Source organism: Marinilabilia salmonicolor JCM 21150 (assembly GCF_000259075.1).
In the GTDB taxonomy this organism is placed as follows: Bacteria; Bacteroidota; Bacteroidia; order Bacteroidales; family Marinilabiliaceae; genus Marinilabilia; species Marinilabilia salmonicolor.
On sequence record NZ_AJKI01000010.1, the window covers coordinates 1 to 57671 of the forward strand.

The 57671-nt window shown below is 39.7% G+C and carries 29 protein-coding genes and 1 pseudogene (1 of these 30 running past the window's edge); 11 read left to right on the top strand and 19 right to left on the bottom strand.

The features are described from left to right. Nucleotides 1-742: phage integrase SAM-like domain-containing protein (locus W7W_RS22830; protein ID WP_010662969.1), on the bottom strand; the 742-nt coding region annotated here is incomplete at its 3' end. Nucleotides 743-1240: 498 nt separating this feature from the next. On the opposite strand from W7W_RS22830, the gene W7W_RS0106315 reads away from it, so the two are divergent. The 3 genes from W7W_RS0106315 to W7W_RS21845 are packed head-to-tail and all read left to right on the top strand — an operon-like array spanning nucleotide 1241 to nucleotide 2825. Continuing rightward, nucleotides 1241-1666 carry an Arm DNA-binding domain-containing protein gene (locus W7W_RS0106315; protein ID WP_010662971.1) on the top strand — a complete coding sequence of 142 codons (426 nt, stop codon included), beginning with the start codon at nucleotides 1241-1243 and terminating at the stop codon, nucleotides 1664-1666. 30 nt (nucleotides 1667-1696) lie between these two features. After that, nucleotides 1697-2083: an ISAon1 family transposase N-terminal region protein gene (locus W7W_RS0106320; RefSeq protein WP_029510409.1), complete on the top strand. Its 387-nt coding sequence runs from the start codon at nucleotides 1697-1699 to the stop codon at nucleotides 2081-2083. A gap of 19 nt (nucleotides 2084-2102) precedes the next feature. Continuing rightward, nucleotides 2103-2825 carry an ISAon1 family transposase gene (locus tag W7W_RS21845; RefSeq protein ID WP_010662973.1) on the top strand — a complete coding sequence of 241 codons (723 nt, stop codon included), beginning with the start codon at nucleotides 2103-2105 and terminating at the stop codon, nucleotides 2823-2825. 515 nt (nucleotides 2826-3340) lie between these two features. On the opposite strand, the gene W7W_RS0106330 is transcribed toward W7W_RS21845, so the two are convergent. The 13 genes from W7W_RS0106330 to W7W_RS0106400 form a co-directional block, all read right to left on the bottom strand. Next, the gene (locus tag W7W_RS0106330) at nucleotides 3341-3991 is read right to left on the bottom strand and encodes an HAD family hydrolase (protein ID WP_010662974.1); all 651 of its coding nucleotides are present in this window, start codon (nucleotides 3989-3991) and stop codon (nucleotides 3341-3343) included. Between the two features lie 15 nt (nucleotides 3992-4006). Continuing rightward, entirely contained in the window at nucleotides 4007-5152 is a 1146-nt protein-coding gene (locus W7W_RS0106335) for an aldose epimerase family protein (protein WP_010662975.1), read from the bottom strand. A gap of 74 nt (nucleotides 5153-5226) precedes the next feature. Further along, nucleotides 5227-7725: a glutaminase domain-containing protein gene (locus tag W7W_RS0106340; RefSeq protein ID WP_010662976.1), complete on the bottom strand. Its 2499-nt coding sequence runs from the start codon at nucleotides 7723-7725 to the stop codon at nucleotides 5227-5229. Between the two features lie 363 nt (nucleotides 7726-8088). Then, nucleotides 8089-9243 carry an MFS transporter gene (locus tag W7W_RS0106345; protein ID WP_025007003.1) on the bottom strand — a complete coding sequence of 385 codons (1155 nt, stop codon included), beginning with the start codon at nucleotides 9241-9243 and terminating at the stop codon, nucleotides 8089-8091. Between the two features lie 43 nt (nucleotides 9244-9286). Beyond that, nucleotides 9287-10630, bottom strand: a complete 1344-nt coding sequence (locus W7W_RS21850; RefSeq protein WP_010662978.1) for a glycoside hydrolase family 76 protein — start codon at nucleotides 10628-10630, stop codon at nucleotides 9287-9289. Nucleotides 10631-10955: 325 nt separating this feature from the next. Further along, the gene (locus W7W_RS0106360; RefSeq protein ID WP_010662979.1) at nucleotides 10956-12398 is read right to left on the bottom strand and encodes a glycoside hydrolase family 125 protein; all 1443 of its coding nucleotides are present in this window, start codon (nucleotides 12396-12398) and stop codon (nucleotides 10956-10958) included. Nucleotides 12399-12410: 12 nt separating this feature from the next. Further along, on the bottom strand, nucleotides 12411-13604 hold the full coding sequence (locus tag W7W_RS0106365) for a glycoside hydrolase family 76 protein (protein WP_010662980.1): 1194 nt from the start codon (nucleotides 13602-13604) through the stop codon (nucleotides 12411-12413). A 74-nt stretch (nucleotides 13605-13678) separates the two neighbouring features. Further along, nucleotides 13679-15832 carry a GH92 family glycosyl hydrolase gene (locus tag W7W_RS0106370; protein ID WP_010662981.1) on the bottom strand — a complete coding sequence of 718 codons (2154 nt, stop codon included), beginning with the start codon at nucleotides 15830-15832 and terminating at the stop codon, nucleotides 13679-13681. A gap of 541 nt (nucleotides 15833-16373) precedes the next feature. Beyond that, nucleotides 16374-17558, bottom strand: a complete 1185-nt coding sequence (locus W7W_RS0106375) for a glycoside hydrolase family 76 protein (protein ID WP_010662982.1) — start codon at nucleotides 17556-17558, stop codon at nucleotides 16374-16376. A gap of 109 nt (nucleotides 17559-17667) precedes the next feature. Next, entirely contained in the window at nucleotides 17668-18816 is a 1149-nt protein-coding gene (locus W7W_RS21855) for a SusE domain-containing protein (protein WP_010662983.1), read from the bottom strand. A 62-nt stretch (nucleotides 18817-18878) separates the two neighbouring features. Continuing rightward, nucleotides 18879-20498: a RagB/SusD family nutrient uptake outer membrane protein gene (locus W7W_RS0106385; RefSeq protein ID WP_010662984.1), complete on the bottom strand. Its 1620-nt coding sequence runs from the start codon at nucleotides 20496-20498 to the stop codon at nucleotides 18879-18881. Between the two features lie 24 nt (nucleotides 20499-20522). Beyond that, nucleotides 20523-23663 carry a SusC/RagA family TonB-linked outer membrane protein gene (locus W7W_RS0106390; RefSeq protein ID WP_157202449.1) on the bottom strand — a complete coding sequence of 1047 codons (3141 nt, stop codon included), beginning with the start codon at nucleotides 23661-23663 and terminating at the stop codon, nucleotides 20523-20525. Nucleotides 23664-23955: 292 nt separating this feature from the next. Beyond that, complete coding sequence (locus W7W_RS0106400; protein ID WP_010662986.1) at nucleotides 23956-25908, bottom strand: glycoside hydrolase family 97 protein; 1953 nt, start codon at nucleotides 25906-25908, stop codon at nucleotides 23956-23958. A gap of 540 nt (nucleotides 25909-26448) precedes the next feature. Here W7W_RS0106400 and W7W_RS0106405 point away from each other — a divergent pair. The 7 genes from W7W_RS0106405 (at nucleotide 26449) to W7W_RS0106435 (ending at nucleotide 44171) form a co-directional block, all read left to right on the top strand. Then, the gene (locus W7W_RS0106405; protein ID WP_029510415.1) at nucleotides 26449-30516 is read left to right on the top strand and encodes a hybrid sensor histidine kinase/response regulator transcription factor; all 4068 of its coding nucleotides are present in this window, start codon (nucleotides 26449-26451) and stop codon (nucleotides 30514-30516) included. Between the two features lie 79 nt (nucleotides 30517-30595). Then, entirely contained in the window at nucleotides 30596-34627 is a 4032-nt protein-coding gene (locus tag W7W_RS0106410; protein WP_044084550.1) for a hybrid sensor histidine kinase/response regulator transcription factor, read from the top strand. Between the two features lie 315 nt (nucleotides 34628-34942). Further along, nucleotides 34943-36076 carry a basic secretory protein-like protein gene (locus tag W7W_RS0106415; protein ID WP_010662989.1) on the top strand — a complete coding sequence of 378 codons (1134 nt, stop codon included), beginning with the start codon at nucleotides 34943-34945 and terminating at the stop codon, nucleotides 36074-36076. Beyond that, on the top strand, nucleotides 36073-38406 hold the full coding sequence (locus W7W_RS0106420; RefSeq protein ID WP_010662990.1) for a GH92 family glycosyl hydrolase: 2334 nt from the start codon (nucleotides 36073-36075) through the stop codon (nucleotides 38404-38406). The genes W7W_RS0106415 and W7W_RS0106420 overlap by 4 nt, the downstream gene beginning before the upstream one ends. A gap of 70 nt (nucleotides 38407-38476) precedes the next feature. Beyond that, nucleotides 38477-40813 (top strand): GH92 family glycosyl hydrolase, encoded by a 2337-nt coding sequence (locus tag W7W_RS0106425; RefSeq protein ID WP_010662991.1) that lies wholly within the window; start codon nucleotides 38477-38479, stop codon nucleotides 40811-40813. Nucleotides 40814-40837: 24 nt separating this feature from the next. Then, on the top strand, nucleotides 40838-43126 hold the full coding sequence (locus W7W_RS0106430; RefSeq protein ID WP_010662992.1) for a GH92 family glycosyl hydrolase: 2289 nt from the start codon (nucleotides 40838-40840) through the stop codon (nucleotides 43124-43126). A 124-nt stretch (nucleotides 43127-43250) separates the two neighbouring features. Beyond that, the gene (locus tag W7W_RS0106435) at nucleotides 43251-44171 is read left to right on the top strand and encodes an endonuclease/exonuclease/phosphatase family protein (RefSeq protein ID WP_025006999.1); all 921 of its coding nucleotides are present in this window, start codon (nucleotides 43251-43253) and stop codon (nucleotides 44169-44171) included. 141 nt (nucleotides 44172-44312) lie between these two features. Here the strand turns inward: W7W_RS0106435 and W7W_RS0106440 are convergent, their stop codons facing one another. The 3 genes from W7W_RS0106440 to W7W_RS0106450 all read right to left on the bottom strand — a co-directional run bounded on the left by W7W_RS0106440 (nucleotide 44313) and on the right by W7W_RS0106450 (nucleotide 52586). Further along, nucleotides 44313-47549: an alpha-mannosidase gene (locus W7W_RS0106440; protein ID WP_010662994.1), complete on the bottom strand. Its 3237-nt coding sequence runs from the start codon at nucleotides 47547-47549 to the stop codon at nucleotides 44313-44315. Nucleotides 47550-47843: 294 nt separating this feature from the next. Further along, nucleotides 47844-49478 (bottom strand): RagB/SusD family nutrient uptake outer membrane protein, encoded by a 1635-nt coding sequence (locus tag W7W_RS0106445; RefSeq protein ID WP_010662995.1) that lies wholly within the window; start codon nucleotides 49476-49478, stop codon nucleotides 47844-47846. 12 nt (nucleotides 49479-49490) lie between these two features. Then, entirely contained in the window at nucleotides 49491-52586 is a 3096-nt protein-coding gene (locus W7W_RS0106450) for a SusC/RagA family TonB-linked outer membrane protein (protein WP_010662996.1), read from the bottom strand. 611 nt (nucleotides 52587-53197) lie between these two features. On the opposite strand from W7W_RS0106450, the pseudogene W7W_RS21860 reads away from it, so the two are divergent. Then, nucleotides 53198-54367 (top strand): annotated as a pseudogene (locus W7W_RS21860) (IS256 family transposase). A gap of 281 nt (nucleotides 54368-54648) precedes the next feature. On the opposite strand, the gene W7W_RS0106480 reads toward W7W_RS21860, so the two are convergent. Both W7W_RS0106480 and W7W_RS0106485 read right to left on the bottom strand, forming a co-directional pair. Continuing rightward, nucleotides 54649-55647, bottom strand: coding sequence for a glycoside hydrolase family 43 protein (locus tag W7W_RS0106480; RefSeq protein WP_010662997.1), 999 nt, complete (start codon nucleotides 55645-55647; stop codon nucleotides 54649-54651). 18 nt (nucleotides 55648-55665) lie between these two features. Next, nucleotides 55666-57671: the 3' portion of a GH92 family glycosyl hydrolase gene (locus W7W_RS0106485; protein WP_010662998.1), read on the bottom strand. 301 nt of this gene lie beyond the right edge of the window; 2006 of the gene's 2307 nt are visible here — the last part of the coding sequence; its start codon lies off the right edge, out of view — the gene reads right to left on this strand; the stop codon is at nucleotides 55666-55668.

Here is a 57671-nt window from a genome sequence, read left to right on the forward strand (position 1 = left end):
TGCGGCTCAATTCGGCTTCATTTAGATAGATGCTGTCTGTCTCTACCTGAATTTTAACAAAGCGATGTGACTTGTACCGTAGGTTTGTATTTATGCCGTCCTCCGTTGCTTTATTCAGAAATACTTTCAGGTTTTTAACGAACTTGCCAACGGTATTGGCTTTGTAGTATTTCGGTTCCTCTGTGGATCCTATGTTTTTTGTTTGGAGAAAGTTTATCCAATCATTATAAAAATCAAGGTCGATACTTTTGAAGTCAATAACACGCCCACCGGCAAACTCTTTGAGCAAATCAAAAGTCTTTATATAGTCCCGGCGAATGCGGTAATGTACTGGGCTGCCAGTTTTAGGATTTATGCTTTGCTCTGACTGCTCTATAAAATGGGAAATATAGTCAAACAAAGTGACTGGCTTTTTCTCAAAGCTTTCAGGGCTTCTGAATTTCTCAATACATTCAGAAAGCCACTCTTTGGAAAGTTCCCCGCCGTCTTGGTAAGATTTCAGGATATGCCTTTCCAATGCTTCCAGCTGGTCTTTATACCAGTCTCTTTCCGCAAAGTCTCCTGAGTTAGAAATTTTGGTGCGGGTTGTCCGTGCTTTTTGATTCCAAAATTTAGCCGGAATGCTTAGATGAGTTTTTGAATAGGTGTCCTTTTGACGATCCCGAAGCCTTACCCGAATATTAACAGGTTTTTTGGAGGTGTCGCTTAGTTGTGTACGAATAAAAAATTTTAATGAAGCCATCCTTTAAGCAAGTTAGAATTTACACAAACAAAGATATGAAATAGGGTGCAACTTTACAACATTTGCACCCTCTTTGCATTCACAAAATGAAAAGTAAAGAAACCAAGCGAAAAAACAGAATATTATCAAAGGCCTCTATTTTGTTGCATTTTAGGGTGTTTTTTTAATGATTTTAGCACTTGCAAGAAACACCTTTGTTTCACAAAATAAGTCCCGCCCGGATCACATTTTAACATTCATCCAAAACCAAAAAGCTGTAAATCGTTTGATTTACAGCTTTTTGTGTTTTTGGGGTATTCATCAAAAACCATCAAAAAACACAATGATGGTGAACAAACTGGTGAACAGATTTTTTTATTAACTTTGTTCACCAGCATCGCCACGAACAACTGGCTTTCTGTTTGTTACAAAAATTCTCATTTCATTTTTCCGATGAATTTTGAGCGTTTCCGGAGCAATTTCCGGTGAACAAATTGTCAAACATTTAACACAGTAACCATGGCAAACGCTCAAAATTTTACAGTAAGCTTCATCATTCGAACCGCCAGAATAACTGAAGGACAGGCACCTATCTATGCCCGCATTTCCATCAATGGCAAGCGAACCGAATTTTCCATCAAGAGATTTATCTCTCCGGAATTGTGGAATAAGGAAGCAGGAAAAGTAAAACCAAAATCCAGAGAAGCCTCTCAAATCAATCCTTACCTCGACAAAATCAGGAAAAGACTTTGGGAATGTTATTCCGAATCCCTCCTGAACAACAAAGTCATTACCGGATCCTACCTCAAAAACCTCTATTTTGGAATTGATGAAGAAGTCCTAAAAACAACCAGAGATTTATTTGAATACCACGACCTGACAGAGCAAGACAAGCTTGAAAAAGCCACGGATCACTCCCAAAAGTTGGGTCAAAATCTAAAATAGTTCATCTTTGCATTAAATAAATACATGCAGATGAAAGAAGATATAAATCAATCTTTGTTAGAGCTTATACTCCCCGAGGGTGTTTTGGATCACTTTAATATAGTAGGCTTGGAAAAAGGCGAAAGTGGAAAATATGTTTATGATAAAACATTGACTATCTATCTGGAAGAGAAGAATAAAATCCCTGAAGAATATAAGACGTATAAATACAAGTCCAGTGGTTTCATGGATTCTCGCCAGATCAATGATTATCCTATTCGTAACATGTTAGTAACCTTAAGTGTTAAACGGCGTCGATGGGATGTTGAGATTGATGGCAAAACAAAGAAAGTAACCAGAGATTGGAGTTTAGTAGCCCAGGGTACTCGCATGAGCGCAGAGTATGCTGCTTTTTTAAAAGAAATTAGTCGATTCTAATGCCATTAGTTGTCAAAGTGTGGAAACATACCTGGGCGTTAATGGACGCAACTTTCAACGTCAATACAAAGAGAAACTGAGTGATTTCTACACATGGAAGCAAGTGCTGCATGCAGATCGATACATTGTCTATCCCAAAAACCTCGGGCCTTGTTTGACAATCGACGAGACTGCTTTATCCAATGGTGAACTTTATACCATTATTACCAACAAAGCGAGAAAAGGAAAGAAAGGCACCATCGTTGGTATGTTTAAAGGCACTCAATCCAGTGATATCATCAAACTCATACTTGAGCATTACCCGGCTCAACAGCGTAAAATTGTTCGAGAAGTTACCCTGGATATGGCCGGTAATATGAACCTTATTATCAAAAAATGCTTCCCAAAAGCCACACGTGTAATAGACCGATTTCATGTGCAGAAACTGGCCTACGAGACCGTTCAGGATATACGAATAAAACACAGGTGGGAAACACTGGATGCTGAAAATAAAGCTTACAAAGATGCTAAAGCAAAAGGAATTGAATACATCCCTGAAATTCTAGCCAAGACAAAACGAATATGCATTTACGCCAAGGACATCCAGCGCATCACAGGCAAAAGCGAAAAAACCGGTTACCGCATCCTGGACAACATCCGTAAGCGCCTGGGTAAAGAACCCCATCAATTCGTAACCATCAAAGAATTCGCCGACTTCGCCGGCTTTGCTACAGAAGAAGTAAAAGAATACATCTACGACTAACCCCATTAAATTTATTAGGTTTTGCCCCTATTTATCCCTATTAAACAGCATTCTTATCCCTGACACCAATCAACAACCACAATCCTAAATAAAAACCCCCATTTCATTCGAAACACCCTATCTCCAAAAGCTCAAAAGAGACATCATCTTCACATCACTCCCCTTTTTCTTAAATACTATTCTCTTTTCTTTCCTTTTGCCTTACTTCACCAAAAAACAGCATCCCTCAAACAACCACAAAACACACAAAATCAATACAATCAAAATTGCATTTCATCCCTCAATCCCCTAACTTTGTAAATGACTCAAAAAGTCAAAAACGCTCAAACATCATCAAAACGAATGAGAACAAAATGGTGAATAACTAAAATCAGTAAAGACAACACTTTCATTTACAAATAAAATAAATTAACTCTTCTAATAAAAAAGCTGTAAATCAATTGATTTACAGCTTTTTGTTATATATCTCAACTACAGGTTTGGAGAATATTCTGTCATCAACAAACAAACTTATTTTATATAATACCTTCACCCGAATCAATAATATTCAAAATAAAAAGTACATCCTCCGGTGCATTGAAAATATATTTTGCGTCTGTCCCTTTTAAACCACTACTTCCCCATTTCGCTAAGCCAAAATCGGCCCCTATACCATCAGCACACCCAAAATCATAAATAGTATCACCAATGAAGAGTACTTCCTGAGCTTTTAAATTTGCTACATTTAGATACATTCTCATGCCTTCAGAAGATGGTTTTGCAATTCTATAATCATCTATGCATAAAGAAATGCTAAATTCATTACTTAAACTAAATGGCAAAAAATCATTGATGTATTCTTCACGGGTTTTAGAGGTTATAATTCCGACTTCTAAACCCATTTTCTTTATAGAGTCAATAAGGTCAACAACACCTGGGAATAACTTAACCTCTGAAAAGTGAGTTTCAAATTTCATTGTCCACAATGACCTTGCATAATCGACATCCTCTACTTTGAGCGCTTTTAGGGCTTTATCCATTGGAATACCCAAAACAAATCTAAGTTCATCTATGGAAAACTCTTTATCTTGAACTTCTTGTAAAACTTCCTGTAAGGATTTCATATCTGCAGACTCTGTATCAAGCAAAGTCCCATCTAAGTCGAAAATTATATGTTTGTAACTCATCTTTTAATATTTCTTTTACTTCACATCAAACTCATAAATTGAAACAGAGTTAAACACCTCTCCTTTATCCAGCAACACTGAAGGAAAGCCGGGCTGATTAACCGCATCGGGAAAGTGCTGTGTTTCCAGACAAAAGGCGGTACGAAAATGATCGTCCACACCTGATTTAAGCCTGTTTTCACTTTTCATGAAATTTCCTCCATAAAACTGCAAGCCGGGCTCATTGGTATATACAGACATCACAATACCCGTTTTATCTCCTCTTACCCGGGCTGCCAGTGACACCTTCTCTTCGGATGGATTGAGTGCAAAATTATGATCATAGCCATGACCATATTTCAATTGCACGCAGGCCGAAGTACCCAGCCTGGATCCAATCTTCACAGGGATCCTGAAATCAAAAGGAGTGTTCTCTACAAATCTCAGCTCTCCGGTAGGAATCAACATAGAATCAACGGGAGTATAAAATCCCGCATCAATCATCATGATGTGATTATTAATGGTACCACTTCCCTCGCCATTCAGATTAAAAAAGGCATGATTGGTAAGATTCACCGGAGTTAAGGCATCTGTTTTAGCCCAATACTTCATTTCTAACCAATTTCCGGAACTCAGGGTATATACCACTTTCACCTCAAGATTTCCAGGGAAACCCTCTTCCCCGTGGGGCGAAAAATACTTTAAAATCAGTGATGAATCAGATTCTTGTTCTGCATCCCAAACAACGGAATGAAAGCCCATTGCACCACCATGTAACGTATTTGGCCCGTTATTGCGTGTAACCGTATAATCCACCCCTCCTATGGAAAACCGTCCGTTGGTTATACGATTACCTACTCGACCAATCAAAGCACCATAGTATGGTTCTGCAGATGCCTGATATTCATCGATACTGGCGAAACCCAAAACAACATCGACAGGTTTACCCTCTTTATCAGGTACAATTAAACCTACAACACGACCACCATAATTGGTGATAGCCGCCTTCATCCCCGAGTCATTGGAAAGATAAAACAGACTTGTTTTCTTTCCTCCGATAACTTTTTCGAACTGATTTTTCTGTGGCAACAATCGCGTTTCATCACCATCTTTCTTTTCATCTCCCTGACAACCAACTATCATCAACAGCGATAAAAAAAGAAACTCCTTTAAAAACCTCATAAGATTCTGTGAAACTAAGATAAACCCCTCTCAGCAGGAAAACTTGCAGAGAGGGGCGAAATGCAGTATAATACTTATTCCTCAAGCATTTTAATAAAATACCCACCAACGACTGATCTTGCCTGAAATCCAACCTGGGTAGCATCGGTAGTTCGATACCAGTCACTCATAGGAACACGATCTGGTGTCTCGGTTACATAACTATGTAAAGGAGAAATAAATGCCTTAAAAGTTTCGTGATCATCAGCCAAAGTAGCCGTCCAAACCACCCAGTCCGATTTCGTATAAGTATCCCGGTTGTCCAGCGGAAGTCCGTATTTGTTTTGTTTTGTCAGATAATACTGAACTTCGGTTTGGGCAACCTCATCAGGAAAAATTCCTAAATCCAATAACTTATCCCAAACAAGATTGTATTTCTGACTCCAGGTTCCGGGTCGATCAAAAGTAAGCCGGTAATGATCTCCGTCATCTGCCATTTGCATCCACTCGCTAGCCATACGTTTAGCCTCCTCTGTGTATTTAGCTGCAATGTCTTCTTTACCCAGCATCTGAGCCAAACGCCCGTATCCTGCAACTCCCACAATGGCTTTTACAGACAGATTTACATTGTGGGCAAAATGACCGGCAAAGTCATCAGTACAGAGCTGGTTATCCGGATCCAACCCATTCTCAAGTAAATAATCAGCCCAGGTAGTCAGGGCCTCCCAGTGCTCTTCAGCATAATCAGCATTTCCCTCCACATCGGCTATGGCTGTTGTCAATATTAACATATTTCCAGACTCTTCCACAGGCATATCTCCTCCATACGTTTGACCATTGGCAATGGGGTAAGTTCCCACATCATGCGCAGCAAAAGGCTTATCCCACTTTCCGCTTTCCGTATAATAAAAAATAGGATTCATCATTCCTTTCAACAAATCGGGATTGTATTTCAGAAACAGAGGAGCTGAAGGATAAGTAATATCCACGGTACCTATTGAACCATTGCTGAAATTCTCTTTAGAAAGGAAAAGTATATTTCCATCGGTATCTTTCACCAATTTATGAGCTGCAATAGATTGACGAAATGCCAATACACAAAGATCTGCATAATCTTTACCTCCGGCAGCTACAGCTTCTTCCCACAACTGATTATCGAAAACGGCAAGCCGACTCATCACCGTTTCATAATCCATCAGAGAAGCAGTCATCACTTCATCAATAGTCACCGTACCTTCGCGGGTCCACCATGCCTTCAGGTTATCTCCAAAATATTGAATAGACTCAACATCATCGTAGGCAATCATTAAAAAATCGCCAGATGGTTCTTCTGAAACCTCACCCAGCTGCTTCACATAAGCCATGGCAGGCATGGATCGGTTCAGTTGGGCAGTCATTGTATCCTTCCCCTTCACTCTGCCTGATTCCACAAAAGACTTTTTAGCCTCAAAAAAGCCATCAATACCCAATGTAACTCCTTCCGTATTTCCTGCAGCCAAATAAAAATAGCCCCAGTCAATTCTGACATTGTCTCCTTTCTTCCCTAAAACAGATTGCTCTTTGGTTCCGGCCTTCAGATAGTTAAGCCCCTCACTCTCACCTTTGGAGACAGTTACCATCTGACTAACTTCATTCACAGCCCATTCGGGTGTGGTTTCAAAATAGACCTGCACATCATGATGTTGCCCGTCATTGGCAGCCACTTCATAATTGACATAATTAACCGGCCGGGACAGCAAATCAGGGTCGTCCGGAAGCAAAGGGGAAACAAAAGTGACTGTTAAATCAACAGGGCCACAAACAAAATCGTATTGTGTTTGAGTCGCAGAAAGGGAAACCTTCTTCTGCTGAGCGGTTTTCTCAAAAACCTCCTTCTGTTCACTTTCTTTATAAATCCCAAAATCCACATAGGCAAGTCCTCCTCTATCGAGACAATGAGCTGCAATAACATTCTGCCCCTCCAGATTCAGCAAAGAGACATCCAACTCCTGAACCACTTCACTTTTGGCTCTGTTCCCGGTATTAACAATCTCTTTGCCATTGATATACAACTCAAAGTCATCATCATGCGAATACACCAAAAACAATTTTTCATCCTGATTCACAACCGGCATAGAAAACTCCCGGCGCACCCATACCTCTTCGCTTTCCCAGGGTGTACCAATGGCATTCATACCGGGGGTACCAAATGCTGCAGGCCCCGCTTTCCAGTCCTGCGAATTAAAGCCACTGTTCTGCCAACCGGCAACAGGTGTCTTCAAAGTATAATCCCCTACCCAGGCACTGTCCTTAGCCATGGGAAGAAGAGGTTCTAACGGAATATCCTCTGAACCCAGGAAGCGATATACCTGGCCATCTACACGGACAGCACCAATCAGAGAATGAGTTTTTCCGGTCCAGTGCTGCACAGGCTTTTCATACAAGTTATCGGTCATAGACCACGCACTGGTATAAGGATCTATGGTAATCAAAGGATAAGCGGGAGCTCTAAGCTCTGTCATATATGATTTTACCGGTGCATTTGAATTGCACGATGAAAAAACAAGCATGATCGCCAGTAAAAAACTAAAATTATATAAGAAAAATCGTTTCATAATCATTTTTTTAACCAATATATAAGTGGAGTCATCCTACTCGCACCTTTTTTATTTTTATAAGAACACTTACTACTTTGCTAAACCCCTTTAAGAATTATTAACAAGAAGCTTTAGTAATTCCAAAGGACTCACTCAACACCTTGATAAAAAAACTTTGCACAACCGCATCTCCTGGTTTAGACTTTTTTAACAAATTACAAATAACATCACAATACTTCTTAACCTGCCTAATACATAAGACAGTTGAGGTGTAAACAGGCTGAAAGCACCAGGCCAGGACAAAGCCCTGTGATTAGAAGAATCCACCCCTTATTATTGGTCGCGTTGCGATCAATAATAAATATCTCCGAAATCGGTAAGCTATTTTTTCTCCACTTTAACAACAAATGCAGTAAATAAGAGATAAAGCAAACCAGCAAATATCACCAACAGCCCGCCGATTTGTCCTATGGCATCAGAAGCAAGGCCCATCAATGGAGGAAGAATAGCACCTCCGGCAACACCCATAATCATAAGTCCTGAAATTTCATTTCCCCGCTCAGGTCTTTTCTGCAACGCCAAAGAAAAAATAATTGAAAAGATATTAGCCAAAGCAAATCCAATAACGGCAACCATGGTAAAAATAAGAACGGTGCCCGACGAAATCATTAAAAGTACCATTGCACCTATTGCAACAAACATACTAATCTTAAAAAACCCTCTGGCAGAGAACTTTGCCAGCAATATAGCACCGGTCAGGGCTCCCACAGTCCGGGCCGCAAAATAAGTGCTGGTTCCCAGCCCTGCTTGCTCCAGAGCCATACCTCCACGCTCCATCAAAAGTTTAGGGGTAACCATATTCATCCCCACATCCGCTCCTACGACAAAGAGAATTCCAAAAAACAACAACAATATGGCACGATCGCCTAACAATCCAAATGCCTGACCAAAGGAGGTGGTGGATTCCACTCGCTCATCTTCCGAAATTGGTGTTAACCACAGCCAAATGGAGGATAAAAGGGTTGCTCCGGCAAAAATAGGAAACAGCATCTTCCAACCTCCCAATGTGGCAGCAGCAAATCCGGCTATAATGGGGCCTAAAAATGAGGCAATAGCCTTAATAAACTGGCCCAGAGTCAACCGACTGGTTAATTTATCCTGACTTACAACATTGGAAACAAGCGGATTTAGCGACACCTGCAAAATAGTATTACCTATTCCCAAAAGAGCAAACGCAATCAAAACAACGATATAATCATAGGCCACCAAAGGCACCAACATCGCACAAAAAGTGATGACCATACTAAGTAAAACAGTATTCTTTCGCCCTATTTTATTCATTAACATTCCGGTTGGCACCGAAAAAACGGCAAACCATAAAAAAACCATCATAGGTAACAGATTTGCAATCGAATCACTTAACCCGAAATCTGCCTGAACATAGCTGGTGGAAATCCCCACCACATCAACAAAACCCATGATAAAGAACCCGAATAATACGGGCATCACTTTTAAAAAAGAATTTGTTTTACTCATAGAAACTAAAAATTAATGACCATTAAAAATACATTATTGGTAATTATTCAACAATTAACTTCTCTGTTCTAACCTGATTATGCTTCTCCATAACAACAAAGTAAATTCCGCGTTCCAATCGGTTAATATTAACTTCAGTTTCACCACTAACTTCCGCCTTGGTTAAAACAATTTTTCCTGACATATCCATTACATTAATGTTCCCAAGCTCCATACCCATGTCAACAATAAAATACTCATTTGCAGGATTGGGCAATACTGAAAATCCAATATTGTAATCACCAGATTTTTCGAGCATGGAAGAAATTCCGGTTGACTTCAAATCGTTAAAAAGATGAACATTATTCATGATAGCAACCCCGGAAGAACTTTCCCATGCATTCAAATAAGCATCTGGCGCACGGTGCCACCATTGGCCCCACATCAAACCACTACTGTTTCTATTATCCCAAGCCTGTTGAGCATTGTAATTCAACCATGCACCATAAGTTCCTGCAAGCCCCCGGTCTGCAACGAATTTGCAGGCCCAACGCGCGAAAATGCCCTTAAATGCCTGACAATCAAAAGTGTCATATTCATCAGGAAGTAACCCGTTTGAATTACACATTTGATTTCGGGTGAAATTCATAGCTTCAATCGAATTAGATAAGTATGAATTATTATCAGTAATTGCGAATAACTCATTGCATGCTCCAATATAGGTGCCCTGTGTATAGGTTCGGGGACCTTCGGTAATAACAAAATTTCGATTGATTGCCCCGTTGATTTTCCCGTTTTCATACAACTTATCATTCATCCAACTTATGATATTTTCCGCTTTTGTTTTGTAATGAGATTCGCCGGTGATATAAAAAAGAAACATAGCAGTGAGAGCTGCCGGAGCATTAACACAGGCATTTTTTGTTTGTCGGTTGGTAGTCCACCAAATGCCACCATCAATCGTGTTGTCCCAACCCCGATCCCACACAAGATCAAAATTGAATTTAGCAATGTCCTTCATATAAGAATCGCCATGCATTAAATAGGCTCGAGCTCCCATTAATGCACCCCAAATCAAATCATCATTGTATATATTATTTGACCAGTTAGAACCATGAAGATCAACAAAGCCATAAAAAAGATCAGAAACTGCATTTCTCAATCCATTATCCTTACTAATAACGGCAGCATCTATCATTGTCTCAATCGCTTCAGCCAGCGTCCAAAAAGACAATGGATCATTCCGGTAAACATCATGATAATAAAAAGCTTTACCTGAAGCATAATTATTATAGTACGCATTATTGTAACAATCGGCTGCAAGCTTAGCCTCAGACCTTGAGGGTTGAGCATTAAGCCCTGATACTATGCATATACCAATAAATAGGAAGAGTAGATTTTTTTTCATTTTAAATAGATTTGGTTAGCGGGTATAATGGTTACCACATACCAATATGGCATGTGGTAACCACCTAAAACATTCCCTTGTCAAGTTTATAGACAAACAGCAAACTAATTCTTGATAAATTTAACAGGAACCTGCTTTTGAGCATCGGCCATTTGCAAGCAAAACATTCCCATCACAAGACATGTAGTAAAAATCTTTCCTTTCATAACTTAAAATTTAAAATAACAAATAAATTAGTCACTTAAGTTTATCTTGTCAGAAAAAGACCCATTTCCCATTTTTACAGAAAGTATGCGGCTTTGAACCAATAATCGCCACAGATTTATTATACCTCCAGCAAATTACTCTTTCCAGAATCAACGAGTTTAAGAATCAACTCTCCAAACAAAGTATTTACCCAGGCAAACCATGATCTGGTAAAATTTGAGGGATCATCCTTGTGAAATGTCTCATGCATAAAACCGGTATCCGCATCGGTATCTCTTAAGGTTTTAATACACCATTTAATCTCCTTGTCATCATTACTGGTCATGGCTTTCATAATTATACTCATGGGCCATATCATATCGTAACCAATATGTGGACCTCCAATACCTTCAGCGGCTTTACCTTTAAAGAAATAAGGATTATCATAGCTCCATATCAATTTCCGGGTATTCGCATATACAGGGTCATTCCTTTTAACAGAATCCAAGTAAGGCAAAGCAATCAAACTTGGGATATTGGCATCGTCCATAAAAGTGGCATTGCCATATCCATCCACTTCAAAAGCAAATACATCGCCATATTTGGGATGCTTCACAATTCCGTAGTCTTTGACAGCCTGATCCACCTCTGCTGCTAACGCACGACATCTTCCGGCAAATGACGTATCTCCTGTAACCTGCTCACTGATCTCGGCCATTTGTTTCAGAGATATCACTGCAAAAAGGTTTGAAGGAATTAAAAACCCAAATGTAGTGGCATCATCAGAAGGACGGAAAGAGGAGTTTATAAGCCCCACCGGTTTCACCGGACGTCCAAGCCCCTCATTGGAGAGGGTATCCAATTGTCTTTCGGTTTTTCTTTGGAACTTATAGGGCCCTACACCATCTTTTCGCTGTTGTTCGACAAAAGTGTTATAGATGAGCTGAGCTGAACGTTTCCAATCCTGATCAAACACCTTAGTATCGCCGGACACTTTCCAGTAATTATAGGCCAACCGTACAGTATAACAAAGAGAGTCTATTTCCCATTTACGTTCGTGAAGTTCGGGCTTCATATCAGTAATATCACTCATCCATTCGGTATCCGGATCGGGCTCTTTGTTGAACGCATTTGCATAAGGATCAACCAGAACACACTGCGTTTGTCGGTTTACAAGACCGGCAATCACATCCTTCAACTCCTTATCTTTATTTACCAATGGCAGATAAGGCCATACCTGAGCAGTTGAATCTCTTAACCACATGGCATGAATATCCCCGGTAATCACAAAAGTATCGGGCCTGCCATTCTTCATTGAAAACTCAACTGTTGTATCCAGGGTATTAGGAAAACAATTCTCAAACATCCATGCCAGTTTAGGATCATTTATTTCTCTTTTGGTCTTTCGGATGGTTGCTTCAACAGCCTTAGAAGTAAAGTTTCGCTTTCCTTCCGGAGGCCGATTGGTGACATAAGATGCGACTGCACTACCTGCCACGGAAGATGCCAAAACAGGTCCGGACAACGATAAGCCGGCAATGGCAATTCCACCTTTTTTAATAAAATCTCGTCTTGATGTCATAAAATTCAGTTTTTAATAATATTTAGATATCGATGCATAAAATTCAATCATACTGGCCTGGTCAAGAAGCCATTTAGGATTTCCATCATCTCCGGCAGCCCAGCTTTTACTGAACAATCCGTTTTCATCCCGTACATGGTGCCATAAATAATCCAGATTATCTTTAAAGACATCTATATATACAGGATTGTTATTCACGGCATACAACTCCTCAAACCCCCTGAACATAATCACATTAAACCAATTATCCGTACCCTTAAACAACCTGACATCATCCCCTTCAGGGATAGAAAAGCTCTCGGTAAAACGGTTTATTGCAGATTCAGCAATCACCTCTGCTTCGGACAGATAACAGGCTTCCCTGGTAATTTTATATATCATTACAGCAGCCTGAAGCATTTGACCCGTATTGTAAGTAAACTTTCTCCGATCAATTCTGCCATCCAAAGCTAAATTATCGAAATATAGATGATCCTCAGGATCCTGTAAATTATCTTTTGTCCAATGATAGATCTTCTTTCCCCAGTCCAAATAGTAGTCATCCTGAGTCACCTCAAACAATTTAAAGGCAAGGACCGCTGCAGGAGCATTTGAACAGGTGTTTTTTGATGCTTTCTTTTGTTCACACCAATAAATACCCCCTCCCAGTTGACTGTCCCAACCACTCAGAATAAACTTCCAGAGCGTCTCGGACCTGTCGAGATAGGCCTGTTCGTTGGTTAACTGAAATGCTTCCAGAAAATCAATGGCCAGCCAGATATTGTCATCATAAAACCGGTCACTCTCACCTGCCTGAACAATATAAGACTGGTAACAGGCCGGCTCACGTTTATCATCATAATAATTCTCAAGCCCCGGAACAATGATCTCATTCAAAATCTCTTCATAATCGGAATCATGCGTTTCTCTCAACAATGCATTTACACCCGAGAATATTCCCGATGTAGGCCAAAGATAGGCAACACGCTTCCCTTGAAGCGTATCTTCACCGGCCAGGTAAGTTGCTTTATTACTCTCCTGATAAGGATAGGTTTCATTAAACAAATGCTTAAAACCTCCATCATAAAGTTCCAGCACACGATTGAGTGTAATCTCACTCTTTTCAAGGTATTGTGATGATTCACGACCATCATTAAAACCCGTCAACAACGATGTAGCCATGATAAGGCTCGCACCTAAAACCATTTTCCTTTTTCCATTTCCCATACCATCTGATTTTAATTGATCAATGTAATCTGTATTTTTGAACTTTGACTTCTCTATATCCTTCAATGTCCAGTCTAATCAACATTAAGTTCTTGCTCTGTAGTAATTATTAAATCATCGCAATGAACTAGGTCTTTGTGCGACACAAAATATCCATCTACCGTGGCATCATCACACGAAATGAGGGATATTTCTTTTCCGGTGCCTCTTTTCTGAATATTCACGGTATGCTCACGGCTCAAACGCAGTTCAACTTTGTCGAAAAGAGGAACTGAAACGATGTATTCATCATCTGCAGGAGAATATGGATACAAGCCCATTGCACTAAATACATACCAGGCAGACATCTCTCCAGCATCATCCATTCCGCAAAGCGCAAGACCTGATTCTCCCATTCCATAAAAATGATTCATCAAAGAATCGAGAAGTTGCTGAGATTTGTTTTGCTTACCCACAAAGTAGTACAAATAAGGAAAACTATGATCGGGCTGGTTGCCATGACAATATTGTCCAATAAAAGAAGATACATTTCGCGCAATATAGTTCCCATTCCACGGAACAGAGAACAGGGAATCCAACTTACTTTCAAACAGATCGGCACCTCCATACAATTCAATTAGCCCCTTTGTATCATGTGGAACAAAGAATGATGACTGCCAGGCATTCGCTTCCCTATACATATATTCATAATAAGGATATTCTGCATTAAAGTTACTTACCCATTGACCATTCTCAAGCCGACCGCGCATTAATCCGGTAGAAGAATCAAAAAGATTTACGTAATTCCCGCTGCGCTGCATCAACATTTCATAATCTTCCTCCCTTCCCAATTGGCGAGCCAACAGAGCAACTGCGTAATCATCATAAGCATACTCAAGAGTTTTGGTAACACCGGCTTTTGCCCTGGTTTCCACATGAGGGCTGTCCACTTCCGGTGTTGCGATATAACCTTTCTCCATATACTCACTGATAAATGGACGCGTTCCACCCTCAATAGTGGCATTCCTTAACAGTAAGTTATAAGCTTTTCCCAGATCAAACCCATTTATACCTCTTAGATAGGATCCGCTTATAAATGGAGCTGCATGATCTCCATGGAAAAATGTAGGAATAAAACCGGTAATTTCGCCCCTGTCAATCAATGACCGGATTACATCATTGGTAACCCCTGGGGACAACATTCCCAGCAAAACAAGTTTATTTCTATAGGTATCCCATAGCGACGGGTTGGTATAATATTTAAAGTCCTTCTTTACAATCTCTCCCCCTACATTAAGAAATTCTCCATTCACATCGCTTCGTAAGGCAGGCCATAGAAACGAACGATACAAAGAAGAATAAAACAGCTCCTTTTGCCGCTGTGTTCCACCTGAAACTTTTACTTTCGAGAGCAATTGCTCCCATTCCATTGCAGCATCCCTGCGAACCTCTTCAAACTGTTTCGTTCCAACCTCGCTCTGAAGATTTTCCTTTGCATTTTCAACACTCACAAAAGATAGCCCGATTTTTAACTCGATCATTTCAGTATCATTGTCAAAAGAGATCACAAACAGGTGTTTCTGACCGTTGGTCAGTGAGTCGAGGCTTTTTATTGATTTGTTTGTTTCCGCATAAAAAAAGATTTTATTTCCTGTTTCCTGATATCCTTTTAATACCTTCTCTCCTTCCTGCTCCAGATTCCAGCCGCGAACTCTTTCATTGGATCTGGAAAGATTGAACAACAATTTCCTGTCTCCGTTCTCGCGAAACCTGTATTGATGATACCCGCAACGAAGCGTTGAGGTTAATTTTACATCCGTCTTATAACGGTCAAGAAAAACTTCGTAAAAACCCGGGGAAGCATCTTCCTTTTCATGGCTGAAGGAAGAACCAAAATCATCAATTCCAAAAGAACCGGAAACAGGCATTACCGGAATATTGCACAAATTCCAATGCCCTTTATTGGTATGTGTAAATCCGGAAATTACCGAATCTTCATATTCATATCCTGCTCCACTTCCAAACTCTGTAACAGGGCTTAACTGAACCATTGCATTGGGTCGGGATGCGCCCGGGAAAGTTAATCCGGCCCAAACCCGCCAACCCTCACGGGGAATGTACCCGACATCCACACTATCAACCAACGGAGCCGTTCCAAGAAAAGGATTTACATACTCAGTAATACGGGGTTGATAATGGCTGCACCCAAGAGTTAAAAGACCAAGAATTACAATGACTGTTTCTTTCATCCGTATAAAATTTACTTATTATAGTCGGATTGAACTCGCAATCCCTTTATACATGCACTTTTGTAGCAAGTTTGAGGAATCAAAGTTCCATACTCGTTTCATCCGTATAATTTTAATCTAAGTTATTGATCTTAACACTTCATTGATCCACTGTAAGTGTTTGATAATTTATTGCTTATGCACCCAACAATGGAACGCGAAACGCTCTTATAATAAAAACTTTGCGTCTTTGCATCTTTGCGTTTATGCTTTTTTTAACGGCCTATTGTGATCTTAATAGGTCTATGATTACACCTACTCAAAATACAATACAGAAAGGCAATTTTCGGGCCCTCTCTTCAAACAAATGAAACCTCAAAAATCATCTTTCTGTATTTTAAGAAATGTTCAAAAACCACCCGACTCCCGAAACCTGTCAGTGATTCTTCAAGCAAACTGAAACCAGTGAAAATCTGGGGCTTTCAATTGGCAAAAACAGCAAACCATTATTCAAGGTAATCCGATGGTTTTATCACAAATCCCAAAACCAATACAACAAATCTCACTTTAAAAAATCATCATTTTCAAGTCGGGCCATTGCTTCTATCATTGTAGCCCCACTAATAGCAGACCGAAGGTCACCCCACACAACATCTTCTCCGGGATATTCCCACCAGCTATAGCTGAATTTTATATCAGCCTCCTTTTCTGTTCCATGTGTCCACAGGTAGTTGGCATTATTTTCCAAAAACGGGATAAATTTATTCCGATCACTTTCAGGTAGATCGGGATGCTGAATGAGGAGAGTGAAGTATCTGACAAAGATGCCTTTAAACAAGTTAACATCATGTCCTCCGCCATTATTTCCGGCCTGCTCTCCAAAGTCTGTCATCACCCGGTTATTGGAGTTAACATTGGCACTTATGTGATATCGGGCAGCCTTAATTGCATCGCGCATATAGACCTGTTCTCCGGTAATGTTATACAATTCAATCGCAGCTCCGATAAAAGTTCCGACATCGTAGGAATAGTCACCGTTGGTATTGTCAAACTGCTCATAAATTCTTCCGGTTGACAACACCATACGATTATATTTCATCCATTCATAAATCCGAACGGCCCATTCCAGATTATTAAAACCGTCAATAACCTCATCAGGATACTTCTGATAGCGCCGTGCTGCAATAATCGCTGCAGGACCATTCGCCGGAATACCTTTGTCTTCCTCAAGCTCATCCGACTGCTCTCTCCACTTGATACCTCCACCCTGATAATCAGTCCATCCCTGGGTTATCCAGTACCACAGATCTTCTGCAGATTCCTTGTATCTTTCATCACCGGTTGCTTCATAAGCCCTCATATGAGCCATTCCATGCCATCCCATGTCATCATAGTACTCATTTCTCCAGGTATCACCATACCAGTTTTTAGCTTTTACGCCTTCGTAAAAGTTATAAATTGCAGTTTTATAGCGCTCATCCCCGGTTCGGATATATGCATCTACTAAAACATCCAACCCATGTGCTTCAGGCCAGTAATCATTCCAGGCCACCTCTCCGCTAAAAGTATTGTTAAACACGTGGTATTCTGTATTCCAGTATCGGTCCACAAAAGCAGGGGTGCTACTATCTGCTGCCGCCACCCAAGAGTAGTCAGGAAATTGATTCACTTCGATATACTCATCCTCATACGAACCGCAAGAGAAGGCAATAAGCCCTGCGATAATACTAATAAATACTTGTCTCATATAATCTGTTTTTTCAATAAAGGAGTTCTCAAGAAAACCTTCAAATCCACTCTGACATCGGATAAAAACACCTCTTGTCCGGAAATTCTTGGGAACTCCTAAATTTAAATTACTCTGTTATATTGCTAAAATCATGAGTATAGTTCTTGTCGGCTGTCATTGAAACAGTAACATCGGTAAAGTATCGGTCGAGATCGTCACCATCACACAACTCATTTGGAAACTTAAATGGACCGTCCCAGGTTCCGCTTCCTACAATAGCCATATCCCGATATCCTTCCCGATCAATACCGGGTCTGCCGTCAAAGAAAGGCTCACCTTGTCCCCAATGCTCTTCCTGTCCGTCAACCATAAAAACAAACTTATAACGCTCATCAAAACCCCAACTTGTTTCTACCAGTTGAACATTGTAGTTTTCCAGTTGCCAAACACCGCCTCCTGTATAAGTAAATGCTTCGCGCGCCTGGGTCCAGCAAAAGAATATCTCCACACTATTAATCTGTTCCACTTTTGCGGAAGCGGATTCAAAATCAAGGGTGATGCGATATTGGCCTGATTCTGCAACCGTTGCACCTTCTGGAATACTGTAAGTTTCTTTAAAAGAGACCTGATCTTCGTTTACCATAAAGGTTCTTTGAGTATCTCCAAGTTCTGAATAGAAATAATAAGGTTGATCAGCTTCCAGGCTGGTGAAAATCTCATATACTCCAATTTGATCAGTTGCTTTGAAGCGTTGTCCATCCTCGGATCCTTCGCCTGTAATAAACAGTTCAGCACCTTCCAAACCATTAATACTGTTAAGACGGATAAGTGTAAACGTTCTGGACTCTTTTGCCTTTTCAAAATTGAGTCCCCTGTTCGAACGAACTGTCCATTTCAGCACACCTTCTTCCCCCAACTCAATTCCGGCTTTTGCAGCAATATTGTTTATTGTTTTGTGGGTAATGGTAGCTCCGTTAGAAAGTCCCTTATTATCAGAAGCAACAATATAGAGAGGATCTGAAAAGTCTCCATCCGGTGTATCAAACAAAACTTCATAATACACAATGCTGTTGTCGGCAGCATAAGCCTTTGACCATTCAAAAAACAGACTTCCGGAAGGTTGTAATATGGTATATTTTTCGTTTTCAGGTTCATAAAGCTTCTCAACCGGGGTCACCGACACATCTTTAAACTCCTCATCCTCACTACAACCGGGAAGAAATCCCAAAGCAAGAATTACCACTGCGGCGAACGTAAATATCAGTTTTGATTTCATTGTCTTTGATTTTTATGTTATTGTTCGGTTTCGTCTCAAAAAATTTCTGTTGCATCAACAGATTAGTATCCGGGATTTTGGCCCAGGGTAGGATTAATGGTACGCTGCTCTGCGGGTATCGCCCACAGATAATCTCGGTTTTCATTAAAGCTACCATTATCATACCTATAATAATCAAGAGTTCCACTGCTCATATCAAACTTAGCCCCTCTATAGGGTTCGTTCAATACGATCTCTGCGGTCTCCCATCTGCGAATATCGTAAATCCGGGTACCTTCCAGTGCCAGTTCAACCCTCCGCTCATTACGAATTACAGTTCTTAATGCCTCCTTACCTCCGGAAGGCATGTCCATTGCCAAAGAGGTATTGTCAAAGCCGGCACGCTGACGCAAAGCTTTAATGGTTTTATCCCAAACGGCAGCATCCATCTCCCCGAGTTCATTCATAGCCTCAGCATACATCAGAAGAACATCAGCATATCGAAGTGCAACAAAATTAATATTACAGTCCCAGCTCCCAACAGTCCAGGCCTCCGAGCTCGAGTCATAATACTTTCTGTAGAAATATCCTGTCTGTGTTCCATTTTCTCTTCCGATCCGGTCGTTGGTATCATTATCAGGATCATTGGGATCCACATTGACCACATAAGTTGTCCCATCTTTTTGAGTAATGGTGCTATTATGATGAATAATGGTCATATCCATTCGGGGATCACGATCGTCATAAACATCTTTTGTTTCATCCCATGCACTACCATCTTTCATCAAGTAGGAATCAACCAAATCCTGGGTGGGACAAGCCAGAGTATATTGTACGTTTGGAAGGCTGAAAGGCACATAGGTTGAAATTTCGCCCCATGTCAGGTCTTCCGGTACAAACTGAATATCCAAAATTATTTCGTCATTATACTCATTGGCCTTATGAAACAAACCCTCATAATCAGGGAACAATGAATATGCCCCATATTCTGTAATGTTAACAAGCTTCCCGGCATATTCTTTCACCAGAGGGTACTCATTAAAATTAAGCGCCACCCGGGCATTAAAAGCCACCGCTGCCCCGGAAGTTATTCTCCCCCGATCTTCTTCAGCATATTCCTCTTTGGCAGGCAAAATCTCTGCTATTTCCTCCAACTCCTGGTGTATCCAGAAAACGATATCATCCTGTGGAGTTCGGGATATACTTTTTGCGATGGGTAAATCAATATCCTTCGTAAAAAAAGGAATATCACCATACCAGTTGGTGAGCTGAAAATAAAGGAACGCGCGAATAAAGCGGGCTTCTGCCTTCATCCGTTCACTAAGCTCCTCATCCATCGGCACTCTGTCGATGTTCTCAAGAAAAGTATGCGTTGTCTTTATTCCTGCATAGCAATCCTTCCAAACATCATTGAATAGGGTATTGGTTGCATTAGCCTGCCCATTACTAACTACCCGAACATTATCGTTTCCATAACCATTGTATAAATTGTCGCTCAACCGTTCATCACGGAACACCCATCCCGGGTTGTTCATCTGCCGATAAGCCATATTTAAAAGAGATGCCGCTTTCTCCGGGGATGTCCAGTAGGTTTCATCCGTAAACTGATCGGTAGGCGTAACCTCAAGTTCAACGCACCCTGCCGATAAGACCAAAAGAAAAAACAGACTCCACAATGTATTTTTTAATAATACCGGTCTCATATTTTTCTGTTTTAAATGATTCAACTAAAATTTAACTTCAATTCCGCCACCATAATACTTCAAAGTAGGATAATTCCGACCGCTGTTAGCTCCTCCGGCATTCATGTTATTCCCAAACTCGGAAGATTCAGGGTCAATAAAGTCATTCTTGGTAAAGGTCAGGAGATTCTGTCCGCTCAAATAGACTCTGAGATTAGCAATTCCAACCTCACGGGTTATTCGTTCCGGTATTGTATATCCAACCTGAAGGTTTTTCAACCTCACATAAGCGGCATCGTAAATATTTCTATCTGATGAATAGCTATAGTTATTAGAGTAGGAAGGTGATGAGCTGTTCACCAATCTTGGATATTTAGCATCTGTATTTCCGGGATGCCAATAATCCAACTGATGTTCAAACATCACATAGTAATAGCTTCCGTGAAAAGGTTCCACCATTTCTCCCCGCAAAGCCATATCGCGTTTACCTACTCCCTGCCACAGCATATCAACATCAAATCCTTTCCAGTTCATGTTATAGGTAAAACCGAAAGTGTAACGGGGGAAAGCATTGCCAAGAATATAACGGTCATTATCACTAATTACACCATCCCCATTTCTGTCAACATATTTGGCATCACCGGGATGCACCATGGCACCCACCGGCAAAGCAGAGTTCTCGATTTCATCATAATTTTGAAAAAAACCATCAGATTTATAACCGTAATAGCTGTGCAACGGCACTCCCTCTCGCCGTAACCTCTGAATCTCATCGGAGTAAAAAATTTCCTGATCACCGTACTTAACCAGCTTATTAAATGAGTCCCCAAGATTCAAACCAAAGAAATGTGAGAAATCACCATGGTAAAGTCTGTAATTGACAGACAACTCCCAACCAAGATTACTCATTTCACCGCGGTTTACATCAGGAAACGCACCCCCTAAAGTACCGGGAGTTATTGGGGCCAACAACATGTCACGCGTGTACTTATAAAAATAATCATAAGAAACGGACAAACGGTTGTTTAAAAATGTTGCATCCACACCAATGTCATAGGTTTCCATTTTTTCCCAAGTCAAAAGTTCATTCCCGAACTCGTATCCGGTACCTGTTACTGCACTGTTATTGAACCCATACTGATTGGTATAAATATTATAGGTTGTCATAAACTGATAATCTCCTACCGACTGGTTTCCCAAAATGCCATAGGAGCCACGGAGCTTCAGATCACCAAACCGATCCTGCCAGAAAGAGAAGAAACTTTCGTCGGAAATCCTCCATCCCAATGAAACAGATGGAAAAAATCCCCATCGATTATCCTCTTTAAATCTCGAGGAACCATCGTATCTTCCGCTCATTTCCAAATAGTAGCGATCGAGATATGAATAACCGGCACGTCCGATCCATGAATAGAGAGCTCGTTCACTAAACCCGTTAGGGGTATTGTAACTTCCGGTATCATAAATGGTATTATCTGTGTCCTGGTACAAGTCGGGATCTACAAAATGTCTTCTGATTTCGTTACTTTCCCTGCGATAAGATTCGGAGGTATGACCAAATACCGCATTCACTTTATGAATTTCATTAAAAGTTCTGTTGTATTCTAAAAGCAACTGGGTATTCAACATGGTTGACTTAGCATTGAAATCCTCAATGTGAAACTCGTCAGAACTTGCCTCATTCACAATCAGGTTGCGATCTTTGTAATCATATACCGGATAATATCTGCGTTTAATCAAGCGGTGCTCGGACTTTAAATCATATCCTAATACTGCTTTTGCTTTTAACCCTTTCCATATATCAAATTCTCCGGTCACAATTCCCTGAAAGTGGTCATTATCATTCTTGGTAGTACCTCCCTCATACAAAGAGGCCAAAAAGTTTCCACCTGTAACAATCTCATTATTGTAGTACTTCCCATCCTCATCGGGATAGATATCATAAGTATTGTAAGTGGGAACACGCATAACATCAGAAATCCATAAACCGCCTCTGTCGGACAAATTCTCGTTTCTGTTATAGCCCATAACAGTAGTTAACTTAAACTTTCCAAACTCGGAAACAAGATTGGTCCGGAAGTTATACCGCGAAATACCAAAATCGGGTCCTTTAAAATTGCTTTCCTGATCATAATACCCGAAAGAAACATTGTAAGAGGTATTTTCGGTTCCACCTCTGACGCCTAAATTATAGCTCTGTTGCAACGCATTTTGCATAACAGCCTCCATCCCCCATTCACTATCGCCATGCGCAAACTGTGCAATTTCTTCGGGTGTATAAACAGGGTTTGCTCCAGCATTAACATAAGAGTCGTTTCTCAACAATGCATTCTGGTAACCGCTGACAGGAGTCAGAAGGATATCAGGCTCCTGAATTCCCCTGGCAATATTTAAGGTCACTTCGGGCTTCATATTGAACCTACCCTTTTTGGTGGTCACCAGGATAACCCCATTACCTGCCCTGGATCCATAAATTGCTGCCGTACCTGCATCTTTCAGAACTGAAACACTTTCAATATCGTTCGGATTCAACTCATTCATATCCCCAACATTATCAGCAACCATCCCGTCGATAACCAGCAACGGATTATTATCACTGATTGTGCTAACCCCCCTGATGTTAATGTTCATGGAGTTATCATTGGGATTCATGCTGCGTTGCTGAATAATCAAACTGGGAGAGGTCCCCTGCAATGCCTGTGTGAGATTAGCAACCGGCCTTCCTTCCACAGCACGCGACTGCACCTGATCCACGGCACCCACAAGATCTTTCCTTTTAGCGGTACCATACCCAATTACCACGACCTCGTCCAAATATTCGGAACTGGTTTCCAGAACAATGTCATAAAAATTCTCATCCCCCACAGTTATCGTCTTATCTTCATACCCAACGTATGAGATTTTCAGTGTCGCTCCGGGAACCACATCCATCTGAAAATTACCATCGATATCAGTAATTGTTCCATCGGTGGTACCTTCAATGTAAACGGCGACCCCAACCATGGGCCCTTCTGCATCTCTAATTTTTCCGGTTATTGTTTTCTTTGAATCATCCTGTTGAAAAACAAAGGATGAATTCAACTTACCATTATCGGCAAATGCGGGTTGTAATCCACATAGAACCGAGGCAAAAAACAAAGCTCCTAAAGCGCTCAGCTTAAGAAAAAGCTTTCCCGTTTCTGTCATAGTATTACCTTTTTTGATTGAAAAATCAGCCATATAAAACAGCTGTTGTATTAGTAGATATTAGAGTTACGGCATTCATCTGTTCAAAATCACGAAGAGTTTTGAAACACCAGAATGACACCTGGTGTTAAGCTGCTCAAGTTTTTCATTTCCACTTTTTCACAGTATAAATTCACCATACACCATTTTTTTATTACCATTTATCTATAACTTTCATCCGTATAAAATTTATCTAAGTTATTGGTCGGATGGAACTCGTCCCGACTAATTGGGACTCGTTTCAAGTGTCACTTTATTCTATTACGGCAGTCCATCCTCCATTTCGCACCATCGTAAAGGAGACAACATCTCCGGAACGAACTTCTTTCTTTATTTTCCGATAATCCATTGCCTGCTGTTTGGCATTCGGACCATCCCCAAAGGCGGTCATCACATAATTCTTATCCCCTTCCAGAAAATCAAGAGCTATTTCAAACCTTCGCTCATCCTCTCCACCATTTGTAATCCCACCAATAAACCATTGCTTTCCCTTTCTTTTGGCAACAACAGCATACTCACCCAATTTGGCTTCCAGGGCAATGGTTTCATCCCAGGTAACGGGTACCTGAGTAATAAAATCTGTACATTCTTTGTTTTTATAATAAAGCGTAGGATTATCGGCCAACATCTGAAGCCCGCTCTCAAAAATCACAAAAAGTGCCATTTGATAGGCCCGGGTTCCAATGCTGGCAGAATTTGGTCGCCTTGAACAATAAACTTCAGGCTGCATACTAATCATAGCTCCCGGTGTGTAGTCCATGGCTCCCACAGCATTGCGCATAAACGGAAAAAACAAGCTGTTGTCAGGTGTTGCTCCTCTCATTTGTTCCATTCCCCTTACCCCTTCATAACTCAGCACATTGGGATATAAGTATTCTAACCCTGCAGGTTTAAAAGATCCATGAAAATCAACAAACAATTCATTTTTGGCAGCCTCTCTTGCCACCCTTTCATAAAAATTCACCATCCATTGATCGCTTCGATCCATGAAATCGATCTTAACACCCGCAATTCCCCACTCATGAAAAGTCCTGAACAGATCAAAGTTATTCTCCACCGTCAGCCATGTCAACCATAAAATAATATCCACCCCTTTATCTTTCCCATAACGAATCAATTCGTGAAGATCAATTTCCGGGTTGGGGACAAAAGGATTGCGTGTATCTTTGGCCCACCCCTCATCCATAATGATATAAGGGATCCCAAATTGCGCAGCAAAATCAATGAAATATTTGTAGGTTTCGATATTATAGCCGGACACAAAATCCACATCAGGCCCGTAAGGAGAAGCTCCATTCCACCACTCCCAGCTAACCTGACCGGGAGCAATCCACAAAGGATCTTTAATCACAGACGATTGGGCCAACCTAAGAGACATTGTATTTTCAATGAGCGCCCCGTCTCTTTCTGATATAACAAAATAACGCCAGGGAAAAGATCTTTTCCCATTGGTCCTGGCAATATAATCGGCTTCTTTTTGAATTTTCACACTCCTGTCTCCTTCAGCTTCAAATTCCAGTGGACACTTGGGGAACTCTGCATTTATTCTGTCCCCATTTCCCTTAAGGAACATACATGGATAGTCCAACAGATCAGTTTCAGATATCAGAATCTTATATCCTTTGTGCGTATCAAGAAGAACAGGCAAAGTTGATCTTTCATCATTACTATTCCAGCTTCCTGACTTCAATGATGAATATGGCTCCTCATAAGCCGTCTTAAAACTCTCGGTTTGCTGAATATGCGCCGTATATTCATGCGGTAATCCCATTACAACCTCTTCATTGAGAATTTCTATCCGTCCCCGGATATTGGTAACGAAACGATAAGCTACCCCATCATCAAAAATCCTGAATTCTACAGAGTAATTATCTTCAAACTTTAAAATCAATCCATTATACTTATTCTCAACTTCTTTAAATTTGAGAGCAACCACAGGGGTTATTATATCACTTACAGAAGATTCCCTAGACCGAAGTAATGTTGGATGATCTCCCAGGGTATTATCCCTCGTTTGAATACTCACAAAATTATCAACCAGTAAAACATCATCCCCGGAGCTAACTGAAAAATAAATCTTGTCAGAAATCCGAACACTCACACTGATTTTACCTCCAGGAGAATTAACTTCAAATGACTTTGCCTGTAATCCTTCTGAAAAGATCAGATACATTACCAAAAAAACAATCCGTTTAAAACAGTTCATCAGCTTCGAAATAGATTAATAGTTTTACCTTACCCTTTAACCAAACACTCTTTAAATATTAAAATGCAGACTTGTTATCCTAACTAAATACTTCAATCTTTCCACAACCTTATCAGCAAATTAATTTGTAAACCATCCCTTCAAATCAAAACACTTTTTAATATAACAACTGTGAATTTTGGTAATTCAAATTTACGCCCGGACAACACAAAATACAGTACGCTTTCGCGACCAAAGAGTACTTAATGAGACCGATGTCACAAAAACATACAACTTTGTCCCGATACCATACACCTAGCAGCAAAATTCCAGGCAGCCTTAAAAGACAAGAATTTCGCAGCCCCAGAGGAAGAAAAAACAAAGCGTCTAAAGAATAAAGACAAACAGGGAAAGTACGGAAATCAACAAAATAAAGGAGAAGCAATAATGGTAGAACCTTTTAAGCGAAGTTAAAAAGAGTTAACCGGCAAGGCCAAGATTCTCTCTGATCAGTTATAAAAAAAATACATATTTTTGCAGACACAAAAAAATGCCTCTGCCATGAAAAAAAATATCAATAAAAACCTACTCCCTCTATTATTCTTAGTATCTCTCTTTGCTGGTACAGAAACAGAGGCAGCCTCATACAATTTTAAAATTCTTACCAATAAATCAGGTTTATCCAACAGTGCCATCCTTTCCATGCACCAGGACCACAATGGCTACATGTGGCTAGGAACTTGCGACGGACTTAATGTATATGACGGACAAAGCATTGAAATATTAAAACCCTCCGACAAAACCAACAGCCTTTCGGGAAATCTAATAGAAGATGTCATTGAAACTCACGATAATATATTTTGGGTACACACCAATTATGGCTTAAACAGGTTTGACAGGACAACCGGCGAAATCAGGCGGTACAATGGTTTTAAAGAAAAAAACTACCTGCTTAAAACCACAGACAATGATTTATATATCTTTTTCAAAAATAAAATTTACTATTATTTACCATCTCAAAAAAATTTCAAAAAAGAAATTCTAAAAACCAATCAAGGGGAAGACATACTGGATGTCACTATTGACTCAAAGAATCATTTGTGGGTATTTCGCACAAATGGGGTGGATACTTATAAAATTACCAGGCCAAATAAAACAACAGCAGAATTTCAACCCACAAAGATCTTTTCTCATGAAAAAAATTTATTGTATAGCAGTAGCGAAAAAGATGTCGCCTATTTTGTTGACAAAAACTATGATTTTTTTGAATACAGCCTGTTAGATAAAACCACCAGGTTCATAACAAATCTGGAAAATACAATTTCACAAAAAGGGAGCATTTCTTCTATTATAAAACATAACAAAGACTACTTAATAGGTTTCCAAACCAATGGACTTCTACAATTGCAACCTTCTCGAAATCGATTTGGGAAATATGAACAGCACGAACTAAACATAACCTCAGGAGTATTTTGCCTTCTTAAGGACAAATATCAGGACATTATCTGGGTAGGCACCGACGGACAAGGCGTTTACATCTGCTCCTCAGACCCATATACAGCCCAGTCTATAACGTTTGCAAGCTTTTACAATCAAATCTCAAAACCCATTCGATCCATATTCCTTGATGAATACAAAAATTTGTGGTTGGGCACAAAGGGGGATGGAATTCTAAAAATTGCAAATTTTTCAGAGAACGCAAATTTTTCCAACAAACAGTTGCAGCTTTTTTCAGTTTCAAACAGCCATCTGAAAAATAATTCTGTTTACGCTTTTGAAAAAAGCAAAAAAGACCTCCTATGGATCGGTCATGATGATGGTTTAAACTTTTACTCTTACAAAGAACAAAAAATAAAACCAGTAAACACCACTGCCGACAAAAGCCCAATGAAATATGTTCATTCAATCCGAGAGACGAATGATACCACACTGTGGATTGCATCGGTAGGAAACGGTATCTACAGAGCTACCATAAAAGGGAGCAATGATAATCCACAAATAACCAACATCAAACAAATAACCATCGAAGAGGGAGAATTTTCTGCCAATTACTTTTTTACATTATATCAGGAAAATGATTCTGTTCTGTGGTTTGGAAACAGAGGAAATGGAGCTTACCACATAAATACCAATACAATGGAGATAAAAGCCATGACATTTGGCGATAGCGACAACAACAGACCCCTCAATGATGTGTTTTCCATTACATCGGACAAACAGGATAATTATTGGTTCGGAACCAGCTTTGGACTAATAAAGAAATACAAAGGCAAAACACAAACATTTAACGAAACCACGGGATTCCCTAACAACACCATTCACGGATTACTCAAAGGATCTGAAAACAATCTTTGGTTAAGTACAAACAACGGAATAATAAGATTTAACAGAAAACTTGAAACTTATCAAATTTACAACCAAAACAACGGATTGGAAATAATTGAATTCAGTGACGGTGCCTATTTTAAGGACCACAAAACGGGAGACATGTATTTTGGGGGAATAAACGGATTGGTAAGAATATCAGAAAATGCAAATATTCGACATGAAGAATATATCCCTGAAATCATGTTTAGCGACCTCAATATTTTTGGGAAAAGAGTTAATATAAATGATTTTACAAATGACCAAAAACGAAAATTAAAATTAGATTACGACCAAAACTTTTTCTCTCTGAAACTCACAGTTATTGATTTTCTCAACAGCAATAATTACGTTTATTCATACAAGCTGGAAGGCCTTAATGACAAATGGATTGAAAACGAGAAATCCAACATTATTTCATTCACCAATATTCCTCCAGGGAATTACACATTGCATACCAGATTCAAAAACCCAGTCACAAACATAACTAGCAAACCATCAACTCTACAAATAAAGATAGTACCTCCATGGTACCGCTCCACACAGGCCATTGTCCTATACTTCGTATTTTATGCACTTTTGGTATTTGCTATTTTCAGGTTAATAAAAAGATGGTACAGCCTGAAAAACCTGGCCGTTGAGGCACAAATAAACAAAAACAAACAACAGGAGCTATACGAATCAAAACTTCAGTTTTTCACAAACATCACTCATGAACTGTGCACTCCACTAACATTGATTCAGGGACCTTGTGAAAAAATAATTTCGCATACGGCGGTGGAACCTGACATTCTTAAATACGCATCACTGATTAAAAATAACTCTGAAAAACTAAACACACTGATTCAGGAATTGATAGAATTCAGACGAATAGATACTGACAACAAAAGAATAACACCGGTTTTACTCCAGGTTTCGGAGTTGACTGATGAAATTGCCTCTTCCTTTACAGAAATGGCAGAATCAAAAAACATAACCTATATCAAAAGTATCAAAAACAACATAACTTGGATTTCGGACAAAAGTTCCTACACCAAAATCCTGACAAATCTCCTAACAAACGCCTTTAAATACACAAATCCGGGAGGAACCATTGAAGTTGTATTGGATACTGAAAACGAAAATCTGAATATTACCATCTTAAACACAGGTAAAGGAATCCCAGAAGATAAAATAGACCAGATATTTGACAGATACAGAATTTTGGATGATTTTGAAGGAAATGCCGGTGAAGGCTTTCCTGCACGGAATGGTCTTGGCCTGGCCATTTGCCACAAAATGACCCAGCTATTAAAAGGCAACATAACGGTAACCAGCATTCCGGAAAAACAAACCCAGTTTAAGGTAACCCTTCCCAATCTTCCGGAAGATGAACAAATTTCATCATCTTCTGCGACAGATGGTCTAACCCAATTGACTCACCAATTTTCGGAAAATAACTTGGAAAAAATTCCCCAATTAACTCCCCAAAAACCCGGATCCACCATTTTAATCGTAGATGACGATGAAGAAATGTTATGGTTTTTATCTGATTTATTTGAGAATAATTACCGTGTTGAGAAAAAATCATCGGCAAAAGATGCTCTTCAATTTCTCGAAACAAAACAGGTGGACTTAATTATATCAGATATTATAATGGGTGAAATGGATGGCATTGCATTGACAAGAAACATAAAACAGAATAAATTTTTTACCCACATACCAATCATTCTACTGTCTGCCATCAACTCTCCTGAATACAAGATAAAAGGGATAGAAGCCGGAGCAGACATTTACCTGTCAAAACCATTCAATACAAACTATTTGATAGAAATCGTTAACCGATTTCTGATCAGGGAAAAAAACCTAAAGGACTACTACAACTCCATATTCAGTGCCATCGAGATTGAGGAGGGAACCTTTATCCAAAGGGAAGACAAAGAGTTCTATATCGAGGTACTATCCATTATAGAAAATAACCTCTCAAATTCAGATCTTTCCGCAGACATGGTCAGCAATGCTTTGGGGTACAGCAAAAGAAACCTATACAGACGACTAAAACAAATTACCGAAAAATCAATAACTGAACTAATAAAGGAGTATAGATTCAAAAAAGTACAGAAATACCTTATCTCTACAAAAATGTCAACAGATGAAATAATGTACAAAACCGGGTTTCATAACCGGGGCCATTTTTATAAAATTTTTAAAGACAGGTATTCATGCACTCCTAAAGAGTATAGAAATAGGCACAAAGAAGCTTTTGCGAAGGATATGTCACAATAAACTAAACATTGCAGTAAAATACCTTTTGAAACCAAACCAACTGATACCTTAGAGGCGGCCTCACCTAAATCTTATTACAATGAGAATATTCGAGCTAACACCAATTAGGAAAAAACAATTTACAATTATTTGCTTATTGTTTATATCGAATTTCCTAAGCAGCTCAAACCTTACCTTAAGTAAAGCCAAAAATATTGATCTTTCCAACAAAGCTGTTTTATGCATGCATCAGGATGACAACGGTTATCTGTGGTTTGGAACTTATGACGGGCTCAATTTATACAACAGCAAGAACATTCTCGTATATCGGTTTGATTTACAAATAGAGGAATCCCTATGCAGTAATATAATCCACAAAATTACCCCAGCTGGTAACAATGAACTCTGGATTTCAACCTTTTTGGGACTCAATAAATTTTCACTTACCGACAGAAAAGTTACCGAATCATATCCCGAATGCCCTGAAGCAAAACTTCTGGGATGTGATAAACAGGGTAACACATGTTTAATTTTAAAAGACAACTACATTCAATATTACAGATCAGAATCAAAAAAATTTCACAAAATTCCGCTCAATGGGTTGAAAAAAAGTGATGTAAAAGCACTGTATGCAATAAATAAAAACACTTTTAATCTTCTGACAAAGGATGGACGGTTAATGCGCCTTACTTTTTCACCAAAAAACGGAAAAACTGACCTTCAAAAAGAAACTGATTTTAAGCACAAATATGAAGTAACCTTTGCCAGTTACGATTATCAATTTCTTTATTGGATAGATGAAAATGGATGGTTATTCATGAAAAATTTATCATCCGAACAAACCATATTCATAAAGGATATGAAAGAAATAATTAGCCGTTATGGCATTGTCTCTGAAATAACCACATTTAAAAACGATATATACCTGGCTTTCAAGAGCAATGGTGTATTAAAGTTGGTAAGAAACAAAGGCTACCGCGCCGAAGAGGTAAATATGAAAATTGGAATTTTTTCATTACTCAAAGACCGATACCAAGATATTTTATGGATTGGAACGGACGGTCAAGGGGTGGAGATGTATTACAATAAACCCGACCAATTTCAATCTCTAACACTGGATCAATTGCCATTTAACCTCCAAAAACCTGTAAGAGCTATATATACAGAGAAAGACCAACTCTGGATTGGTACCAAAGGTGGAGGGATTGTGTGTATTGAGAATTACGACCAAATATCATCAGAAAATGTTGCCCCCACCAAAGCAAAATCCTTCACAAGCAAGGATGGTCTCCCGAATAATCAGGTCTTCGCTATTCAAAAAAGCCATTACAGCGATATTTTATGGATTGGTACTGAAGGTCCTGGTATATCTTATTATTCATTTACCAACAACAAAATAAAAACGCCGAATGGATCAAATAGTAACGAAATAGAAAAAGTCCATTCCATCTGTGAAACGAACGATAGCACCTTATGGCTGGCAACAGCAGGTGCAGGGATTCAAAAAGTGATATTCCAATCGACAAATGGGGTAATTCGTATTAAGTCGGTCGAAAAATTCACTTTTGAGAATAACGGGCGCATCTGCAATGAATTCCACTCCCTTACAAATATCAAAAAATCAACACTTCTGATTGGGAGCAGGGGCGGTTATGGCCTGATCAAATTTAATACTGAATCTTATGAATACAGTTTTATCCCAATGAACAGTAAGGAGTATTCTGCCATTGGAGATGTTCTTTCAGTACATCAAAGCAAGGATTCTATATTCTACATTGGAGCAAGTTCAGGTTTAACAAAATTGCAGTTTTTGCCCCACAATAAAACCAAATTCATACAACAGTTTGATCGACGAGACGGACTGGCCAATGACATGATTCACGGAATATTGGAAGACAAAGACAATTGTATCTGGTTAAGCACGAATAAAGGGCTTGCGAAGTACAATCCTCAAAATAATTATTTTCATACTTACACTCAGGGGATAGAGGTTACAGAATTCTCGGACGACGCTTTTTGGCAGGAACCCGGCTCAAACAGACTGTTTTTTGGTGGAACTAACGGGTTGGTTTGGTTTGAACCCGGTGCAGACAAAAAGCCTGTTTTTCAAACAAACTTTTCATTTTTTGATCTGAAATTCTCTGGCAAAAGCGTTCCATGGTCAGATTATTTTAACAGTCAACCACAACAAATAGAAATTCCTCCCAAGGTTCGATCATTTACAATTTCTTTTGTAGCAGCGGACAACTTTCATTCAAACAATTATGAATACTCTTATCAATTAAAAGGATATAGTTCTTCATGGGTAAAGCTGCAAAAGAACAACGCGGCAACATTCAGCAATTTACCAGCCGGAGACTATATTTTGAATATCAAGTTTAATAATGACGTATTCAATGCAGAGGAAAATGTTCACAGTATTAAAATTAGAGTTCTGCCTTCCTGGTACTTTACCTCAACAATGATCTTTATATATATGATTTTGGGCCTTCTTATTATGTTATTTATTATATGGAAAGTTCGAATGAAAATAAAGAAAAAGCAGAAGGCATTCGCCCGAAAAATGGAAGAAGAACAAAGAGAAAAACTACTGGAAACCAAGCTCAATTTCTTCACCAACATTACCCATGAATTATGTACTCCACTTACTTTGATAAATGGAGTTTCGGGGCAAATCACGGCAGAAATTGAAGAAAATCCAACTTTAAAAAAGTACACAAATGTACTCAACAATAATGTTGCCAGCTTAAATCAATTAATACAAGAAGTTTTAGACTTTAGGAAAATAGAAGACTCTGAGTTTGCTCTGTGCACAACAGAGAAGGTTTCTATCTCCAAACTTGCTATGGAGTTAAAAGAATCATTCAGGTCCCTTTCAACCCAGAACAATGTTAAATTCGATATTCAGGTTGCTCCTGAATTAAACTGGAACACTGATTCAGCTTACCTGAAAAAAATTCTTACTAACCTAACTTCCAATGCTTTTAAGTATTGTAAAAAAGAAGGATGGATTGAAATCAAAATACGCATTGAAAATAACCATCTTAAACTTTCAGTATTTAACACAGGCCCGGGAATTGCTCCTGATGAAATCCCCCATATTTTTAATCGGTTCAGAATATCTAATGATCTAAGTCAGAAAACAAACATCCAAAATGCAGCAAGAAACGGACTTGGACTTTCCATTTGCCGGAGCCTTGTAAATATTCTTCGCGGAACCATCGAAGTAAAAAGTGAATATGGAGAAAATGCTGAGTTTATTGTAACCTTGCCCGAGGCAAACTGCCACGAAAAAAAACCTGCCACCAATAATACAAAGCGGTCTGATCAAAGCTCTGCCAGCTCATCTGAAATAAAAAGCTCAAAACCAGGAATATTGGTAGTGGATGACAATCAGGATATCACCTGGCTCATTAATCAGACATTGTCATCTCAATATCATATTCAAGAGGCTTCAAATGGTTTAGAAGCTTTAAAACTCATCGACACTGAAACCCCTGAATTAATTATTACAGACATCATTATGCCTGGAATGACAGGTCTGGAGTTAACCAAACAAATAAAAGCTGGTAAATACACCAAGAACATTCCTATTATAATTATTTCTGCTAAGATTACCAATACAGAACAAGCTGAAGGCTATGAAACCGGAGCCGATGCCTATCTTACCAAACCATTTTCTTCTGAATTACTGACTTCTGTCGCAAACCGACTTATACAAAATAAGCATGGTTTAAAAAATTACTATAAGTCCTCCGAAAGTGTTTATGAATTTTCTGAAGGAAAGCTGGTTCACTCCGAAGACAAGGAGCTATTGAAAAACGTAATCGATATTATCAAAGACAATATTGAAAATGAAGAATTGAGACCAGGATTCATAGCAGACGAATTGGGGATGAATGTAAGAAGCTTCTACAGACAATTCAAAAATATGTCTTCTTTATCTCCCAGCGAATTTATCAAAGACTATCGACTCAATTATGCTGTCCAGATGCTTTTGATCACCAAACTGACGGTTCAGGAAATTATTTATAAAACCGGCATAACAAACAAATCTTATTTTTATCGTGAATTTGCAAAAAAGTTTAACATGACCCCAAAGGAGTACCGAAATCAAGAACAAAATAACTGATTTTTTATCTCTCCTCTTATTCGAAAATTGCCAGGTAATGGATTTTTCTTCTTCTGTGGGGTGAAAATGGAGACAACATATTAGCCAAAATTAGTAACAAAATACCCTGACTGTATTTAATGACACTCTTTTGGCATTGTCAGCAAAGTAAAAAAAGAATTCCCTCCTTATTATTGCACCCAACAGGACAGCTCTTGGTTTCCACAAAAAGTTGGGATAATGACAGTTTTTTTACGGACATATTCATATTGCAACTCGCATAAAAAAACCACCGGCTTCTCCTCATTTTTCAAATTATGTTTTTAATCAAGAATCATGAATAGATTTTGCTATACCATTTATTTCGGGATTTTGCCATTCCTTTTTTCCTGCGCATCAGAACCGGTAAACAAAGTTGCTACCCTGAAGAAACACAACTTAGAAGAAACAATTTATGGAGAACCAGGCGTTAACCAAATTTCACTCTCTCTCCAGGAGAACTCTCCTGCTTTTAGCTACAGTATCTATTCCTCGGATGAATCTTCTGAATACGACCCATATAGATGGATGCTTAAAGGCAGCAGTAACAAAAAAAACTGGACAGTAATTGACGAAAGAGAGAATCAGCAATTCTGTTCCCGTTTCCAGGAAAAAACCTACACGATTCAAAAACCAGGGGATTTCGAATACTACAGAATAGAAATATCGGCTAAAAATGACTCCCTACGGTTTGCTGACATCCGGCTTCATAGCAAAGATTTAAATAAAAACTGGAAAGCGTTTGATTATCCTGAGGTCGAATTTAACAATGAGGCTCCATTGACAAAGGGAAGTGAATTTTACAATTCTCTGGTACAATACCCAGGTACCTTCATCCGATATCATGCACGAAAAGTTGCCGAAATATTGTTTTATACCGATAAAGATTCAATGAACAATGTTCAAAAGATTCAATATACCCTTAAAGACTACAAAGGGATTTCGGCAAAAAGCGGTCACCCTCCGGTCATTTCAATTGTATATAGTACTCAACATGTAGAGCAATCAGCAAAAGAATCAATGTATAAACTTGATTATGAAACCAGAGGGGTTCTTTTCCACGAAATCACCCACGCATACCAGTTTGAACCACGTGGTATTGGCACATACTCAACAAACAAAGAGTTTTGGGCCTGCATTGAAGGACTTGCCGATGCAGTTCGTACCCAAGCCGGTTTTTTCGACATTGATGCATTACGAAAACCAGGAGGTCACTGGCTCGACGGATATAAAACTACTGGATTCTTTTTGCATTGGCTCACAACAAAAGATTCAAATGCTATAAGAAAATTTCATTTAACGGTAAGAGATCTTCCTCAATGGAGCTTCGATAAAGCCATGAAGCAGATTTTTGGGCCGGATTCGGGAATTGAGATTTTATGGGAAGAATATCAGGATTTTCTAAACAATCAAAGCAATCAAGGATTATGAAATCACCAAACATCATTTTTTTAATAGTTTCCGGTATTATTTCCTGTGGAAATTTATTAGGACAGGAGCTTATCTCGAATGTTAATCCTTTAATCGGCACACATAAGATGGGACACACATTCCCAGGAGCCTGCGCCCCATTCGGAATTGTTCAGTTAAGTCCGGATACAGACACCATCCCACACAACATAAATGGGAAATACAAAAAAGAGGTTTATAAATATTGTTCTGGTTACCAATACAGTGACAACACCATTGTAGGTTTTAGTCATACCCATTTTAGCGGCACAGGTCATTCCGACCTTGGAGATATTTTGGTAATGCCAACCAGCGGCCCTTTAAAACTAAACCCCGGAACTTCAGATAACCCGGCGAGCGGATATCGGTCTCCTTTCTCACACAACAATGAAATTTCGCAACCGGGTTATTATGAAGTTCTTTTGGATGAACATCAGATAAAGGCACAGTTAACTGCCACTGAACGAACCGGAATACACAAATACACTTTCCCCGAAGAGAAAAAGCAGAGAATCATACTGGACCTCTCTCACGGTATTTACAACTATCGCGAGAAAGTCCTTTGGGCCAATCTAAGAGTCGAAAATGATACGCTTTTAACAGGTTACCGAATTACCAACGGATGGGCACGCGTTAACTACACCTACTTTGCAGCCACATTTTCAAAACCCATAAAAAACTTCGGATTCACTGATCACCGAAAACCCAATTATACAGGATTTTGGAGAAAGTTTAATATGGGAAGAAATTTCCCTGAAATGGGGGGAAAACAGGTTGTTTCATTTTTCGAATTTGAGGATGATTCTCAGGAAATAGAGGTACGAGTGGCTCTTTCGGCAGTAAGCACACAAGGAGCCATCAAAAACCTGAAAGCCGAGACCAATGGAAAATCATTCGATCAAATAGTCTCTGAAACTCAGCAAAAATGGGAAAAGGAACTAAGTGTCATTAAAATCGAAGGGGAAAAAGACCAGAAAGAAATGTTTTACACCTCCCTTTATCATACCATGATTAATCCATCGGTGTATATGGATGTTGATGGAAAGTACAGAGGTATCGACCACCAAGTTCATGAAGCCAAAGACTTCACTAATTATACTGTTTTTTCAGTTTGGGATACTTACCGGGCTCTCCACCCTCTGCTTAACCTCATCCAGCGTAAAAGAAGTTCGGATATCATAAATTCCATGCTGGCTCATTACAGGCAGAGTGTTCATGATGCACTTCCTGTATGGTCACACATGGGAAATGAGAACTGGTGTATGATTGGTTACCACTCGGTATCTGTGCTTGCTGATGCCATCAATAAAGGCATTGCTATTAATAAAGAAGAGGCGCTTGAAGCTATGTACAAAAGTTCTAATGTCCCTTATTACGATGGAACATCTTACTATAAGGAGTTAGGATATGTTCCTGTTGACAAAAACGGAAGCGGAAATTCAATCACTCTGGAATATGCATATGACGACTGGACCATTTATCAAACCGCGAAAAACCTGGGCAATAAAGAGCTGGCTGAAAATTATCGAAAAAGAGCCGGCTACTACCACAATGTTTTCAACCCGGAGGTAAAATTTGTTACAGGAAGAAAGAGCAACGGAAAATGGGTAAAGGATTTTAATTTACTCCACACCCACGGCGAAGGATTCATTGAAGGTAATTCATGGAATTACTCTTTTTATGTTCCTCATGATGTAGATGGATTAATAAAAACCATGGGAGGGGAAAAACAGTTTACCCAAAGACTCGATTCACTTTTCACTAAGGATCTGCCTGAAGAATTCTTTGAAGCAACTGAAGATGTTACCAAAGAAGGCATCATGGGAAACTATGTTCATGGAAATGAACCCAGTCACCACATTCCTTATTTGTTTGCATGGACTTCCAAACCCTGGAAAAGCCAATATTGGATTCGGGAGATAATGAATCGAATGTATAAAAATGATATTGATGGACTCTGTGGAAACGATGATTGTGGCCAAATGTCAGCCTGGTACATATTTTCTGCCATGGGGTTCTACCCGGTTTGTCCCGGGTCTTCTGAGTATATTATAGGAGCTCCTTACCTGCCCTATATGAAAATCGATATGGGAGATGGCAAACATCTAACAATTAAGGCTCCAAAAGTAAGTGACAAGAATCGCTATATTGAAAAGATAAAACTCAACGGGAAAGAATATAACCGGGCTTATATATCCTTTGAGGATATTAAAGATGGTGCCGAGTTGGAATTCTTCATGACATCCAAACCTAATAATAAAAGGGTGTTCAAGGCAGAAAATAAGCCCTATTCCCTATCTAATCTCAATTAACCATAACTGTTTCGATAAATTCGGTACTAATTAATAAAGATCAAAGAAATCCCTTTCAAAATATATAAGCATGAGATCAATAGTAATTCTTATTTTGTGTGTGTTCTTGCTTTCCTGCAATAAAGAACCTGCCACGCAACCCCAATATGATTTATCTCTCAATAAATACGTCGACCCTTTTATCGGAACTTCCGGGTATGGAAATGTTTATCCCGGCTCACAAGTACCTTTTGGAGGCATTCAGATAAGTCCGGATACCGACAGAGACTTTTATGATGCTGCTGCCGGATATAAATATGATCATTCAACTTTATTAGGCTTCAGCCTCACTCATCTTAGTGGAACAGGCATCCCGGATCTGGGGGATTTTTTGTTTATTCCGGGTACGGGAACCAAAAAGTTTGTTCCAGGCACCCATGAAAATCCTGATCAGGGATACCGGTCGCGTTATTCACATGAACAGGAGCGAGCAACCCCCAATTATTATGAGGTTCTGCTTCAGGATTATTCTGTAAAAGCAGAAATGACATCTGGCGTACACTCAGGAATATTCAAGTTCACATTTCCCAAAACCGATAGTGCCTTCGTGATGGTAGATATGGATCATGTACTTTGGTTCAAAACAGCCTGGTCGCAGTTCCGGATAGAGAATGATTCCACTATTTCGGGTTTTAAACTGGTGAATGGATGGGGCCCTGAGCGCTATGTCTATTTTGTTGCCCGTTTTTCCCAACCATTTACCAAATCGGGAATTATGCAGGATAGAAAACCAGTAATATATAATACCAACCGGTTCAGAAGCGATCGTGTTGCCCATGGAAATAAAATCATTGGATGGATGGATTTTGATGCTGAAGATGGTGCCGAAATTGAGGTTAAGGTGGCCATTTCATCAACCGGAACCAAGGGCGCTTTTAATAATCTGTCAGAACTGGAAAACGAAAATTTCCAAAGCCTGAAACGTAAAGGAGAAATCAAGTGGGCCAAAGAGTTAAGCCGATTTAAGGTAAAAGGAGCAGAAAATCAATTAAGCACTTTCTATACCTCCGTTTATCATGCTTCCTTGCATCCTTTTATTTATGAAGATAAAAACGGAGCTTACAGAGGGCACGACTCAAATGTTCACCACAAAAAAAACTTTACCAATTATACCGTTTTCTCTCTTTGGGATACCTACAGAGCTCACCACCCTCTTTTAAACCTTATTCATCCGCAACGAAATGCCGACATGATCAAATCCATGCTGGCACATTATGATCAAAGTGTAGAATCAATGCTGCCCATATGGTCATTTTACGGCAACGAAACCTGGTGTATGATAGGTTATCATTCAGTTTCTGTGATTGCGGATGCCATAGTAAAGGAGGTTCCCGGGCTTGATTATGAGCGGGCTTATAAGGCCATCCGAAAAACTGCCATGAACCCGAACTACGATTGCTTACCTGAATACACAAAAAAAGGATGGGTGCCCTTTGACAAAGAAAAAGAGTCGGTCTCAAAAACCCTTGAATATGCGTATGACGATTATTGTATAGCTCAGGCCGCTAAAAAACTGGGAAAAGAGAAGGATTATCAATATTTCCTGAATCGGTCTTTAGCCTATCAGAATATAATTGATCCGGAAAGTAAATTTATGAGAGGTCGTGATTCGGATGGAAACTGGCGAACCCCTTTTGATCCGATTGCTTACACCGGCCCGGGGTCACATCACGGCTGGGGAGATATTACCGAAGGTTTTACCTATCAGTACACATGGTATGTTCCTCATGATGTACAAGGATATATTAACGAAATGGGCGGAGAAGATATCTGGGTTTCCAGACTCGACTCTATGTTTACCATGGAATTACCGGAAAATATACCGGGAGCTCATGATATTCATGGAAGAATGGGAGCTTACTGGCATGGAAATGAACCCTGTCATCAGATTCTCTATCTGTATAATTATGCCAAACATCCCTGGAAAGCCCAGGATAAAATCCGGTACATTATGAACACCTTCTATGGCGACAAGCCCGGATCTTTGAGTGGGAATGATGATTGTGGTCAAATGTCGGCCTGGTATATATTTAACTCAATGGGGTTCTACCCTATTTGTCCCTCGTCTAATATTTACCCAATTGGGACTCCTGGTCTTGCAGCTGTTGAAATGGAATTGGCCAATGGGAAAAAGATAAATGTTACCACCGACAGTTACTCTGATACCAACTGTTACATTCAAAAAGTTCTTTTGAATGGTCAGCTCCACAACAAAAGTTACTTCACCTACAACGATCTGAAAGATGGAGCAGAAATCAAATATTTTCTGGGTCCAACACCCAACAAAGAATGGGGTACTTCAGATAATTCCGTACCTCCATCCATTTCAAAAAAAGGAAGAACTTTAGACTATAAATCAACTGAATAAGAGAGTTCTAAAAAACAAAACACTATGTCAATTTTGAAAAAAACAACGCTATTTCTCATTTGTATATTTCTATCAATAAACCTGATAGAAGCACAGGAAAATACCCCGGTAGATTATGTCAGTACCACCGTAGGGACCTCGTCCAAATATGAGCTTTCGACCGGGAACACTTATCCTGCCATCGCTCGTCCCTGGGGAATGAATTTCTGGGTACCACAAACAGGAAGAATGGGTAGTGGCTGGGTATATACCTATACAGCAGACAAAATCAAGGGCTTTAAACAAACTCACCAACCCAGTCCCTGGATGAATGATTACGGACAGTTTTCTATCATGCCACTTACCGGGAGACTCACTTTTGATGAAGACAAGAGGGCAAGCTGGTTTTCCCATAAAGCAGAAGTAGCCAAGCCTCATTACTATAAAGTGCATCTTGGGGATCATGACATAACAACCGAAATAACACCAACAGAGCGGGCAGCCATGTTCCGGTTTACGTTCCCTGAAAGTGACGATTCTTACGTCATTGTAGATGCCTTTGATCGTGGATCGTACATTAAAATAATTCCTGAGGAGAATAAAATCATTGGATACACCACCAGAAACAGTGGCGGTGTTCCTCGAAATTTCAAAAACTATTTCGTGGTAGTCTTCGACAAACCATTCGAATACTATGCTACAGCAAGTGATTATGACATCCGTAAAGGTGAAACTGAAATTAGGGAAAATCATTCGGGAGGAATCATTGGTTTTTCTACCCAAAAAGGAGAAGTGGTCCACGCCCGTGTTGCATCTTCATTTATAAGCCACGAACAGGCTATGATCAATTTAAAAGAACTGGGCAGTGATAACTTCGGCACCATCGTCAGAAAGGGTGAAGAGAGATGGAATGAAGTGCTTGGCCGAATAACTATTGAGGACGAAAACACCGATAATTTAAGAACCTTTTATTCCTGTTTGTATCGCTCAGTTTTGTTCCCCAGAAACCTTTCAGAGATCGATGCAAACGGTAATTTGATTCATTACAGTCCCTATAACGGCAAAGTTCTTCCGGGCTACATGTTCACAGATACCGGGTTTTGGGATACGTTCCGTTGTTTATTCCCCTTGCTAAACCTGCTCTATCCTTCAGAAAATGAAAAAATGCAGGAAGGGCTTGTCAACGCCTACAAAGAGAGTGGATTTTTACCTGAATGGGCAAGTCCCGGGCACAGAAACATAATGGTAGGCAACAATTCAGCCTCGGTAGTGGCAGATGCTTATATAAAAGGTTTGCGGGGCTATGATATAGAAACTCTCTGGGAGGCTGTGAAGCATGGTGCCAACAACGTTCATCCTCATGTGGGAGCTTCAGGAAGAACAGGCTACCAACTTTACAATAAGTACGGATACATTCCCAATGACGCGGGTGTCAATCAAAACGTAGCCCGAACTCTGGAATATGCTTACGATGACTGGACTATCTATCAACTTGGGAAAGCTCTGGACCGCCCCGAAGAGGAGATTAAAATCTATGCTCAGCGTGCCATGAACTACAAGAACCTCTTCAACCCGAAAAATCAATTGATGAGCGGACGGGCAAAAGATGGTTCTTTCTCTGAACACTTTGATCCAACCGACTGGAGTCGTGACTTTACAGAGGGAAACAGCTGGCATTATTCATGGTCGGTATTTCATGACCCTCAGGGACTTATCAGCCTAATGGGAGGATACGATGCTTTTAACAATATGCTGGATTCAGTTTTTCTTGTTCCGGGATCAGAAGGCATAGACAGCAGAGGCATAATACATGAAATGAGAGAAATGCAGGTTATGAACATGGGCCAATATGCACATGGAAATCAACCCATTCAACATATGGTTTATCTGTACAACTATGCCGGCCAGCCCTGGAAAGCACAATACTGGGCCAGAGAGATAATGGACAAACTGTATTCAGCTACACCAGATGGCTATTGCGGTGACGAAGACAATGGTCAGACTTCAGCCTGGTTTGTTTGCTCTGCATTAGGCTTCTACCCTGTTTGTCCGGCTTCGGAGCAATATGTATTGGGATCACCCCTTTTTGATTCAGTAACCATAAGTCTGGAAAATGGAGAAACCATAACTATTAAAGCTAAAAACAATGATGCCACCTCCAGATATGTATCATCATTGAAAGTGAACAATAAAAAGCACAAGAAAAACTACCTAATTCACCGCGAATTAATGAAAGGAAGCAAAATTGAGTTTGAGATGTCAGACTCTCCTAATAAGCAACGAGGAACCAGCGAAGATGCTTTTCCTTACTCCTTTTCAAATGATTTACCTTAATCCTTTTTTGAACATCTGAATTCAGTCTCATAGATGGGTTTATAAAGACCAGGCTGCCTTCAGGGGTGGTCTGGTTATTTTTGTTTTAACCTTAGTCGCTTATTTTTAATCAAATAAAAACATCATGAAATATGTAGTTCCTTTTCTATTGATTCTTATTCTGAGTCAATGCAAGAATCCAAAAGAGCATCAATTATCAGTTTGTTCCTTCAACGTCAGGTACGAAAACTCCCGTGATTCAATGGATGGCAATGGATGGCACCAGCGATGTCCCATTATTTGTGATATTATTGAATTTAATGACTTCGATGTTATAGGGGCCCAGGAAGTATTGTACAACCAGTTAAACGACCTAAACCAGAAGTTAAAAGATTATGATTATGTCGGTGTTGGTCGTGATGACGGAAAAACAAAAGGAGAATACGCTCCAATTTTTTTTAAAAAGGCATTGTTTACACTCTTGGATTCCGGGCATTTCTGGCTATCAGAAATCACAGATCGTCCCAACAAAGGGTGGGATGCTGCACTCCCTCGCATCTGCACGTGGGTAAAACTAAAAGTCCAGAATACCGGCTTTGAATTTTGGTGCTTTAACTTACACATGGATCACATTGGAACTAAGGCACGCGAAAACAGCGCAAAGCTTGTTGTTCAAAAAATAAAAGAAATGTGTAAAAATAAACCCGTAATCCTGACCGGCGATTTCAATGTGGATCAAAAGAGTAAAAATTATGAGGTTATTGTCAATTCAGGCATTCTGAATGATTCATATAATAAAGCAGAAGTGAGGTATGCTACTAACGGGACTTTTAACGACTTTAAACCAAACATGAAAACCGACAGCCGGATTGATCATATTTTCGTAAGTCCATCTTTAATTGTGGATCGATATGGTATTCTTACAGATACCTACCGGACTGAAATACCTGAAACAAAACAGACCAAGTCAGGAAATTTTCCAAAAGAGGTTTCTTTAAGGAAATATAATGCCAGAACTCCATCTGACCATTTTCCGGTAAAAGCAATAATTAGCTATACAAACTAACATCAACCAGATAACTAAATATCCGGACGCTTTACCTGGGCAGATACACCCAACAAAACGTCCGGATTAACTTTATTTATTATTCAAAGCCAGAATATAATCTCATTTTCAACCTGTTCTAACTTCATCCTAATAAAAACATTATTTCTTTCTGATATCCAGGCTCAAATCATAATCAAAATCCTCCACAAATTTCTGTAAAGGTTTTACCTGACTGTTCTTATCACCTACTGTCATTGCAAGTACTTTTACATTTTCATCATCGGGTAATTTTACTGTTTTTGCCCCCTCAGGAATTCTAATCTCATATTTATACAAATAGCAATATTGATAAGCCTCATTTCCTGATGGATAGCTTTTATGTCGATGAGATGCAAACCATGCAATGTTGTCTTTTTTAGAATAAGCATTCTCAATGCCGGTAACTGTTACGCCATCTTTGGCAAACTCCCTATTGTAAAACTGGCCAACATATCCGGTCCATCCCTGAATTTTAAGTGGCTGTCTGTCTCCATCTACAATAAATTCAGTTTCGGTATCGCGATTAGCAGCAGCCAATAAATACAGCGTTTTATATTTTCCCTCAGGCAAATTAACTTCCTGACCTTTACAAATCACGGCATTGTTTTTCCGGTCCTGCTTGTTCCCCATCTCAAATCTTACTCCATCACTCTCTACAAAGTCAGGAATCAATTCAGCAGGCAGACTTCTTCTCCAGGCAAAATTGCCATCATGCCTGTTAACATCAAAACTAATAACATCATGATTGAACGGCAATTTCACAAATTCCTGAGTCTCTTTTGTCGCACTCACCGGGGAGGATAATTTCACAGCAAAACTCCGGATGGTATTGTGAGACAGATCAAATGACAATTTTTCACCTCTAAAATCAGCTTTCCCAATTCTTTTCTCCTGCCCGTTTACTTCATAAGCATCTGCTACAATCCAGGGAAAAGAAATTTCAGCTCCCGTCACGTCGGCTCCGGTCAGTTCATTAACCCTTACTAAATAATAGTCATTGGCTTCTTCCATCTTTTTGAGAGCCATTATTCCAACCTCATCTTTATTTACTGATACAAATGAGAAGTTCTTTCCTAATGTTCCCTTGTGTTTTGGGACTTCAAATGCCCAAAGAGGTTCATTGAAGTATTTTCCCTGCCAATCGGTCTGACCGTTTCTCCAGTCTCCTTTATGACCGTATATGCCATACTTAAATTCATGAATTCCCCAATCCTGTGAATTTTGCAAAGGGTACCAGGAATGAGTTTCGGGAGTATAAAGCAATGTTAGTCGTAAAGTGTTATCCGAAGGCTTGTCCGAACCGTACTTACAATCTTCTAAAATTGACACTCCATACTCGCCATTTTCATCAGTTAGATCGAGCCATTGTTTGGAAGGTACTTCAAACTTCTTACTATCATTATTAGCTCTTTGAATGGTCCCTACGCCTAGATTGTACGTAGCCACTTTATTTTTCACAGACAACGGGAACGAAGCTTTCAGGCTTACCCCGCGGGCCTGCCAATCCACCAGGTTTGAGACTTCAACTACTTTACCTGCTTCTCCGGCAGATAAGCTGACTATTTGGGTGATAGTGGAATTGCGACCTTGTCTTTTTATTTCAACAGCCACTCTAACCGGACCGTCCTCTAATACCTTCAACTCAGGGGCTTCAGACATATATCCTACTGGTGGATTTTTCCTGTCATTCCAATCCATATTCCAGGCAGGCCACTGGTCCGGTTCTTCATACAGGAACTCAAGACGGGCAGGTTTCTCCAATAACTCTCTTTTTGCTTTTTTATCAAAAACACTCAGAATATCCCCATTGGTATCTAACTGAACTTTATAGTATTCATTCTCCAAAGAATAATCAGTGACAGAAAGTGATGATTTTTCTTCTGAAGAAGTTTTTAATTCCCTTACATCGTAAACGGTTACCCCCACCGAAGGCATATTAGCCAGGAATATCAACTGAAGTTTATTGTCAGACTGCCCCACTACCTGGGTGGGAACCTTTTCTCCCTTTTCGTTAAAAACCTGAACTCCCTCCGGGATGGCATCAAATTCCATTTCAACTTCCACTAATCCTTGGCGGTTATGAGATACAGGATTATATACAACCACTGAACGCCCTTTTGTCCGGGTATCCATCATATCAGCAATGGCTCCCACAGAACTTTTCAGAACATTGCTAAAGCCATTAGCAGCAATAAATTCGTCATTCCATGCATATTCATAAGCCTTGGGAATAGACGTTCCCGGAAGAATGTCATGAAACTGACTTCCCAAAACCAGGTCCCATGCATTATTTAACTTATCAAAAGGATAGGAAATACTTCCTGTCATATCGGCAATACATGCAAGCTGCTCGGCACTTTTAGCCAACAACTCATTCTTGCGGTTCATTTTTTTCACATATGCCTGTGATGTTAAAGAACCTGCACTGTGTTCTATAAGCATCAAATCTCCTTTGTAGGAAGGAAGTTTCTTTCTGATTTCCGGAGTAATATCTTTGTACATCTGATCTGATGAAGTGGTCACAACCTTGAAATCGCCATCTTCATTACCAATGCTTGCTTCCAGATTTCTTACATCATTTTCACGGGGAGCACCTCCTTCATCTCCTACCCCATAATATTTGTAATCAAATGAAATTCCATAGTTTTCCTCAACCTGGTCTATTCTTTTTTTCCAGTACTCATCTTTATCAAGCCGGGGAACAACTCCTCCGACATAGCTTGTTGCATTTAATGCAGCTACTATTCCTTTATCATCCGGACCAAGCCAAACACCTACATTAAAAGGAATCCCAACAGCTGAATGCCAGGTAAGTTTTTGAGTTGAAAAACCAAGCAGTCCGCAATGATTCCATATTGTAGGTAGATTTGCCAAAAAACCAAAACAATCGGGTAGCATATAATCTGCACTCTCAACACCAAACTCATCTCTGAAATACTTGTTCCCATAAAGAACCTGACGAATAAGGGATTCTGACGATGACACATTTACTTCCCCTTCATCAACCGATGAGCCTGAAACGTACCACCGCCCCTGATTGATATAGTATTTTACCTTTTCGTAAAGATCAGGATAATACTCCTTCATCATTCTGTAACGCCGCGAGCCGGTAAAATTAAAGACATAGTCAGGATACTTCTCAAACAGATAGAAGTTTTCTGTCATGGTATTTTTAATACAGGTATTAATCGTTGTTGGATAATCCCAATTCCACTCAGTATCGAGGTGACTGTATCCAATAGTATAAAGCACCTTCTCTTTTGAAATATCATAACTCTCCCGACGACCTTCCGGTTGCGCCTTGAGTAAGGCAGGAAGTAACGCACCAATAACCAATAAAAAAATCTTACAATTCATCTTTTAAAATTTTAGATACTAACATATTATCTTGAATGTGTTTTTTCCATCTTAATGAAACACATCACACATTTCTTATTTAATTGGGATTAACAGTGAAATAAAAAACCGCACGGGCCATGCTAAAAATCAGAAGCACGAAAATTTGAGAAGGCAAAGTTTCAGACTTTCAAAACACTCAAATCTCAAAAATGAATCGTGAATTGTAGCATGGAAACCCGATGCGGCAAACAACTTATTAAACTAATTGGGAAAGCCCCGAATATATACATCGAAACTTTACCTCAACCAACGCTAGTCTGTATAACCCGGATTTTGAACCAGGTTGGGGTTAGCAGCTAATTGGGTATGCGGTATAGGATAAATCTCCTTGTTAGCATCATTGGTTGGTTCGTGGTCCCACCAGGATCCATTGATAAACTCTCCAAAGCGAATAAGGTCTGTTCTTCGTTTTCCTTCAAAGATGAACTCCCGGCCACGCTCTTCCAGCAACTCATCCATAGTCAATGTCGAAGTAGTATACATCGCTGAAGGCCAATCTTCAGTTGAGAAATTTCTTTCTCTACAAGCATTCATCAAATCAACTGCTTCCTGTGTAGCCACCCCGCCATTTTTTCTCATCAGCGCTTCTGCCTTGTTGTAGTAAATTTCTGTAAGGCGGTAAATCATGTAATGATTTTCCCAATAGTTCTCATCATCCAGTGTACCTGTTTTATACTTATGGAATCGGGCACCACTACTTTCTTCACCTTCTGCCATACTTCCTTCACTGGTGAAGTCTCCTTCACTCTCCCTCCGGATTGAATTAACATATACAAACGGTTCTCCTGCATACTCTTCAGTTCCCAGAAGTGGTTCATCAGTACCATAAACATATTGAGGCCCAAACAAGAACCAATCTTGTTTCCGCATATCATTTTCTGCAAAAGCATCAAAAGCCGAGGGAATAACAACCATTGCATTCCAACCTGAATATCCAACATTCAATGCTTTACTGATATTGGAATATCCCATAAGGAAGCCTCCCCAACCAAAAGAAAATCCACCTTCCCGGCTAAAAGCAAACTGAAACAATGCTTCTTTTGCATTTTGATTAGTATTGCTAAATGTCTCGTTTAAGTTATCTGCCAACTCAGGGGCTCCATTGGATAATCCCCCGGCCTGGCCGCTGATAATCTTATCACAAGATTCAATACACTTATCATACATAGGTGTTCCGATATGATATTCAGCATTCAAATAAAGCTCTGAAAGCATGGCATATCCGGCAGTTTGGGAAACCCTGCCTACCAATTCGGGTGAGTAAGGCAGCAATTGAGGAACATAAGTTTCTAACTCAGTTTTAATAAAGTCAAAGACTTCGGCTTTTGGATGGTTGGGGGGATTTAGAGGTTCTCCTACTTTAGTAATTATAGGCACATTTCCCCATAATTCCATAATTTTCATATAATGAAACGCTCTTAGAACTCTCAATTCAGCTCGAATAGCAGCCATTTCCTCATCGGAGATACCCAGAGCTTTATTATTTACGCCTTCCAAATCTTCCATGGCGGCATTTACATAGCCAACTCCGCTCCACATAAGACTCCATGCACCACGCATCCGGCCTTCATTGGAGGTCCATGTATGATAATGTTGCCTAAAATGATCTCCTCCATCATAACCATGGCGTCCTTTCTGGGGCCAGGCAAGCTGATCGGAAGATAGCTCGGCGTGATAATAATAACCATTTTGCCCGGTAGGCGCGAACCACGCTTGCATATGCGTGAAGGGCCTCAATGCGGCTTGTAAAACCTCAACTTTATTATTGTAAAAATTCCCTTTGTTCAACTCGCTATATAGCGTTTCATCCAAATCGGTACAGCTGTTTCCGAACAAAAGTCCAAATGCTGCTCCCAAAATGATGGATTTTTTTAAAATACCTTTCATAATTCAGTGATTTTAGAATCCTAATTTCAATCCAATAGTCCACGATTGCGTACGCGGATAAAAACCACGTGCATCAATTCCAGTTTCAAAGCCTGTATCTTGTAATTCAGGATCAAGACCGCTATATCCGGTAAGTGTAAAAATATTACGCCCAGTCACATACAACCTCAGATTGCGAAAACCCGATTCTTCCTTAAAGCTGAAATTATACCCTAAAGTGAGATTATCCAGTTTTACGAAATCACCTTTTTCAATATAGTAGTCTGAATATTGCGGATCATCATCCAACTCTTTGTGAGTCGTTATAGCACTTCTAAGCAAATTATTGGGCAACCATTTTTTATTACCAAAATACATCTCCTTGGTATTGAGGATATCAAATCCGAATTTACCTCTAAAAAAGATGGTGAGGTCAAAATTCTTATATCGCAAAGTATTTGTTAAAGAAGCCTGATACTTAGGAACTCCGTTCCCGATTACGGTCAGATCATTTTCATTCATTTCAGCTGCGGTACCGGTTGAGCCATCTTCTTTATAGAACATCCATTTTCCATCTTCAGTAAACCCGGCAAAGCGTTTTCCGTAAAAATTACCAACCGATCCACCTTCTTCGAGACGAATGGCGGACCCTAAGTTACCAGGAGAGGGAAGTCCGTAAAACTCTAACCAGTTGGCCTGAAATACATCGTTGGACAATTCTGTTAACTTATTGTTCTGATTGCTTGCTGTCAAATCAATATCCCAGCTAAAATCATCTTTCCGCATAGCTACCGCCGAAAGTTGCAATTCAACCCCTGAATTTTTAATACTACCAACATTGGTATAAATACTGCTGTGTATATAAGGTGGTTGCTGGGCGTTATAGTTATAAAGAAGATTTTTGGTTTCTCTGTCATATACATCAAGGCTACCGCTAATTACATGATTAAACAGAGAGAAATCTACACCAAAGTTCCATTCAGCCTTTTCTTCCCATTTAAGGTTAGAATTGGGGTTACGTGAGGCACCATATGTCTGGTAATAAACACCATTCTGAGGATAAACACCACCTGTACCAAGTGTTACCAGAGATTGATAATTGGGGATGCCCTGATTCCCGGTAACTCCATACCCCACACGAAGCTTCAACTCATCAATGGCAGACACACCACTCATAAATTCTTCTTCACTAATTGTCCAACCGGCAGATACAGCAGGAAAATTCCCCCATTTATGGTTTTCACCAAACCGCGAAGAACCTTCATGTCGAAGACTAACCTGTCCAAAATATTTATCACTGAATGCATAATTTACTCGACCAAAGAAGGCAATAAGTGTATTATCTTCTTTGAAACTGTCCATGCCCGGACGTGGTAACTGAGTGTTATTAATGGCACTACCTGCACTTAAATTCCAGTCTTTAAAACCATCCGTTGTAAACCCATTATTATTTACATTAAAGGTTTCAGTTGTTTCATATTGATAACTATAACCTGCGATAGCTGTAACAGAATGAAGCTGATTAAAAGTCTTATTGTAATTAAGCATTGTCTCAAAAGTCTCCAGCCAGTTTAAGTAATTTGACTTGGATGCATAAGCCATTCCCTGGTATTCTGATTCTGATCTTTGATCCCAGTCTTCTGTAGAACGATAGTAGCGATCGTTGTAATTATCACGTTCATATGCTCCAAAAGCAGATGCTGAAAAACCGTCAAATATCTCAAATTCAACTTTGGCATCTCCGGTAAACGTTTGCTGATTACGTTCGGAAATGCGGTTTGCTAGCCTTGACAAAGGGTTGTAATTGTTCCATGCCTCGGTTTCCAAAAATGTTCCGTCTTCGTTATAAATTGGAGCAGTGGGGTTGCGCTGGATGGCCTGTTCAAAATCACCTGATCCGCCTCCAAGCAAATTAGCCTTATTGAAGTTAGTCGCAACGTTCATAGAAAAAGTCAGCCGGTCATTTAATCCCTTTTGATTAAAATTAAAGCGACCACCAAACTCCTCTCTCCCATTTTTCTTTGCAATTCCGTTGGCATCACTGTAGAAGACAGAGGCCCTATAATTGGATTTTTTAGAACCACCTGATGCTGAGAAATTATGATACTGACTTAAATTACTTTCGTTAATCAGCTCATCGTACAGATCTGTTGAAGCCCCAAAATCCTGATCACTGTTAACCAAGCCTTGATCGATAAGATTCCGAAACTCTGAAGTTGATAAGTATTCTGGTTTTTTGTCTACAAATTCCCGGTTAAAATAAGTCGAGTAATTAAACTGAGGTGCTCCAACTTTACCTTTTTTAGTGGTTATTAAAATAACCCCGGCATTGGCTCGACTACCATAAATAGCAGCTCCGGATCCGTCTTTCAAAACGTTAAAAGACTCAATATCGTCCGGTTGAACCATATCCAAACTACCCCCCGGAATTCCGTCAATTACTATCAATGGACTGATGGATCCGGTCAATGAAGTAACACCACGCAGCTGGATGGATGCACTGGAATTAGGATTGGAGCCCTCTGTTCGGGTAATGTTAAGCCCTGCTACTTTTCCCTGAATCAACTCCATAGGATCGCTTGAACCCACTGAGTTAAAATCTTTGGAAGTCACGGTTTCTACAGCAGAGGTAACTTCCTTTCTTTCCAAGGTACCATAACCCACTACTACCACCTCTTCCAAACCTATAATGTCTTCCTGCATGGTGACCTGAAGGAATTCTTTTCCGTCAAGAATAACTTCCTGACTTTGCATTCCCACAAAAGTGAACATCAGACTTTCCACATCACCACCAATTGTAAGGGAAAATTCTCCATCCACATCGGTAATGGTTCCATTAGTTGATCCAGGCTCAGATACCGTAACCCCTGGGATGGGCTCACTATCTGCGTCAGTGACCCTTCCCCGTATTGTTTTCTCATCTTGTTGAAATAAGAGATTTGAGACTTTCTGGTTTGAAGGCTGAAAGACACTGGGTTTTTCTTCTTTAAGGTTTTCATTTCCTTTAACACCCTCAGCAGATAGCTGTGCTGATAAGAAAATCAATAATAATAATGAGATACGCCTTATTCCCATCCATTTAGAAAAGGCAAAGCAATCCCATATCCTTAACTTAGGATTATTTTTCATAGCTTTATAACAATTAAATGTAAAACTTACAGGGGAATGGAGGTAGCCGCTTCCAGACCCCTTTTCTTTTTGATTTAATGCTCAGGACAATTTGTATTAGCTGGAATTGAAAAGAGTCATAATACTTGGTTTTTGGTTAGCAAATAGAACTATTTATTGGGCAAAAGAGAATGACACCGGTAAAGCGATCCTGAGCGACCTTTCTTTCCTCAGGTATTCATCCAACCCAAATCATTGTTTCATGTTATTTCATGTCAATCCAAAACCGCTTTAGGTTGAGAGAGACCTCAACTTTCCGTATTGCGTTTGCGTTGAAACATTAATTTCAAGTTTTGTTTGATGTTTACACAACATTAATGAAGAAGAAATAATATGTGGTTGCTGAAAATGACAAAAAGGTAACACCACATATAGGTGGCATAATAACATACAATTTTGGCGCTGATACGTACTTAAAACCGACAGGTGACACCTTAATTTAAACTTGTGAATACTTTAAATAATTAAGAAGAGAAAAAGAGAGTGTAAAGTAAACTCTGTCCATAAACCAATAAATGTTAATATTGCAGTTTATGACAGACAAGAAGAAAGAAACCCCTGAGTATTGAGCCATGCGTGACTTAGCTTTAGATCAATTGCGTAGTGGCAAATCACTTACAGGCGAAGGTGGCGTTTTTGCCCCCATTATAAAGGAATTCTTGGAAAGCGATCTTTCTGCCGAGATGGAAGATCATTTGTCAGAAGAAGAGCGTTTTTTCAGTAACAAGCGCAATGGTAAAGGCAGCAAAAATCTAAAGACCAGTTCTGGCACTATTTCTATAGAAACCCCACAAAATCGGCATAGCAGTTTCTAACCAGAGATTATCAAAAAACGGCAACGCGTTCTTGCTGATAGTTTGGCTCCAAAAATTATAGGGCTTTATGGAAAAAAGATGATTTTGAGGGATATATCCTCCCATGTTGCCGAAATGTACGATACGGAAGTATCACCAACGACTCTGAGTGAAATAACCGATAGGATAATTCCGCAGGTGGAAGCGTGGCAAAATCGCCCCTTAGAAGATGTTTATCCTATCGTCTGGTTGGATGCAATGCACTACAAGGTAAAAGATGAAGGCCGGGTTGTTAGCCGGGCAGTGTATAACATCTTAGCCATCAATAAAGAGGGCAAAAAGTACCTGATTGGCGTATATATCCGAAAGTGAAGGTGCAAAGTTTTGGTTATCTGTATTAACTGATTTGGAAAGTCGTGGTGTAAAGGATATACTAATTGCCTGTACCGATAATTTAAATGGTTTTTCCGAAGCAATTTTGAGTGTTTTTCCTGACACGGAGATACAGAAATGTATCATTCATTGAAATATGTAGCGTCAAAGGACAAAAAATCCTTTATGAAGGACTTGAAAAAAGTATATCGTGCTGTCAACAAGTCTGAAGCAGAAACAGAACTGAAAAACTTGGAAGAACAATGGGGCAAAAAGTACCCTATTGTAATACGTACCTGGAATGAGAACTGGGAAGAACTTTCCAACTATTTTAAATATGATGAACCCATCAAAAAGCTGATATACACCACTAATGCTGTTGAGGGATTCCATCGCCAAATAAGGAAAGTAACTAAAACAAAAGGAGCATTCACCAGCGATATGGCACTTCTGAAGTTAATTTATTTGACCACTGAAAATATTGCAAAAAAGTGGACTAGACCCCTTCAAAACTGGGCTTTAACACTACAGCAATTGTGTATTCAATTTGAAGGCCGTCTAAACATTAAGTTATGACATCCAAAACCTTAAACGCAAAGATAGGTCGTATTCAGAACCTGTCAAGGGTATATAAACGGCTTCGTAACCTCAGCCGCCCTTGACAGAACCTGAAAACTACCCAAATAAGCTTTTAAGAATTAGATGAAAGAAAAAATATGAGTTATTTTGAGTTACAAAAATTCTACTGGACAGAGTTAAATTTACATTCCCCCATTGAATATAAAAAAATAATGGGAAGCGACTACCCTAACACTTTAAAAAGCTTAAGAAAACCTCCCATTATATTTAAATCATAATCACTGATTCAACAGGTTTGACTTCACTCCCTCAAACGTAATTTCAACAGGCTTAATATAACCTTCCTCATCAAAATACATGCGGTCAACACATGTGACACGATGATTGTGATGAGTTTCCGACAAGGGTCTCCGGTGATAAACAATGTACCATTCATCACTATTCTGCTTATGCAATATAGAATGATGCCCTGCGCCGGTGGCCACTTCCGGATCCTGTTCCAACACAACTCCAATGCGCTCAAACGGTCCGAGTGGACTATCTGAAATAGCATATGCAACCTTATAATGAGGACCTCCCCATCCTCCTTCAGACCACATAAAATAGTATTTACCGTCCTTTTTAAACATGCAGGGACCCTCTACATAACCATCCGGCGTAACTTCCTTATACATCTCACCACCTGGAAGAGGCTCCAGTCCGGTAAAATCGTCATTTAACTTTACCACATTGCAGTGTCCCCACCCACCATAATACATATAGTAGGTACTATCATTTTCTTTAAAAACAAATTGATCGATTGGCTGAGCGCCATTAACAATATCATTAATCAATGGTTCTCCAGGCAAATCATGATACGGCCCCTGAGGTTGCTCACTCGCAGCAACTCCGATACCACCCACCTCACCTTCATGAACATCATTGGCGGCAAAGAAAAGATAATACTTTTCATCTTTTTGTATAACCCCGGGCGCCCACATAGCACTATCAGCCCAAACCACTTCTGCTGTATCGATAATCCGCTCATGACGTGTCCAGTTAACAAGATCAGGTGATGAAAAACAATCAAAAAAGACTTGTTTATCATACGCATCTGAATAGGTTGGGAAAATCCAGTACTGATCTTCATATATAATAGCTTCAGGGTCGGCATACCAACCCTCAAAGACCGGATTCCCGGAATGCACATCAACCGTTTTACCGGCTTCTTTTTTACCTTTTCCAAAACATCCGGAAAGCAATAAAAAAATCAAAGGGAAAAATAATATCTTCTTCATATTGTCAGTATTTCTTGTTTATTCGTCACGCGAAAATGAATATGGATAAGCCTCCGGATCAGCACCACGCGACTCATTGGGTCTATCATCCATAATAAACTCAAGATGCGCTCCATCCATCAAATCATGAAAGTTTACAAAGTTTTTATCCCAAGGTTTGCCATTGAAAAACATTCCTTTGATATAGCGGTTATCATCACTATTTTCAGGAGCATCAACAGTGATCTTATTTCCGTTCTCCAATTCTATTGTCATTTTTGGGAACAAAGGTGCGCCAAGCACATATTGATCACTACCGGGCGTTACGGGGTAAAATCCCATAGAACTAAATACATACCAGGCTGAGGTCTGCCCGTTATCTTCATCTCCACAATACCCATCAGGATTTGGGGTGTACATCCGGTTCAAAACTTCACGAATCCAGTACTGAGCTTTCCATGGTTGTCCTGCGTAATTGTAAAGATAAATCATATGCTGAATTGGCTGGTTCCCATGCGCATACTGCCCCATGTTCATGATCTGCATTTCACGAATCTCATGAATTGGAAAACCATAATAACTATCGTCAAAATCAGGAGGCTGAACAAATACTGAATCCAACATTTGAACAAAAGAAGTTTTTCCACCCATTAAATCTATCAACCCCTGCACATCATGAAAAACAGACCAGCTATAATGCCAGCTGTTCCCCTCTGTAAAAGCATCACCCCATTTCAGTGGATTGAAAGGTTTCTGAAAAGAACCATCCTTGTTTTTCCCACGCATCAAATTGGTTTCAGGGTCGAACAAATGGCGATAATTCTGGCTGCGTTCTCTAAAGCGCTTTATCTCTTTATTAGGACGATTCAGTTCCTTAGCCAGCTTCCAAATTGTCCAATCTGCGAAAGCATACTCCAATGTCCGGGCAGCATTTTCGTTGATACCCACGTCATATGGGACATATCCCAATTCATTATAATATTGATGCCCTAAACGGCCGGTAGCTTCTACTTCCGGATGAACATTCTCTGTGCCATGCACCAAAGCTTCATATAAAGTCTCAATATCGTATCCACGCGCGCCTTTCAAATACGCATCAGCAACAAGGGTAGCAGAATTATTGCCAATCATTACCGACCGGTGACCGGGACTTGCCCATTCAGGAAGAAAACCACTCTCCTTATATGCATTTACCAACCCTGCCTGGATTTTCTCATTAAGAGATGGATACATTAGATTGAAAAAGGGAAATACAGCCCGGAAAGTATCCCAAAATCCGTTGTCGGTAAACATATATCCGGGAAGCACCTTGCCATTATACGGACTATAATGAACAACTTCACCATTGGCATCATACTCATAAAACTTTCGGGGAAAAAGAAGAGTACGGTAAAGTGTTGAATAGAAAGTACGGGTTTCATCCATTGAACCTCCGTCCACAATCATACGCCCCAACTCCTTATTCCATATATCACGCCCCTGTGTTTTGATTGATTCAAAATCACTATTTCCAATTTCCTCAAGATTTCGTTCTGCCTGTTCACGACTAATAAACGAAGAAGCCACTCTTGCATCAACTATTTCACCCTTTTGGGTAGAAAACCCGATGACAGCTCCGGCATGCTCTCCGGAAAGCTCAGTTTTATTTTCATCCAACCGATCCTTTTCCCAAACGGCGGTATATTCGATGGGCTTGTCAAACTCTATGACAAAATAGTTGCGAAAATTTTCAGGAACTCCGCCACTATTACGGGTTGAATACCCAACTACTTTATTTTCCTCCGGAATAATCTTCACGTAAGATCCCTGGTCAAAGGCATCAATTACAATATAGGATTTGTCATTCTCCGGAAAAGTAAAACGAAAACGTGCGGCTCTCTCTGTAGTGGTAAATTCTGCAGTCACATCATATTCCGCGAGATAAACACTATAATAATGCGGCTGAACCGTTTCTGCTTTATGAGAAAACCAACTGGCACGGTCTTCTTCTGTAAATTTGAGTTCCCCGGTAACAGGCATCAAAGAAAAATTGCCATAATCGTTCA

Excerpts from the sequence above, each read along its gene's own strand:
- W7W_RS0106445 (WP_010662995.1), bottom strand. The coding sequence starts at position 49,478 with ATGAAAGGTATTTTAAAAAAATCCATCATTTTGGGAGCAGCATTTGGA.
- W7W_RS0106385 (WP_010662984.1), bottom strand. The coding sequence starts at position 20,498 with ATGAGACCGGTATTATTAAAAAATACATTGTGGAGTCTGTTTTTTCTT.
- W7W_RS0106370 (WP_010662981.1), bottom strand. The coding sequence starts at position 15,832 with ATGAAAGAAACAGTCATTGTAATTCTTGGTCTTTTAACTCTTGGGTGC.
- W7W_RS0106440 (WP_010662994.1), bottom strand. The coding sequence starts at position 47,549 with ATGAATTGTAAGATTTTTTTATTGGTTATTGGTGCGTTACTTCCTGCC.
- W7W_RS0106315 (WP_010662971.1), top strand. The coding sequence starts at position 1,241 with ATGGCAAACGCTCAAAATTTTACAGTAAGCTTCATCATTCGAACCGCC.
- W7W_RS0106335 (WP_010662975.1), bottom strand. The coding sequence starts at position 5,152 with ATGAGGTTTTTAAAGGAGTTTCTTTTTTTATCGCTGTTGATGATAGTT.
- W7W_RS0106330 (WP_010662974.1), bottom strand. The coding sequence starts at position 3,991 with ATGAGTTACAAACATATAATTTTCGACTTAGATGGGACTTTGCTTGAT.
- W7W_RS0106320 (WP_029510409.1), top strand. The coding sequence starts at position 1,697 with ATGAAAGAAGATATAAATCAATCTTTGTTAGAGCTTATACTCCCCGAG.
- W7W_RS0106480 (WP_010662997.1), bottom strand. The coding sequence starts at position 55,647 with ATGAAGAAGATATTATTTTTCCCTTTGATTTTTTTATTGCTTTCCGGA.
- W7W_RS0106405 (WP_029510415.1), top strand. The coding sequence starts at position 26,449 with ATGAAAAAAAATATCAATAAAAACCTACTCCCTCTATTATTCTTAGTA.
- W7W_RS0106415 (WP_010662989.1), top strand. The coding sequence starts at position 34,943 with ATGAATAGATTTTGCTATACCATTTATTTCGGGATTTTGCCATTCCTT.
- W7W_RS0106430 (WP_010662992.1), top strand. The coding sequence starts at position 40,838 with ATGTCAATTTTGAAAAAAACAACGCTATTTCTCATTTGTATATTTCTA.
- W7W_RS0106360 (WP_010662979.1), bottom strand. The coding sequence starts at position 12,398 with ATGACATCAAGACGAGATTTTATTAAAAAAGGTGGAATTGCCATTGCC.
- W7W_RS0106410 (WP_044084550.1), top strand. The coding sequence starts at position 30,596 with ATGAGAATATTCGAGCTAACACCAATTAGGAAAAAACAATTTACAATT.
- W7W_RS0106435 (WP_025006999.1), top strand. The coding sequence starts at position 43,251 with ATGAAATATGTAGTTCCTTTTCTATTGATTCTTATTCTGAGTCAATGC.
- W7W_RS0106425 (WP_010662991.1), top strand. The coding sequence starts at position 38,477 with ATGAGATCAATAGTAATTCTTATTTTGTGTGTGTTCTTGCTTTCCTGC.
- W7W_RS21855 (WP_010662983.1), bottom strand. The coding sequence starts at position 18,816 with ATGAAATCAAAACTGATATTTACGTTCGCCGCAGTGGTAATTCTTGCT.
- W7W_RS0106365 (WP_010662980.1), bottom strand. The coding sequence starts at position 13,604 with ATGGGAAATGGAAAAAGGAAAATGGTTTTAGGTGCGAGCCTTATCATG.
- W7W_RS0106420 (WP_010662990.1), top strand. The coding sequence starts at position 36,073 with ATGAAATCACCAAACATCATTTTTTTAATAGTTTCCGGTATTATTTCC.
- W7W_RS0106450 (WP_010662996.1), bottom strand. The coding sequence starts at position 52,586 with ATGAAAAATAATCCTAAGTTAAGGATATGGGATTGCTTTGCCTTTTCT.
- W7W_RS0106400 (WP_010662986.1), bottom strand. The coding sequence starts at position 25,908 with ATGAACTGTTTTAAACGGATTGTTTTTTTGGTAATGTATCTGATCTTT.
- W7W_RS0106340 (WP_010662976.1), bottom strand. The coding sequence starts at position 7,725 with ATGAAACGATTTTTCTTATATAATTTTAGTTTTTTACTGGCGATCATG.
- W7W_RS21850 (WP_010662978.1), bottom strand. The coding sequence starts at position 10,630 with ATGAAAAAAAATCTACTCTTCCTATTTATTGGTATATGCATAGTATCA.
- W7W_RS0106345 (WP_025007003.1), bottom strand. The coding sequence starts at position 9,243 with ATGAGTAAAACAAATTCTTTTTTAAAAGTGATGCCCGTATTATTCGGG.
- W7W_RS0106375 (WP_010662982.1), bottom strand. The coding sequence starts at position 17,558 with ATGAGACAAGTATTTATTAGTATTATCGCAGGGCTTATTGCCTTCTCT.
- W7W_RS0106390 (WP_157202449.1), bottom strand. The coding sequence starts at position 23,663 with ATGACAGAAACGGGAAAGCTTTTTCTTAAGCTGAGCGCTTTAGGAGCT.